Annotated in this window: 63 protein-coding genes and 1 tRNA gene (2 of these 64 running past the window's edge); 37 read left to right on the forward strand and 27 right to left on the reverse strand. The window is 45.9% G+C overall.

Features of this window, described 5'->3' with window-relative positions; translation table 11 throughout:
• The 3 genes from acs to QUB06_RS04655 form a co-directional block, all read right to left on the reverse strand.
• A protein-coding gene (gene acs, locus QUB06_RS04645; protein ID WP_333434306.1) for an acetate--CoA ligase crosses the window boundary here: on the reverse strand, positions 1 to 1196 show its 5' portion. 775 nt of this gene lie to the left of the window's left edge; 1196 of the gene's 1971 nt are visible here — the first part of the coding sequence; the start codon lies at positions 1194 to 1196; the stop codon falls past the left edge of the window.
• A 121-nt stretch (positions 1197 to 1317) separates the two neighbouring features.
• Positions 1318 to 1680, reverse strand: a complete 363-nt coding sequence (locus QUB06_RS04650; RefSeq protein WP_333081658.1) for a DUF5615 family PIN-like protein — start codon at positions 1678 to 1680, stop codon at positions 1318 to 1320.
• On the reverse strand, positions 1658 to 2173 hold the full coding sequence (locus tag QUB06_RS04655) for a DUF433 domain-containing protein (RefSeq protein ID WP_445251359.1): 516 nt from the start codon (positions 2171 to 2173) through the stop codon (positions 1658 to 1660). The genes QUB06_RS04650 and QUB06_RS04655 overlap by 23 nt, the downstream gene beginning before the upstream one ends.
• A gap of 109 nt (positions 2174 to 2282) precedes the next feature.
• Between QUB06_RS04655 and QUB06_RS04660 the strand changes: the two genes are divergently transcribed.
• The 3 genes from QUB06_RS04660 to QUB06_RS04670 all read left to right on the forward strand — a co-directional run bounded on the left by QUB06_RS04660 (position 2283) and on the right by QUB06_RS04670 (position 4354).
• On the forward strand, positions 2283 to 2942 hold the full coding sequence (locus tag QUB06_RS04660; RefSeq protein ID WP_333434307.1) for a restriction endonuclease subunit R: 660 nt from the start codon (positions 2283 to 2285) through the stop codon (positions 2940 to 2942).
• A gap of 229 nt (positions 2943 to 3171) precedes the next feature.
• A complete protein-coding gene (gene galT, locus QUB06_RS04665; RefSeq protein ID WP_333434308.1) occupies positions 3172 to 4194 on the forward strand; it encodes a galactose-1-phosphate uridylyltransferase in 1023 nt (340 codons plus the stop codon).
• 16 nt (positions 4195 to 4210) lie between these two features.
• The gene (locus QUB06_RS04670; RefSeq protein WP_333434309.1) at positions 4211 to 4354 is read left to right on the forward strand and encodes a hypothetical protein; all 144 of its coding nucleotides are present in this window, start codon (positions 4211 to 4213) and stop codon (positions 4352 to 4354) included.
• 92 nt (positions 4355 to 4446) lie between these two features.
• Here QUB06_RS04670 and QUB06_RS04675 read toward each other — a convergent pair whose 3' ends face one another.
• Both QUB06_RS04675 and QUB06_RS04680 read right to left on the reverse strand, forming a co-directional pair.
• The gene (locus QUB06_RS04675; RefSeq protein ID WP_333434310.1) at positions 4447 to 4731 is read right to left on the reverse strand and encodes a hypothetical protein; all 285 of its coding nucleotides are present in this window, start codon (positions 4729 to 4731) and stop codon (positions 4447 to 4449) included.
• Between the two features lie 155 nt (positions 4732 to 4886).
• The gene (locus QUB06_RS04680) at positions 4887 to 5864 is read right to left on the reverse strand and encodes an acetamidase/formamidase family protein (protein WP_333434311.1); all 978 of its coding nucleotides are present in this window, start codon (positions 5862 to 5864) and stop codon (positions 4887 to 4889) included.
• A 318-nt stretch (positions 5865 to 6182) separates the two neighbouring features.
• Here QUB06_RS04680 and QUB06_RS04685 point away from each other — a divergent pair, with 318 nt between their 5' ends.
• The 3 genes from QUB06_RS04685 (at position 6183) to QUB06_RS04695 (ending at position 10147) form a co-directional block, all read left to right on the forward strand.
• On the forward strand, positions 6183 to 7979 hold the full coding sequence (locus tag QUB06_RS04685; RefSeq protein ID WP_333434312.1) for a metallophosphoesterase: 1797 nt from the start codon (positions 6183 to 6185) through the stop codon (positions 7977 to 7979).
• Between the two features lie 253 nt (positions 7980 to 8232).
• Complete coding sequence (locus QUB06_RS04690) at positions 8233 to 9486, forward strand: DUF262 domain-containing protein (RefSeq protein WP_333434313.1); 1254 nt, start codon at positions 8233 to 8235, stop codon at positions 9484 to 9486.
• A gap of 19 nt (positions 9487 to 9505) precedes the next feature.
• Positions 9506 to 10147, forward strand: a complete 642-nt coding sequence (locus tag QUB06_RS04695; RefSeq protein WP_333239929.1) for a HEPN domain-containing protein — start codon at positions 9506 to 9508, stop codon at positions 10145 to 10147.
• A gap of 164 nt (positions 10148 to 10311) precedes the next feature.
• On the opposite strand, the gene QUB06_RS04700 is transcribed toward QUB06_RS04695, so the two are convergent.
• Entirely contained in the window at positions 10312 to 11517 is a 1206-nt protein-coding gene (locus QUB06_RS04700; protein WP_333434314.1) for a DUF4336 domain-containing protein, read from the reverse strand.
• 182 nt (positions 11518 to 11699) lie between these two features.
• A complete protein-coding gene (locus tag QUB06_RS04705) occupies positions 11700 to 12521 on the reverse strand; it encodes a Uma2 family endonuclease (protein WP_333434315.1) in 822 nt (273 codons plus the stop codon).
• A gap of 119 nt (positions 12522 to 12640) precedes the next feature.
• On the opposite strand from QUB06_RS04705, the gene leuB reads away from it, so the two are divergent.
• Positions 12641 to 13726 carry a 3-isopropylmalate dehydrogenase gene (gene leuB, locus QUB06_RS04710; RefSeq protein WP_333061055.1) on the forward strand — a complete coding sequence of 362 codons (1086 nt, stop codon included), beginning with the start codon at positions 12641 to 12643 and terminating at the stop codon, positions 13724 to 13726.
• Positions 13727 to 13878: 152 nt separating this feature from the next.
• Here leuB and QUB06_RS04715 read toward each other — a convergent pair whose 3' ends face one another.
• Positions 13879 to 15357: a bifunctional orotidine-5'-phosphate decarboxylase/orotate phosphoribosyltransferase gene (locus tag QUB06_RS04715; protein ID WP_333434316.1), complete on the reverse strand. Its 1479-nt coding sequence runs from the start codon at positions 15355 to 15357 to the stop codon at positions 13879 to 13881.
• 239 nt (positions 15358 to 15596) lie between these two features.
• Here QUB06_RS04715 and QUB06_RS04720 point away from each other — a divergent pair, with 239 nt between their 5' ends.
• From QUB06_RS04720 to QUB06_RS04740, 5 genes are all read left to right on the forward strand, one after another.
• A complete protein-coding gene (locus tag QUB06_RS04720) occupies positions 15597 to 15860 on the forward strand; it encodes a pentapeptide repeat-containing protein (RefSeq protein WP_333434317.1) in 264 nt (87 codons plus the stop codon).
• A 47-nt stretch (positions 15861 to 15907) separates the two neighbouring features.
• Positions 15908 to 16618, forward strand: a complete 711-nt coding sequence (locus QUB06_RS04725) for a DUF547 domain-containing protein (protein ID WP_333434318.1) — start codon at positions 15908 to 15910, stop codon at positions 16616 to 16618.
• A 68-nt stretch (positions 16619 to 16686) separates the two neighbouring features.
• Positions 16687 to 16812, forward strand: a complete 126-nt coding sequence (locus tag QUB06_RS04730; RefSeq protein ID WP_333434319.1) for a hypothetical protein — start codon at positions 16687 to 16689, stop codon at positions 16810 to 16812.
• Between the two features lie 373 nt (positions 16813 to 17185).
• Positions 17186 to 17743, forward strand: coding sequence for a hypothetical protein (locus tag QUB06_RS04735; protein WP_333434320.1), 558 nt, complete (start codon positions 17186 to 17188; stop codon positions 17741 to 17743).
• Positions 17706 to 19355: a leucine-rich repeat domain-containing protein gene (locus QUB06_RS04740; protein ID WP_333434396.1), complete on the forward strand. Its 1650-nt coding sequence runs from the start codon at positions 17706 to 17708 to the stop codon at positions 19353 to 19355. Before QUB06_RS04735 ends, QUB06_RS04740 begins: the two co-directional genes overlap by 38 nt.
• Positions 19356 to 19649: 294 nt before the next feature.
• Here QUB06_RS04740 and QUB06_RS04745 read toward each other — a convergent pair whose 3' ends face one another.
• Positions 19650 to 20243, reverse strand: a complete 594-nt coding sequence (locus QUB06_RS04745; RefSeq protein ID WP_333434321.1) for a Uma2 family endonuclease — start codon at positions 20241 to 20243, stop codon at positions 19650 to 19652.
• A 316-nt stretch (positions 20244 to 20559) separates the two neighbouring features.
• Between QUB06_RS04745 and QUB06_RS04750 the strand changes: the two genes are divergently transcribed.
• From QUB06_RS04750 to QUB06_RS04805, 12 genes are all read left to right on the forward strand, one after another.
• The gene (locus QUB06_RS04750; RefSeq protein WP_333434322.1) at positions 20560 to 21960 is read left to right on the forward strand and encodes a DUF2157 domain-containing protein; all 1401 of its coding nucleotides are present in this window, start codon (positions 20560 to 20562) and stop codon (positions 21958 to 21960) included.
• A 98-nt stretch (positions 21961 to 22058) separates the two neighbouring features.
• Positions 22059 to 22757 (forward strand): GDYXXLXY domain-containing protein, encoded by a 699-nt coding sequence (locus tag QUB06_RS04755; RefSeq protein WP_333434323.1) that lies wholly within the window; start codon positions 22059 to 22061, stop codon positions 22755 to 22757.
• A gap of 108 nt (positions 22758 to 22865) precedes the next feature.
• Complete coding sequence (locus QUB06_RS04760; RefSeq protein ID WP_333434324.1) at positions 22866 to 23018, forward strand: hypothetical protein; 153 nt, start codon at positions 22866 to 22868, stop codon at positions 23016 to 23018.
• Between the two features lie 402 nt (positions 23019 to 23420).
• Positions 23421 to 28007, forward strand: coding sequence for a glutamate synthase large subunit (gene gltB, locus QUB06_RS04765; protein ID WP_333434325.1), 4587 nt, complete (start codon positions 23421 to 23423; stop codon positions 28005 to 28007).
• A gap of 148 nt (positions 28008 to 28155) precedes the next feature.
• Entirely contained in the window at positions 28156 to 28662 is a 507-nt protein-coding gene (locus QUB06_RS04770) for a GUN4 domain-containing protein (RefSeq protein WP_333434326.1), read from the forward strand.
• A gap of 39 nt (positions 28663 to 28701) precedes the next feature.
• Positions 28702 to 29049: a XisI protein gene (locus QUB06_RS04775; RefSeq protein ID WP_333434327.1), complete on the forward strand. Its 348-nt coding sequence runs from the start codon at positions 28702 to 28704 to the stop codon at positions 29047 to 29049.
• 93 nt (positions 29050 to 29142) lie between these two features.
• Positions 29143 to 29427 (forward strand): hypothetical protein, encoded by a 285-nt coding sequence (locus QUB06_RS04780; RefSeq protein ID WP_333290177.1) that lies wholly within the window; start codon positions 29143 to 29145, stop codon positions 29425 to 29427.
• Positions 29417 to 29791: a type II toxin-antitoxin system RelE/ParE family toxin gene (locus tag QUB06_RS04785; RefSeq protein ID WP_333434328.1), complete on the forward strand. Its 375-nt coding sequence runs from the start codon at positions 29417 to 29419 to the stop codon at positions 29789 to 29791. The genes QUB06_RS04780 and QUB06_RS04785 overlap by 11 nt, the downstream gene beginning before the upstream one ends.
• Positions 29788 to 30036, forward strand: a complete 249-nt coding sequence (locus QUB06_RS04790; RefSeq protein ID WP_333242969.1) for a DUF4926 domain-containing protein — start codon at positions 29788 to 29790, stop codon at positions 30034 to 30036. The genes QUB06_RS04785 and QUB06_RS04790 overlap by 4 nt, the downstream gene beginning before the upstream one ends.
• A 134-nt stretch (positions 30037 to 30170) precedes the next feature.
• Complete coding sequence (locus tag QUB06_RS04795) at positions 30171 to 30740, forward strand: hypothetical protein (RefSeq protein WP_333434329.1); 570 nt, start codon at positions 30171 to 30173, stop codon at positions 30738 to 30740.
• Positions 30737 to 31126 carry a hypothetical protein gene (locus QUB06_RS04800; RefSeq protein ID WP_333154503.1) on the forward strand — a complete coding sequence of 130 codons (390 nt, stop codon included), beginning with the start codon at positions 30737 to 30739 and terminating at the stop codon, positions 31124 to 31126. Before QUB06_RS04795 ends, QUB06_RS04800 begins: the two co-directional genes overlap by 4 nt.
• A 172-nt stretch (positions 31127 to 31298) precedes the next feature.
• The gene (locus QUB06_RS04805) at positions 31299 to 31640 is read left to right on the forward strand and encodes a XisI protein (protein WP_333434330.1); all 342 of its coding nucleotides are present in this window, start codon (positions 31299 to 31301) and stop codon (positions 31638 to 31640) included.
• 335 nt (positions 31641 to 31975) lie between these two features.
• On the opposite strand, the gene psbA is transcribed toward QUB06_RS04805, so the two are convergent.
• Both psbA and QUB06_RS04815 read right to left on the reverse strand, forming a co-directional pair.
• Complete coding sequence (gene psbA, locus QUB06_RS04810) at positions 31976 to 33058, reverse strand: photosystem II q(b) protein (RefSeq protein ID WP_333148960.1); 1083 nt, start codon at positions 33056 to 33058, stop codon at positions 31976 to 31978.
• A 100-nt stretch (positions 33059 to 33158) separates the two neighbouring features.
• Positions 33159 to 33437, reverse strand: a complete 279-nt coding sequence (locus tag QUB06_RS04815; RefSeq protein WP_333434331.1) for a hypothetical protein — start codon at positions 33435 to 33437, stop codon at positions 33159 to 33161.
• Between QUB06_RS04815 and cofG the strand changes: the two genes are divergently transcribed.
• Positions 33421 to 34377, forward strand: coding sequence for a 7,8-didemethyl-8-hydroxy-5-deazariboflavin synthase subunit CofG (gene cofG, locus QUB06_RS04820; protein ID WP_333434332.1), 957 nt, complete (start codon positions 33421 to 33423; stop codon positions 34375 to 34377). The genes QUB06_RS04815 and cofG overlap by 17 nt on opposite strands.
• 47 nt (positions 34378 to 34424) lie before the next feature.
• Here the strand turns inward: cofG and QUB06_RS04825 are convergent, their stop codons facing one another.
• From QUB06_RS04825 to cpdA, 3 genes are all read right to left on the reverse strand, one after another.
• Positions 34425 to 35201: an SDR family NAD(P)-dependent oxidoreductase gene (locus QUB06_RS04825; RefSeq protein WP_333434333.1), complete on the reverse strand. Its 777-nt coding sequence runs from the start codon at positions 35199 to 35201 to the stop codon at positions 34425 to 34427.
• Positions 35202 to 35739: 538 nt separating this feature from the next.
• Entirely contained in the window at positions 35740 to 37218 is a 1479-nt protein-coding gene (locus tag QUB06_RS04830) for an alpha-amylase (RefSeq protein ID WP_333434334.1), read from the reverse strand.
• Between the two features lie 190 nt (positions 37219 to 37408).
• Complete coding sequence (gene cpdA / locus QUB06_RS04835; protein WP_333434335.1) at positions 37409 to 38350, reverse strand: 3',5'-cyclic-AMP phosphodiesterase; 942 nt, start codon at positions 38348 to 38350, stop codon at positions 37409 to 37411.
• A 14-nt stretch (positions 38351 to 38364) separates the two neighbouring features.
• Between cpdA and QUB06_RS04840 the strand changes: the two genes are divergently transcribed.
• Positions 38365 to 38435: transfer RNA gene (locus tag QUB06_RS04840), tRNA-Cys, on the forward strand.
• Between the two features lie 124 nt (positions 38436 to 38559).
• The gene (locus tag QUB06_RS04845; protein ID WP_333434336.1) at positions 38560 to 39615 is read left to right on the forward strand and encodes a site-specific recombinase; all 1056 of its coding nucleotides are present in this window, start codon (positions 38560 to 38562) and stop codon (positions 39613 to 39615) included.
• 51 nt (positions 39616 to 39666) lie between these two features.
• On the opposite strand, the gene QUB06_RS04850 is transcribed toward QUB06_RS04845, so the two are convergent.
• The 6 genes from QUB06_RS04850 to QUB06_RS04875 all read right to left on the reverse strand — a co-directional run bounded on the left by QUB06_RS04850 (position 39667) and on the right by QUB06_RS04875 (position 45425).
• Complete coding sequence (locus QUB06_RS04850; protein ID WP_333434337.1) at positions 39667 to 40641, reverse strand: leucine-rich repeat protein; 975 nt, start codon at positions 40639 to 40641, stop codon at positions 39667 to 39669.
• Between the two features lie 219 nt (positions 40642 to 40860).
• Positions 40861 to 42489: a bifunctional DNA primase/polymerase gene (locus QUB06_RS04855; protein WP_333434338.1), complete on the reverse strand. Its 1629-nt coding sequence runs from the start codon at positions 42487 to 42489 to the stop codon at positions 40861 to 40863.
• 2 nt (positions 42490 to 42491) lie between these two features.
• Positions 42492 to 42716 carry a hypothetical protein gene (locus QUB06_RS04860; protein ID WP_333434339.1) on the reverse strand — a complete coding sequence of 75 codons (225 nt, stop codon included), beginning with the start codon at positions 42714 to 42716 and terminating at the stop codon, positions 42492 to 42494.
• A 2-nt stretch (positions 42717 to 42718) separates the two neighbouring features.
• The gene (locus tag QUB06_RS04865) at positions 42719 to 44878 is read right to left on the reverse strand and encodes a hypothetical protein (protein WP_333434340.1); all 2160 of its coding nucleotides are present in this window, start codon (positions 44876 to 44878) and stop codon (positions 42719 to 42721) included.
• Between the two features lie 44 nt (positions 44879 to 44922).
• A complete protein-coding gene (locus QUB06_RS04870; RefSeq protein WP_333434341.1) occupies positions 44923 to 45216 on the reverse strand; it encodes a hypothetical protein in 294 nt (97 codons plus the stop codon).
• Positions 45195 to 45425 (reverse strand): hypothetical protein, encoded by a 231-nt coding sequence (locus tag QUB06_RS04875; protein WP_333434342.1) that lies wholly within the window; start codon positions 45423 to 45425, stop codon positions 45195 to 45197. Before QUB06_RS04875 ends, QUB06_RS04870 begins: the two co-directional genes overlap by 22 nt.
• 2 nt (positions 45426 to 45427) lie before the next feature.
• Between QUB06_RS04875 and QUB06_RS04880 the strand changes: the two genes are divergently transcribed.
• From QUB06_RS04880 to QUB06_RS04890, 3 genes are all read left to right on the forward strand, one after another.
• Positions 45428 to 45559 carry a hypothetical protein gene (locus tag QUB06_RS04880; protein ID WP_333434343.1) on the forward strand — a complete coding sequence of 44 codons (132 nt, stop codon included), beginning with the start codon at positions 45428 to 45430 and terminating at the stop codon, positions 45557 to 45559.
• Between the two features lie 278 nt (positions 45560 to 45837).
• A complete protein-coding gene (locus QUB06_RS04885) occupies positions 45838 to 46161 on the forward strand; it encodes a hypothetical protein (protein WP_333434344.1) in 324 nt (107 codons plus the stop codon).
• Positions 46162 to 46284: 123 nt separating this feature from the next.
• Complete coding sequence (locus QUB06_RS04890) at positions 46285 to 46524, forward strand: helix-turn-helix transcriptional regulator (RefSeq protein WP_333434345.1); 240 nt, start codon at positions 46285 to 46287, stop codon at positions 46522 to 46524.
• A 76-nt stretch (positions 46525 to 46600) separates the two neighbouring features.
• On the opposite strand, the gene QUB06_RS04895 is transcribed toward QUB06_RS04890, so the two are convergent.
• The gene (locus tag QUB06_RS04895; protein WP_333434346.1) at positions 46601 to 47263 is read right to left on the reverse strand and encodes a hypothetical protein; all 663 of its coding nucleotides are present in this window, start codon (positions 47261 to 47263) and stop codon (positions 46601 to 46603) included.
• Between the two features lie 363 nt (positions 47264 to 47626).
• Between QUB06_RS04895 and QUB06_RS04900 the strand changes: the two genes are divergently transcribed.
• The 7 genes from QUB06_RS04900 (at position 47627) to QUB06_RS04930 (ending at position 50448) form a co-directional block, all read left to right on the forward strand.
• Complete coding sequence (locus tag QUB06_RS04900) at positions 47627 to 47857, forward strand: hypothetical protein (RefSeq protein ID WP_333434347.1); 231 nt, start codon at positions 47627 to 47629, stop codon at positions 47855 to 47857.
• 617 nt (positions 47858 to 48474) lie between these two features.
• Positions 48475 to 48621: a hypothetical protein gene (locus QUB06_RS04905; RefSeq protein WP_333434348.1), complete on the forward strand. Its 147-nt coding sequence runs from the start codon at positions 48475 to 48477 to the stop codon at positions 48619 to 48621.
• Positions 48622 to 48625: 4 nt separating this feature from the next.
• On the forward strand, positions 48626 to 49000 hold the full coding sequence (locus QUB06_RS04910) for a hypothetical protein (protein ID WP_333434349.1): 375 nt from the start codon (positions 48626 to 48628) through the stop codon (positions 48998 to 49000).
• Positions 48997 to 49317 carry a hypothetical protein gene (locus tag QUB06_RS04915; protein ID WP_333434350.1) on the forward strand — a complete coding sequence of 107 codons (321 nt, stop codon included), beginning with the start codon at positions 48997 to 48999 and terminating at the stop codon, positions 49315 to 49317. The genes QUB06_RS04910 and QUB06_RS04915 overlap by 4 nt, the downstream gene beginning before the upstream one ends.
• A gap of 113 nt (positions 49318 to 49430) precedes the next feature.
• On the forward strand, positions 49431 to 49757 hold the full coding sequence (locus QUB06_RS04920; protein ID WP_333434351.1) for a hypothetical protein: 327 nt from the start codon (positions 49431 to 49433) through the stop codon (positions 49755 to 49757).
• 203 nt (positions 49758 to 49960) lie between these two features.
• A complete protein-coding gene (locus QUB06_RS04925) occupies positions 49961 to 50248 on the forward strand; it encodes a hypothetical protein (protein ID WP_333434352.1) in 288 nt (95 codons plus the stop codon).
• Positions 50249 to 50259: 11 nt separating this feature from the next.
• Positions 50260 to 50448 (forward strand): hypothetical protein, encoded by a 189-nt coding sequence (locus QUB06_RS04930; RefSeq protein WP_333434353.1) that lies wholly within the window; start codon positions 50260 to 50262, stop codon positions 50446 to 50448.
• Positions 50449 to 50493: 45 nt separating this feature from the next.
• Here QUB06_RS04930 and QUB06_RS04935 read toward each other — a convergent pair whose 3' ends face one another.
• From QUB06_RS04935 to QUB06_RS04960, 6 genes are all read right to left on the reverse strand, one after another.
• Positions 50494 to 50943 carry a hypothetical protein gene (locus QUB06_RS04935; RefSeq protein WP_333434354.1) on the reverse strand — a complete coding sequence of 150 codons (450 nt, stop codon included), beginning with the start codon at positions 50941 to 50943 and terminating at the stop codon, positions 50494 to 50496.
• Between the two features lie 32 nt (positions 50944 to 50975).
• Positions 50976 to 53678: a hypothetical protein gene (locus QUB06_RS04940; protein WP_333434355.1), complete on the reverse strand. Its 2703-nt coding sequence runs from the start codon at positions 53676 to 53678 to the stop codon at positions 50976 to 50978.
• 1 nt (position 53679) lies between these two features.
• A complete protein-coding gene (locus QUB06_RS04945) occupies positions 53680 to 54441 on the reverse strand; it encodes a hypothetical protein (protein WP_333434356.1) in 762 nt (253 codons plus the stop codon).
• A complete protein-coding gene (locus QUB06_RS04950) occupies positions 54438 to 54704 on the reverse strand; it encodes a hypothetical protein (RefSeq protein ID WP_333434357.1) in 267 nt (88 codons plus the stop codon). The genes QUB06_RS04945 and QUB06_RS04950 overlap by 4 nt, the downstream gene beginning before the upstream one ends.
• Positions 54705 to 55053: 349 nt before the next feature.
• Positions 55054 to 55485: a hypothetical protein gene (locus QUB06_RS04955; RefSeq protein ID WP_333434358.1), complete on the reverse strand. Its 432-nt coding sequence runs from the start codon at positions 55483 to 55485 to the stop codon at positions 55054 to 55056.
• A gap of 134 nt (positions 55486 to 55619) precedes the next feature.
• Positions 55620 to 55695: the 3' end of a hypothetical protein gene (locus tag QUB06_RS04960; RefSeq protein WP_333434359.1), read on the reverse strand. It continues 683 nt past the right edge of the window; 76 of the gene's 759 nt are visible here — the last part of the coding sequence; the start codon falls outside the window, past its right edge; it ends in the stop codon at positions 55620 to 55622.

Below are 55695 nucleotides of genomic sequence, written 5' to 3' on the forward strand. Positions count from 1 at the left end.
GGATTGATCGGTTCGCCGACGGTTCCTAACAATCGTAAAGATGACAAATCTCTGGCATTCGGCAAGTGTTCGCCCATTTTCATAAAGGTGCGAATGGCGGTGGGTGCAGTATAGAAAACGGTGACGCCGTATTTTTCAATTACATCCCAAAAACAGCCGGGATTAGAAGGGCGAGGAGCACCTTCATACATTAAAGTTGTCGCACCGTTGGACAGCGGCCCGTAGACAATATAACTGTGTCCAGTAATCCAGCCGACATCAGCAGTACACCAGTAAACATCGGTATCTTGGAGGTCGAATATCCACTTGGTTGTCATGTGGGTATAAAGGTTATAACCACCGGTTGTATGGACGACTCCTTTCGGTTTGCCGGTACTGCCACTGGTGTAGAGTACGAACAGCATATCTTCGCTGTCCATCGGTTCGGCGGGACAATTTGCCGATGCACCTTTTTGCAAATCGTGCCACCAATGATCGCGCCCTGGTTCCATGTCAATTTTCTGTTTGGTGCGCTGAACTACGAGAACGTTGGTAACACTTGGTGTGGCATTATTTGCTAATGCTTTGTCTACTTGTGTTTTGAGGCCGACGGCGGTATCTTTGCGGAAGCCTCCGTCAGCGGTGATGACGAGTTTTGCTTGGCCGTCGTTGAGTCGATCGCGCAAAGCTTCTGCACTAAAACCGCCAAAAACAACGCTGTGTACTGCACCGATTCTGGCGCAGGCTAGCATGGCGATCGCAGCTTCGGGAATCATGGGCATATAAATGCCGACGCGATCGCCCTTTTGGACTCCCAATTGTTTGATGACGTTCGCCATTTGGCAGACTTCGCGGTGGAGTTGCGCGTAGGTGAGGGTGCGCGAGTCTCCGGGCTCGCCTTCCCAAATCAGGGCGGCTTTATTTTTGCGCCAAGTGGTTAAGTGGCGATCGAGACAATTGTAAGAAATGTTAATTTTGCCGTTGACAAACCATTTAGCAAAAGGCGGCTGCCAGTCGAGCACGGTATCCCAGTTTTGGAACCATTGCAATTCTTGGGCGGCAAGTTCTGCCCAGAATGCTTGGGGGTCAGCTTTGGCTTTGTCGTAGAGGGCTTGGTACTCTTCTAGGCTTTTGATCTGAGCTTTTTCGGAGAATGCAGCGGGCGGCTGAAATAGCCGTTTTTCATGCAGAATTGATTCGATCGTATCTTGTGACATTGCTTTTAACTTTAACTTCGGTTAGTCTTTTTAACTATTGTTTGCATAAGTTGGGGCAAAAGTATGTTTATTTTCCTTAAGACTTTGGGGAATTTTGTAAATGTTGGAGTTGCATGAGAAGTTATAGCACTGGTAAATTGTAAATTCTATCTTGATATTCATTATCAAATGATGCTTCATAAATCAGAAGCAGTAGTTCAATATTTTGACCGATACTCAGCTTGGAATTCAGGATAAAGATTCCTGGAACATGACCATTTTGCTCTAAATGCTCTGTTAAATGAACGGGCATTGAGCGGCGGTTGTTGGTAACAAGAATGAAGTGGTGGATTTCGCACCAAATAAGAATTTCTGGATCGAGAGTGCCTTTGGAAGGTGCTGTTAGTTCTCCCACTGCTAGAACAACCAGATCGGGATTTCGCCTGCGAATTTGGTTAACATATGCAGGATCGACATTTTCATCAAAGAGATACTGGATTGGCATCAGCTTTGCTCCTTGCCTCTCTTTCTGCTTTAAATTTGCGAAGTTTTTCTGTCACTGGAGGAGGATTGCGAGTTTGTTCTTCTCGCATTTCTTCGCCCCATTCCAGCCATTCGGTTATGTACTGACCGACTGCTTCTTTGTTGTGCAGGTAGTACAAAATGGTCGCATAAACTTGTTCCAGGGTGAGCGATGTATAAACGTTAGCGATTTCTTCGGGAGTTCGAGCGCGAAACAGGTATTCATAGAGAATGGTTTCGATGCCAATGCGGGAACCTTTGAGCCGAATATCATCTGGTCCCAGGAAGTTGAAGTAGTCTTCTAGTTGCGTGGTTTGGTGGTGGGCTTCATGAGATTGCTTGTCTTTATTAATTTCTGTTACTTCGGGAACCAGCACAATTACTTCGGCTCGCCTGTTGCGATATAACTTGAGCGGTTCACCAACGCACAATTGTCCTCGATCGTCGATGGTTGCCATCACTTTAATTGCTTTCATACAATCTACCTACCCGATTTACAGGAGCGATATCTGGTAAGATTATATCATAACAAATCCGATGGTAATGCTTTTATAATTTACATTAACAGCCGAGCGCACTAAAGCCATGACCCAAAATTTAGAAGCAAGCCAACTTTCGCTAAATGACGTTCGCCACCTTCTCAAATTGCAAGAGCGAGAAGGAGACGCCTTCACCGATTTTTTCTCTCTGGAACCGCTGTCAGAATTAGAACAGCAGGAAATATTAAAAATTAGAACTGAATTTCGGCGCTATTTATCCGCCGGAAAAGTTTCAGAAGAACTGGTTAAATTTTTAGTGCTTTCACCGTTAATGAGATTAGCAGGATTTTTTGATATTCCGATCCTGCTGACAATGGAAGATAGCATCCCGATCGAGGTTGAGGATGGGGATATTTTAATTAAAGGGCGGTTGGATGTCTTAGCCGTAAATCAGCCGGATGCAGAGCTCGCGGCTGCACAGTTTTGGATTTTGGTAGTGGAGGCGAAAAATAGTGCGATCGATCCTTGGGCCGGTTTGCCACAATTGCTGACTTATGCTTATAAAAGTTTGCAGCAGCAATCGTCTGTTTGGGGATTGACAACGAATGGACGTAACTATCAGTTTGTGTATCTGACGCGGGGAAATCCTTGTACTTATCAGATTTTACCGGAATTGAATTTGATTGACAAAGAGCGATCGCTCTTGTTGGCGCAAGTGTTGAAAGCTATTTGCAAGTTGCAGAATGTGCAGTTGCAGTTGGCTTAATCTCTGCGGTTAAAATCTGTGCTTACCCGTACTGCCGAGACAGATATTCTGTACCAGTTTAGTCCTAATCGCCCTCTATCCTCGATGCCAACTGTTGTTAACTTCTGTTGGGAAACTGCTGGGACATTTAGAAATCAAGATTTGTTAAAAAAATGCAATAGCTAGTGACAAAATACAAATTATTCTATACAATGATCAACGGTTAAACCCTGCAACTGAAGGTAAAAAAGTGTCTGAACTTAGACAAAATTTAATTACCAGAGATTGGGTAATCATCGCCACCGAACGGGCGACAAGACCGGATCAATTCGCTAACAAAAGAAAGTGCGAAACAGTAGTGCCACCGCACCGCGCCGATTGCCCGTTTTGCGTGGGAAATGAGGAAGACGGAACCTTAGAAACTTGCCGTTTGGGCGATCGCGCTGACTGGAAAGTCAGGGCAATCCGCAACAAATATCCCGCCCTCTCCCCGACAGCAAAATGGATGAGGATATCATCGGGAATTCACCGCACGATGGCGGGAATCGGCGTTCACGAGGTAATTGTCGAACACCCGCGACACGATTTGACGACAGCTTTGTTGAGTGTTGAAGAAGTTGCCAACATACTTTTAGTATACCGCCAGCGCTATGTAGAAATTAGAAAAAATCCCCACATTGAAACAATTATTATCTTCAAAAATCACGGAGAAACTGCCGGAACTTCTCTCGAACACCCCCACTCGCAGATAGCAGCGACGCCCGTTGTACCCAGCCAATTTCGCAGCCGCATCGACGAAGCTATTAGATATTTTGATGACACGGGAGAATGTCTGTTTTGCCGAACTTTGGAAGATGAATTAGCGGCGAGAGAAAGAGTGATTTGTGAGAGTGAACATTTTGTGGCTTTTATCCCTTACGCTGCACTTTCACCGTTTCACACTTGGATTTTTCCGCGCCGACATTCCTCTTCATTTGATGACCTTACTGATGGGGAAATTACGGATCTTGCTGATACTTTGAAAACTGTACTGGCTAAGCTTTATTACGGATTGAACAATCCCGATTACAACTATACTATTCGATCGGTGCCGATCGCCGAAGGGGGAACAAAATACTTTCACTGGTATATCGCAATTATTCCCAGAGTCACCAAGCAAGCTGGGTTTGAGTTAGGCAGCGGGATGTTCATCAATACTGCTTTGCCAGAAGAAAGTGCGGCTTTTTTGCGATCGATCGAAATTCCTAGCGACAGTAATTCCCCCCCCATCTAAAGTATCCTACATCACAATGTCAAATTTACTTCAAATTGGGGTGGAAATGCACGCAGCTACTCTGAGTTGCGAGTATGCGTTGGGGGAGGAAACTGATATTATTGGAGATTTGATATTTGAGATTAAAGAATTGGGAATAACGAATGCTCTAATGGTTTAGATCATCGGCCTAAAGTTGGATTATTTTTTTTAACTGGTATAACTTACCCTCTCAAGTGATGAACGTACAAATACTTATGGATTTTACCAACCTCACAATAAACTTTCGACATATTGCCAGCCGTCGTCGCTAAAAGTAGCTTTCAACATATCTCTAATTTTGGCATCGATCGATAATATCCCCTCACCCGAATCACCATTCTCGCCGATTTCGCAACTGTCATCAGACATATGTTCTTGGATGAGGGCCAGAGTATCGGCGAAATTAGCCAGAAAATAATGTTCGTGCACCCACGCTGTCGGATCTGGTATTGCTGCACTCCCAAAAGCTCGATCGACTAAATCTTTTTTGGCAACATCGTCAGTCTGGTTTTTCATGTTGAGTTCGATTTAGGTAGAACTGGTAACTTATCCATTTTAAGCTTAATTGTCAACACGATCGCGATCCTGATCGACCACAGCAGTGACAAATTTGTGTAGTTTGTGCGATCGCGATCCTAATTTTTTTGTCGATCGCGTGTTATCATTTTACATCAAACTCCATGACCAATAATTTTCACCTCTGGTAAAATACACTTGGGCATCATTCCGTGAACTCCTTTTTGGGGATTGTTGACAGCCTGCGTAATCCGAAAATTTACCGCGATTGAACACAAAACATAAGCCTCTTCTTCTTTGAAACCTGCAAACTTTTGCAGCCAATAAACCGTCTGTTTTACCGCCATTTCAAACGCTTCATCTAATGTTCTACCAAATCCCATAATCACAATATGAGTAGGCGTTTCTGCAAACGGAAATATCAGAAAAAAATCCTTGCGTAAGATGATTTGAATAGTCCCGTTCATCGAAGTTTCAATGGCAGTACCGTCAACTTCACCGTCTCCTTGTGCCGAATGTCCGTCGCCGATGGACAGTAAACCGCCACGCAGAAAAACAGGTAAAAATAACCGCGTTCCTGCTTGGAGTTCCTGATTGTCCATATTGCCACCGTAGCGCTCTGGAGGAATAGAAGAACGGTTGATTTCTGCATTGGCAACGCCGAGTATTCCAAAAAAAGGATGCAGGGGAATCCGAATGCCGCTACCTGCGGGAAATTCCGCCGTTTTTTGCTTTAAATCTAGCGGAATAAACCGCAATTTAGGTTCGGGGAAATACTCAGGTAATGCTCCCCATCCGGCGCGAATTGCATTAAATCCGACTGGTAAACTCGGATAAACATCCTCAATGTGAATTTCTAAAACGTCTCCCGGTTCGGCATTGTTAACATAAATCGGGCCTGTCAGCAAGTGGGGCCCCGGCCCAACTTTGCGGTTGGGAGGCAAATTCTGACAAATATCTAAAAATTCGGGGGTGAGAAATTCCGGCGGCGCTTTGTCAGCAACATAATATCCTGAATAGGTTTCGATGTCGATGCGATCGCCCGAATCCACCCTTAAAGCAGGTTCGATATTCGGAGAGAAACCGCCCAAGTGTACGGTTTTGCAGTTAGCATTGAGAAGGTGGCGAGTCATGGGATTTTGGATTTTAGATTTTAGATTTTAGATTGAAGGAAGGGTGTTAAGAATGTTATATCGCAAGTTTCAAGCATTTTTGAGAAAGATTTTTTTTAATGAACCGCAGAGGGCGCAGAGGGCGCAGAGGGCGCAGAGAAAGAGAATGGAGATATCACAAGATGTGAAAAAATGGTTGAAGTTTGTTCGATGTGAGATATTTTACTAATTTCTTAACTTTTTGATCAACTAGGTAGTTTAAAAATCCCAGTCGAGAATCTCAAATCGATGGCTGTTTTTTCTTCAGACGAATGACTAATAACTTATGACTAATGACTTATGTTGACACCATTGCCCGATCAATTAGAAAATTCTAGAGATTTGCCCCGCAATCCCTGGTTTTTTGCTGTTTTGATGTTGATTGTCCTATTGCTAGGTTTCATGATGCCATCTAACCTCAACGAACCTCAACTTTTAACCGATCCGTTTCTGCAACTTCCAACAGCAAACTCGGTGCGAGTTGTCTGGTTTACCGAGTTTGCCGGTACTCGCAACACTGTTGCTTACGGCAAAAATTTGAATCAAGTTGTGACGGCAAATACTACTAAGCTAAGCCGCACTCGCGAAGACAAAGACTCGCGCATTTCCGAGGAAATGAAACAAAGCATAATTGACAGCAATCCAATTGTCCGCGACATCTGGCGCCACGAAGCAGAAGTCCCCAATTTAATGCCCGGTGTTCGCATTCCTTATCGAGTCACTAGCGAAAGAAAAGACGGCGCATCTGTCAGCAGCAAAGTTTTCACTCTTTCTCCGACACCAGCAGCAGGAAGGCCGCTCAAAATTCTCCTCACTTCCGACCATCAATTGATGCCTATGACAGCAGCAAATCTCCAGAAAGTAGCCGAAACAGTTGGGAGAGTTGACGCGGTTTTGATGGCAGGGGATTTAATTAATATACCCGATCGCGCTTCTGAATGGTTCGACGAAAATCGCGGCCGCGCCTTCTTTCCCGCTTTGCAAGGTCGCGCCTTTTCCGAACTCGACAAAAACGGCATCAAAACCGTTTACAGTGGCGGCGAACTGATCCAACACGCGCCTTTATTCCCCGCCATTGGCAATCACGAAATCATGGGTCGCTTTGCAACCAACAGGAAACTTGATGACCAATTTAACGATCCTTTTCCCCGCGCCGCTGCCGAAAAAATATACGCTCAACGTGCTGCATCTTTGAATCCTAGTAATGACTCTTCAGTGCGGAAAATATGGCTGAAAAACAATAGTTTTAATAGCGATACCTATGACGAGATTTTCAATTTACCGGGAGGTAAAAATTACTATGCTGTGACTTTTGGGGACGTGCGGTTAGTGACTTTATACGTTGCGAATATCTGGCGGACTCCGAATTTAGATCCGGGTGCGAGAGGCAGGTATCGGGAACGGGACGAAGATTTTAATAATCCCGAGAAATGGGGATACGGACAGCATATTTTTGAGCCGATTGTCAAGGGCAGCGCTCAATATAATTGGCTGCAACAAGAGTTAAAGAGTTCGGAATTCCAGCAGGCAAAATATAAAATTGTGATGTTTCACCACCCGCCGCATTCTCTGGGTGACAATATTGTACCTGCTTATACCGATCCAGTGCAAATAGTCGATCGCGCTCTCGATGGCGAGATTAAAATGGTGCGTTACGAGTATCCGAAACAGCAAGATTATCTGATTCGGGATGTAGTGCCGCTGCTAGACACAGCCGGGGTGCAGTTGGTATTTTACGGACATTCGCACTTGTGGAATCGGTTTGTAAGTTCCAGCGGAATGCACTTTTTGGAGACTTCTAATGTAGGCAACAGTTACGGTGCTTTTGTGGGGGAAAAGCGCCGATTTGTGCCGCCGGGATATCGGGAAGATTACAGCGCTATTGGAGACCCGAACGGGTTGGAACCTGTGGTGCCGACTGTTGCGCCTTTGTTGGGGAAAGATGGGCGGCCGCTGCCGTATATTGATAGCAATGATATTACGGCTTTTACTATTTTTGATACGGGGGAGGGTACGGTTAGCAGCTACTATTTTGATACGCGGAAACCGGAGTCGCAAGTGGTGAAGTTTGATGAGTTTAAGTTGAAAAAATCGTGAGATTGGGTAGTTGCTTAAGTTACCAAGTATTCGATTTGTGCGTCGCTATCGATCATCCCCAAAGAAAGATAGAAAATATTACAGCGACGCACCAATCGACAATATTGCAATAGTTATGGAACTTCCGAAACTGATAATTTAGGGATAAAATACTCTCGCTATCGGTAAATGGTCAACATCAGCCTTCTGACTTCTGCTATACTTAGGTAATAGATAGTCTATCCAGATTCAACTCACCCATTAGAGCGCGGTCATGCCTGAACTAAAACTCTTGGAAAAACAAGAACAAGAAGAAGTAAGCTTTGAGCAGGAAGATGAAGCTCTAGATGATGAGCTTGAATCTAATGGCAACTCAAAATCAGTATTAGACGAGATATCCGAAATTCTTGTAGCTGGAAATGACTGGACAACAGCCACCATACTCGATCAACTTGTTCGTGACAACATTCAACTAAATCCAAGATTTCAAAGACGAGACGCCTGGGATATAACTCGTAAAAGTAGGTTTATTGAATCAATTTTTCTAGGATTTCCTATTCCAGAAATAGTTTTAGCTTCTCCAGACAAAAGACGCGGAAAATTTGTAGTCCTTGACGGCAAACAACGCTTGCTGACGATTCTACAATTTTATGGAAGGAGCGAAACTACTAACGATAGTTTTGCTTTGAAAAACTTAGAATTTATGCCAGAACTAAATGGTTGTACCCATGAGGATCTAAAAAACAATCTTCTTCATAGTTCTGTACTTGATGCACTCGACAATCAAACTCTTCGTACTACATTGATTCGGAATTGGAAGACAGAAAGTTTACTCTACAAAATTTTTCTACGTTTGAATGTAGAAAATACTCCGCTATCTGCACAAGAACTAAGGCAGGCATTACATCCAGGTGATTTTATCAATTTTTTAGATGATGAATCAATTGAAAATCCGGCTTTAAGAAAAATACTCAAATCCAAAAATCCCGATCCTCGGATGCGCGATGTCGAATTATTGCTTCGATATGTAGGATTTCATCATTTCTTATCCGAGTATCGCGGTAATCTTAAAGTGTTCCTGGATATAACTTGCAAAGAACTCAACCAGGATTGGAAATATCGCAAACTGGAGATAGAATCTACAGTTAGCCAATTTGAAAAAGCAGTGCAAACAACTACTAAAATATTTGGAGAAGAAAATATATTTCGTGTGTGGTTAGGCAATTATCATACTTACCGAAGCAAGTTTAATCGAGCTATTTTAGATGTGATGGTTTTTTATTTTTCAGATCCAGTTATTAGAGAAGCTGCTGAGAAGAATCCGGCGGGTGTGGCAAATGCTTTTAAAGAGTTATGTTCATCATCTAATAGCGAGTTCAGAGAAGCTGTTGAGAAAAGCACAACTAGCATTCGTGAAACTCATACTCGTCTTTCACTGTGGGGCAAAGCTTTGTTAAAGGTTTTGGAGGTAGAGTTTAATGTACCTGAACTTGTAGATAACCGTATTATATTTAACGGTTTGAGGTAGAGGTAAGTTATTCATAGGTATGTCAAAATCCGTTAGATTTCGGACTCTAACCAAGGAGTTAAATAGATTAAAAAAACAATTTATTCCTAAAGTTAGCCCTACAGGTTTATATTCGGATCGGCAGTTAGCCTTAACTCTTACTTACAGAGTTTTCGTTCATGCCGAAATTGAGGCTTATTTTGAGGACAGAGTTTGGGAAGTCACCCTTAACGCTAAAAATAATTGGGACAGTCAGGGTAAGACTTGCCGTACTTTAATCTGCTTGCTTGCCTTTTCGGGTCAAATGATGGAAGTACCGCCTGATACACTTAATCCAACCAAGGGAAGTACAAAAGTTAAGGAGGAAAAAATAAAAATTAATAAAAAAATAGATTTAGCTATTAAGAGTTTTAAGCGAGTAATTGACCAAAATCATGGAATTAAAGAAGCTAATCTTCTGGCGTTGCTTTTGCCAATAGGGATAGATACTGATGATTTAGATTCTGCTTGGCTAGGTACGATGAATACGTTTGGGGAAGAAAGAGGTGTTGCGGTACATACTTCAGCGACATCTGCTAAAACTATTAGAGTTCTCAATCCTATAAATGAACTGCAGAGGGTAGAGCAAATTATTCAAGAACTTTTGAAGGTGGATGAGTTGATTAATAATTTAATGAGATAAATGAATAAATTTCCAGTAATTGTCAAGGGTTTTATCTTTGCGATGGGCATCTTGCCTGTGTTGAAACGGGCAAGATGCCCGTTCCACAATATCTGAATTTTTTAGTGGCACAGGCATCTTGCCTGTGATCAAACAGCTTATTCAGAATTGTCAAAAATTTCAGATTAAACCTTCTCTTTTGCAGGGGGAACCAAACCAGTTTTATTCAAACCCGCATCAATCTGCTTGAGCAATTTAAAATCGTCTTCGGGTAAAGAATTAACAGGCGAGTGTTTTTCCAGAAACGAGAATGCTTGGCGAAATTCACGCGGCCGGGAGTCGATCGCACTATCGAAATGACAAGGTACAATCCTTTGAAAATCCCAACTGGCCACTTTATCCACCCAATCGAGAGTTTCCCGCGGCGCGCGGTTGAGAATCAATGTCTGCAAAATCGGCGCGACAAACAACCGCCCTCCTCCCCGCAAAGCCTCAAACGATCGCTCCCAATGTGTTTTCCACTTGAACGGATACAACCCGAAATAAGCTTTCCTAGAGCGTTCTGGCGCTTGGCGCGCGCTGGCAAATACCTCCGACCACCGCGGCACTTCCAGCACGCTAGGCGTAAAATACATGGCAAATAAGGCGATTCTCTGCCACCCTTTGCGCCGATTTTCGTGGGTGTCTGCCACCGTGTCCAAGGCGCTGTCTTTGGCGTGAAATAGCAGCGGGTACGAGTCGAGTTGCACGATCGCGGGCGGATTTTCGGGAATCGAAACTATGGAATCTGTTAACATCAGCGTGCGCGATCGCCTGTGAAATAACGCAACTTCTGCAAATCTGCCCAAACCGAGGTCGAGGGGGCCGAGAATTGCCCAGTCAAATTGATCGGCTAAGGGCGTGTTGCTGCTGTCAAAGGGCAGTACAGACGTGCGTTTCGCCGGCACACCCAGCCAACTCAGCGGCAAATTCACGGGAAAACTCCACTGCTGGGGCGCGACCAACACCTGCGCTTCGGGAAAACACCTCGCAAAGGGGCCGACAAAAACTTTGTGCTCGATGCCCGAAACCGTTGTCAGCAGAATGTACTTCACCTCGCCGTGCTCTGCTACTAACTCTTTTACCAAGCGGATGCACTCAGGAGTCGGTGCAACGGGGGCGTAGACGAGAAGGCCTTCGGGTTCTAATTTAATTACTGTCATCCGAATCGGGACGACTACGTAGAAAATGCCTTGTAGTTGGTCAAAAGTCCAGATTGTGTCCTTGACTATTTCCTTGCGGATGGTGCGCCGCTTGCTGTAGGGATAGAGGGGGACAACTGGCCAAAAGGCCCAAGAATAGTCCCGAGAATCAATCTGTGCTGATGTTGGTATGCCTTCGCCCTCTGCCACTGCGCGACTCCTTGCCGATTTTTTTGTACGTGCGTGCGATCGAACTGTTTTTATCTTATTTCACTCGTGTTGCGCGGATTCGAGGAGTTGAAAAGGGGTTATGGGCGATTCCCTACGGGATAGCTGCGCTTCACGGGCTTTTGGAACACTCAAGCAAGAATTACGCCTGGGTGCGAGAACTATTAAACCAATTGTTCAGGATCGATGCCTAGTTCCCGCAACCGCGCCGCTAGTCTTTCCTCTCGCTGTTGAGATTCTGTCAGTTGCTGTTGAGATGCTATGAGTTGCTGTTGAGATTCTATCAGTTGCCGTTCCGCCGCCGTTGCTCTTTCACTCGGACTCAAAATCAACCCTCCTTGGGCAGTAAACCACCGCAACCACAACCGATTCATACTCTTATAACTGCCTTGCCACCAACCTAAACTCAACTGCAATTCAGGAATAAATAACCGCCCATCAATTAATTCTGCAGGTTCATAGTGGCCTCCTACAAGATGAAAAGCTCGCAATTCATCCGTGTAGCGACTGAACACAAAATAGTAAGGAATCCGCAAAATTTGTTCATAAACTTGCCACTTAGTCAGCGGTTCCCCAGCTTGCTGAACAGTCCGCCCTAAATCTTCATCTTCAGTTCCCGGCGATAGCAATTCCACCACCACAAACGGATTTACCCGTTCTTGCCAAACTACATAACTCAAACGCATATCGCGCCCTTGATAAAGCCTTGGCACACCCACCGCAGCAAACCAATCCGGGCGTTTATGCCAGCGCGGTTGTGTTGCATCGTAATACAAATTTAGGTCACTCGCTGTAAAGACTTGTTCCGCATCCCATCCCGGCGGCAAAAACGTGAATTCCAAGAGTTGCGGCTGATCTAAATGAAATGTATCTGGCAAACCGGGCTCCTTTGGGTCTTCGCTAGGTAAATCATACATTGTTGGCAAACTCTGCCGGGGGTCTAAAGGCGGTTCAGCTTGAGCAGGCGGGTAAGTCGGGAATGTCATAATGAATTCTGAGGTTGCTTATCCTGATATGATTATAGCCTTGTGAGAATGTCTGGCATTTCCAAAGAATTCCCATTAACTCTCAATCTCAAATCTCAAATCAAAACTCCTAAATCGATATGACTCAAAACTACCGCATCACTCTTTTACCAGGAGACGGCATCGGCCCTGAAATTATCGCTGTGGCGGTAGATGTCCTGAAACTTGTCGGCCAACAATTGGACATCGGCTTTGAATTTCAAGAAGCTTTAATGGGCGGGGCTGCTATTGACGCAACAGGCAATCCGCTGCCAGAAGAAACACTGGAAAAATGCCGCAACTGCGATGCAGTATTGTTAGCAGCAATTGGCGGTTACAAGTGGGATAATTTGCCCCGCGAACAGCGCCCGGAAACGGGATTATTAGGACTGCGCGCTGGATTGGGATTGTTTGCAAATTTGCGTCCGGCGACTATTTTACCGCAATTGGTTGATGCTTCTAGTTTGAAACGGGAAGTTGTTGAAGGCGTGGATATTATGGTCATCCGCGAACTCACAGGCGGCATTTATTTTGGCAAACCGAAAGGCATTTTTGAGACGGAAACAGGCGAAAAACGCGGTGTTAATACGATGGCTTACACCGAGTCGGAAATTGACAGAATCGGGCGAGTCGCTTTTGAGACGGCCAGGAAGCGTGGGAAAAGGCTGTGTTCCGTTGATAAAGCGAATGTTTTGGATGTTTCGCAACTGTGGCGCGATCGTATTATTGCCCTTTCTTCAGAATACCCTGATGTCGAACTTTCTCACCTCTACGTTGACAACGCAGCCATGCAGTTAATTCGCTGGCCCAAACAGTTCGATACAATTGTCACCGGCAATTTATTCGGCGACATTCTTTCCGATGCGGCGGCGATGCTAACTGGTAGTATTGGGATGCTGCCTTCTGCTAGTTTGGGAGCAAGCGGGCCGGGAGTTTTTGAACCCGTGCACGGTTCCGCACCAGATATCGCCGGACAAGATAAAGCAAATCCCATCGCCCAAGTTTTGAGTGCGGCAATGATGCTGCGCTACGCCTTAAATCAGCCGGAAGCTGCTAATAAAATCGAGCAAGCAGTTGTCGAAGTTTTGGATCGGGGTTATCGCACTGGTGATATCATGTCGGAAGGCATGAAACTCGTCGGCTGTCGGGCAATGGGCAATGCTTTAATTGAAGTTTTGCAAGCTTAATCTCGCTTGTTAATCGTTCCCAGGCTCTGCCTGGTAACGCATTTCAGGAGGCTCTGCCTCCATTAAAACAAGGCAAACGAGAGAGAATTTTGGAGGCAGAGCCTCCGGATATTAATTACCAGGCAGAGCCTGGTAACTAGAAATTTTATGATTTAATGTTCCGCTGTCAAAAGCTGAAATTGCTCGGTATCGATGCGATTTGCTTGATACAAAGTTTGAGCAATTTCCGAAAGCGCTAACACAGAATGTGCGCGATAACCGTTGGCCTGCATCTTATCTTTAACTCCCTGTTCGTGGTCGATTAATACCACGATATCTTCCACATTCAAGCCAGCCGATTTTAACTTAGCCGCGCCTTCCATCACGCTTTTGCCACTAATCAAAATGTCATCCACTACGACAATCGTTTCTCCTGCATGAAAATGCCCCTCAATTAATTTGCCCGCCCCGTATGTTTTCACCTCCTTGCGCGGGAAAATCATCGGGCGTTCCATCCGCAATGCTAAACCGGTTGCTGTGGGTAAAGAACCGTAGGGAATTCCCGCAATGCGATCGAATTTTAAATCCTTGAGAATGTCTGCATAAGCGCTGACAATTTGGTGGAAAATCTGCGGAATTGAGATTATTTTCCGCAAGTCGATGTAATATGGAAATATGGCGCCCGATGCTTGTACGTGGTCGCCAAAAACTACGCAGCCGATGTCATAAAGTTGCAAGATTAAATCGCGGTGAGGTTCCGGTTGCAAAAAGCAAACATCCGGCAGCCACAATTCGCAAGTGGGGCTACCTTCGATCGCGCGCAGCCTCTGTTGATTAATATTATCCCGCAATTTCTCAATTTCTTGGCGCGGCTCTTTCCCCGCTAATAAAATCGGGGGGACTGGCAGCAATAAACCTTCACCATTCTTGCTTAAACCTGCCGCCAGCAGTTGTGCGAGGTCGTTTTCTTCTGTGAGGTCATTTTCTTCGGCGATGTCTCCTTCGACTAAAATTAGGCGTTCAGGAGCAGCTTGGCGGATGCGCGCCAACATATCCGGCATTACTCCTACTTCTAAACCCACTTTTTCGGGAGTTCCCCAAGTTTGAGAGAGTCGGACTAATTGCAAGTACAAAGGGTTTTCTGGCGTCGGGTATTCTTGCACAGCCTCGGCTGAGGGGTTGGCGGTGGCACAGAGTACAAAAACTGTTTTTCCGGCGTATAACAAAAAAGGCGCTACTTGGTCGAATCCGGCATAGGGACTTAAGGTAATAGCGTCAACTCGCCAGTCTTGAAATACAATTTTGGCAAAGACTGTGCTGGTATTTAAATCGCAGTGTTTGGCATCTAAAATTACTGGCAGGTGAGGGGGAATAATTGTTAAAATTTCTTGCAGCAATGCCCAACCGGGAATACCGAGAGATTGGTAAAAACCGAGGGTGATTTTGCAAGCACAAATTAAATCGGCTGTTTGGTCGATCGCACTTTTTAGCTTTGCCAACAAATCAGTTACAAAACTTTGAGTTTCCTCCCCAGTCATCGAAACCAGCGGGGCCAAGGTTTCCGGGTCTGGATCGAGGGCTAAATACAGCAAACTTTGATTTTTTTCAACAGCCGCTAACAGTTTATCGAAAAAGTCGGTTCGTTCCGTCATGATTTGTTAGGAAGGTAAGGGGAATTAAAAAAATTGCAGATCAAAGTGAAAGGGGTGTTGGGCCGGAAGAAACCGATCCCCGTTGAAATTGAAATTAAGAATCTTTTAAGATTGTAGAATGTAAAGAGCAGGAAATCTGTAACTTTGGGAGCAGTTTCATGGGGAATGATTTTCGGGTTGGCTACACAGGTGATTGCACCTAAGCCGCAGCAAGTCAATTAGTTGTGGTAAAGTAACCAGTGTCCGGGCGGCGATTTGATCGGCATTCCCTGCGGCAGGCGAGTTTAGCAAATGCCCATTTGCAAGGGGCAGATTTGAGAGAAGCAAATTTTAGAGAAGCTAATTTATCGGGGGCAAATTTGAGCGGGGCTTGTTTGTGGCAAGCTAATTTACAAGGCGCTAATTTGACTCAAGTTAATTTAATCCAGAGTCCGTTTAACGGGGTTAATTTAAAAAATACTACCGTTGTAGGTGTTATTTCGGTTGACGGTAGTATTAAATAGAAGCAGAAGCTAAAGCAATGCCCGCCTTATATTATGGATAGTAATAAATGATCGGTACGATCGACTTTACGATTTGGGACGAGTTGCTGCAACGCTACGTTGACGATTTCGGCCGCGTCAATTATCGAGGCTGGAAAGCTGAGGGGGCGGATGTTTTGAGGGGGTGGCTGGAAAGTTTGGCTGATGTGGATTTGGCCGATGGTACTGATGCGGATGCGCGGCTGGCGTTGTGGCTGAATTCGTACAATGCGATCGCAATTTCTCAAGTTCTGGAAGTATATCCGATCGCGTCCATCCGTCCCAAAGTTTTGGGAATTCCCAACTGGCTGAGTTTTTTGGATTTTTTCACTCGTTCAAATTCGATTATTGGCGGCAAAAAGTACAGTCTCAATCAAATCGAACACGCAATATTGCGGCCGGAATTTGCGGAACCGCGCATCCATTTTGCATTAGTTTGCGCTTCTGTCGGATGCCCGCTGCTGCGCCGGGGGGCTTATTTCCCGGAGTCGGTACGGACTCAACTAGAAGCGGATGCCAGCCGTTTTATTCACAATCCTGATAAGGTGCGATATGATGCCCAGAAAAAGACGCTTTATTTGAGCAAGATTTTTAAGTGGTACGGCGAGGATTTTGTAAAAGCGGCGGGTTCGGTGGCTGAGTATGTGGGCGGTTATTTGGGGCCGGAGGCGGCTGTGGGCGATGGATGGGCGATCGTTTTTTTGCCTTACGACTGGAATTTAAATCGGGTTGATGGATAAAATTTGCGCCTAGGGGTAGGTGTTTTTTTGAGGGAGTAATTTTTTTCGGCTGTCGTTACCCCTTCAAATTGCCAGATTCAACAGGGCGATCGGATGACTCCGAGGCAACGCGGCGATCGGACGGCTGGCACGATCGGACGGCTGGCACGATCGGACGGCTGGCACTGGCAAGCTGGCAAAATACAGCTATCTAGAGCGTTGTGGGGAGTTTTGGGGTGATTGGATGTCTGGCACGGCTGGTACTGCCTAAATCGCATCACAGGCACGGCTAGCAAGGTGGCAACGTCGCATGGTCGCAGCGCTGGCACGGTCGCAAGATCGGAGCGGTCGCACTGGCTGGCACGGTTGGAGCGGTCGCACCTTGTTACGGTCGGAGCGGTCTAGATTTTTTCCGTCACACTCGCACCTGAGAACCCACAGCTTTTTTAAAAACTGGATGTGGTGGGTGCGGTGGCACTGACAGAGCGGTGGGCGGGTTGGCATTATCTTAATTACGTCTAAAGTATATAGACGTAAAAGGTTTATATAAGTTAAATTTTATTTTTGTTAATAAAACAACTAAAATTTATGACTCAAGAAAATGACATTACACCAGTTACGACTCAAGAAAATGACATCACACCAGTTACGACTCAAGAAAATGACAATACATCAGCTAACTCTGACATATTGTTAATGTCGCTGGTACAACTTGCTGAGGATACAGAGGAATTTTCAGGAAAACTAGGTGTTACCCTTTTTGTTCAAGGTACGATTGTTACTGGTTTATTAATTAGTAAGGAATCATACCTTGAGGCTTTAAGTGATGTTTTAAATCACAATATTTCAAGAACTGTTGAAGGCAAAGAAGCTTTTAAACATTTTTTATCTCGGTTTGATACAGTTTCTAAAAATTTATCTAACAATCAAGATGAAGAAAGTGAACTTAACAATCAAGATAAAGTAAATCAAGTGAACAATCAAGATGAACAAACTGAAGTGACAAATATAGAATTTATACATCTAGAAGATGCTAAATTTTTAGTTGGGAATAGTTTAATACCGAACGATAAAGGAGTTTATTGGAGAGGTATTTTAAGCCGTGTTGATGGTTTTTTTATTGAAAGATTTTCCACTGGTAATTAACTATATAAACTCATTTGTAGATGTTAATAAATATTACCGAGGGGTAAACGACATGGGTCGAGAGGAAGCTGTGCGACGAATTGAACTGGCTGCCGAGAATAAATTGAGTAAGCTAGATTTGTCCGGGCTGGAGTTGAAAAAATTACCACTGGAGATTTTCAAGTATAAGCGTCTGACATTGCTAGACCTTAGTTTCAATGAGATTACTTCACTCCCAAAAGAACTCGGGAAACTGTCGAATCTGACACACCTTTTCCTTAGTAACAATCAGATAACCTCTATCCCAGAGGAAGTCGTAAAACTGTCGAATCTGACACAGCTTTGGCTCAATAATAATCAGATAATCTCCATTCCAAAGGAGTTCGGGCAACTGTCGAATCTGAAATGGCTTTCCCTCAGTAACAATCAGATTACCTCTATTCCAAAGGAACTCGTGCAACTGTCGAATCTGAGAGAGCTTAACCTCCGTAGGAATCAGATAACTTTCATTCCAAAGGAACTCGGGCAACTGTCGAATTTGACAGTGCTTGACCTTCGTTTCAATCAGATAACCTCTATTCCAAAGGAACTCGGGCAACTTTTGAATCTCACAGATCTTATCCTCAATCACAATCAGATTGCCTCCATCCCAAAGGAACTAGGACAATTGTCGAATCTGAGACATCTTCACCTCATGAACAATCAGATTGGGTTCATCCCAAAGGAACTCGGGCAATTGTCGAATCTGATACAGCTTGTACTCATTGACAATAGGATTACTTCCCTCCCAGAGGTCTTGGGGCAATTATCGAATCTGACAGCGCTTTACCTGAGTAACAATGAGATTACCTCTATCCCAGAGGTAATCGGACAAATGTCGAGTTTGATAAGGCTTTTTCTAGATGACAATCAAATTACCACTATTCCAGAAGTGATTGGGCAATTGTCGAATCTGAAAGACCTTAGCCTCCCTAATAATCAGATTACTGAAATCCCGGAGGCAATTCGTAGTATGAAAAATTTGGAATACCTAGATTTGCGAGGTAATCCGCTACCGATTCCCCCGCAAGTTCTGGGGCAGGGTCAAGACGATGAAGGTTGTGGTGATTTGCGAACAATTCTAGATTTTTATTTCCACACCCGCAATCTAGCCCTACCTGAGCTAGATGCTGAGCGTCAGAAAATTGAATCTGAGGGATATTTTGACGCTGAAACTCTTCAAGATGCCAGACAACGGATAACTGCTTCTATTGTCCAACGACAGGGACAGGCGGGATTTAGACGTAAGTTGTTAATTGCTTACGGTGGTCGATGTCCAATAACTGATTGTGATGTAGAGTCAGCTATCGAAGCGGCACATATAATACCATATCAAGGTACTCAAACCAATCATCCAACAAACGGTTTACCACTCAGAGCCGACATACACACTCTCTTCGATTTGTATCTACTGTCAATACGACCAGATACCAAGGTAGTTGTGATTGCCCCTGAACTCGTTGGCACTTGTTACCAAGATTTAGCAGATCGGAAACTGACTTTACCACAGGATCAAAAAACAACACCAAATCAAAATGCTCTGAGCAAGCATTATGAAATTTTTATCAGCAAATGCAAAATTGGTCAACTATAAAGGTTATAAGGCTAGATGGGAAAAATTGTGTTTTCTGACGTGGTGGCAATGATTACAAGCCCTAGGCGGGGAAATGTGACTCTCCCCGCCTAGATTTATTTAACAAAGTAAGGTTGGTGATATTCTCACGTCACTATCTAAAAATGGTGTGACTGTTAGCGAAACTTACAGGTTGCAATCAACCTAAATCCCTATCAGGGATTGAAACATGGCCTCAATCAGGTTGAGGGTGGAGATTTTCACTAATCGGTAGGTGGTTAGATGAATGCTAACCAATTAGCTATTGATCCGCCCTTAAACCTCTCCACTCAAAATCTGTTGAACCGTCAAACTTAGCTGTGGAAACATCGGAGATACGATCGCCTCCCCATCCCGAAATACCCCAACCTCAACATATTGCCCATTCTCAAGCCGCAAAACCGTCACAACTTGTTCAATTGGATCGATAACCCAATACTCTGCAATGCCCCGCGCTGCGTACTGAGCTCGTTTGCGCTCGTAATCCCGATCCCTGCCCAGTCTACCGGGACTGACTACCTCCACAACAAACCGAGGAGGCAGCATATCGAAAGTGATAGTTAGCCTGTTTGCTGTCAGCGGAATGTGTTCAGGTTCCAGAATTATCAAATCGGGGTAGCGGTTGGCGGCATCTCCCGATCGCAAAACGGCAACTTGAACCTCGCAATTATGCGTTTTAATCAGTCTAAGTGGCACTAGCCCGCTGCTAGCCAGATAGAAAAATAGATAGTTAGCAATGAAATTATTAGGTTCAGATTCTGGCGGCAAAGCGATTAACTCCCCATCAATTAACTCATAGCGTTGATCCGTATCATTTGAGTAATTAAGGTACTCGTCAAAAGTTAATTTTTTAGATTGAGCTTGTACCATAAAATTACCTTCCTTAATTTATTCGTCCCTTGCTGCTGGGAGTTTGTTTATATATAGCAATCCTAAATGATTTGCGTAATTATTGTAGGGGCAATCCCCCCGTGGTTGCCCCGATAGATAGGGGTAGGCACGGGGGCACTACCCCTACAAATTTATCTGAATAATTTAGGATTGCTATAGAAACGGTTTCAACCGCCGAAGGATCTCAATCCAATCTGCTGTGCAAGTTAGACAGGTGTCCCAGCCTCCATCGACAATCAACCCACAAGTGACATATTAAAAACTATCACAGTTCAAATCCTCTGGAATATAGACAATGATTTCAGATAAATTTCGACGCGAGTTGCGCGAACAAGCCAAACTCTGGCAAGCAGAAGGACTCATCGATACTTTATTCTACCAACAACTTTCCGAACGCTACCAATTCAACACACTCGAAACCGCCTCCCGCAACCGTTTCCTCAGCATTCTCATCAGTCTCGGCGGCATTCTCCTCGGTATAGGAGTCATCACCTTTGTAGCGGCAAACTGGCAAGTTTGGTCGCGTGAAGTGAGAGTTGCACTGCTGCTAAGTCTTTTCGTAGCAGTCAATGCAGCGGGTTTCTATCTGTGGCGCATTCCCCCATCCCGAAGCCAAAACTCCAATCTCAATTTGCCCATAAAAATAGGGCGAAACAAACTCCTAGGTGAAGGATTGTTGCTGTTAGGAGCTCTGATTTTAGGAGCAAATATGGCTTTGATGGCACAAATGTTTCACATTGGCGGTTCTTCCTACGGACTTTACCTCACTTGGGGAATCGGCGTGCTCGGAATGGCTTACAGTTTGCGGTTGACTTCCTTGGGCGTTTTGTCCGCACTTTTAGTCGGTTTAGGCTATTGGATTGCCGTGTTAGATTGGTCTTCCAAAGTCGAGTTTTCTTGGCTGGAAGTTTTGGTGCGGCAAATGCCGATCGCAGCCAGTATAATGTTTGTGCCGCTGGCTTATTGGTGTCGATCGCGTGCTATTTTTGCTATAAGTGCGATCGCGATAATTTTCTCTCTACAAGTTTCTATCGTCCAAGGATTAAATCAAACCTGGGGTACAGCTATTTTTTGCGCCCTACCGCCCGCTTTGCTGTGGGGATACGACGATGCAATCTGGCCGAAGGTAAACAGCAGGCTGTTTCAACCTACCGCCCGCAGTTTAGCGCTGCTGTTTCTCGCCGCTTTGTTTTATGTTCTTTCTTTCCACTGGTTGTGGCAAAATTCGCCGAATCCTGCCTCAACTGAGCCCGATTGGGTTTTGCTGGCAAATGTGGTTGTTTTGGGCGGTTTCACAGTGTTTGAGTGGCTGCGCTTGGGACGTTTGGAACTGCGCCGACCAAAACAAAAAGCAGTGGATTTGACTACAAGTGCGATCGGCATTTTAATTCTCGCCAGCGCCTTAATACCGCTTATTCACTTCAATTTTACTCCCATTCCGCAATTAGCGACTTTTCTGTTTAATGTTTTATCGTTTCTGCTCGCTGTCGGCTTAATTCGAGAAGGTTTAGCATTAGGAAACCGCAAGACTTTTTGGGTAGGCATGGTATTAATCACCCTGCAAATTATCAGCAGAGTCTTTGAATATAACACAGGATTGTTGCTCAAATCTTTTGTCTTTGTTTTATGCGGAATTGGCGTAATTGCTGCTGGTTTGTGGTTCGAGCGCCACTTCGCAACAATCCCCGATGAATAGAAATTATTCATCTCTCTCTTCTCTAACTCAGCGCCCTCTGCGTTCTCTGCGGTTTAATCATTCCGAAACAACCGTAAACAATATAACCCATACCTAACATGAGCACAAACAACATTGACTTATTAGTTAAAAATCCAGATACAACAAATGTGTTTCAGCTTCCCCCGGAAGCAAAACGCCTTCCCGCGTGGCGACTGTGGGTTCCTTTACTCTTGCAAATCGGACTAATTGCCGCCGTACCCGCCACCGCCGTTTACACTTTTATTACTGGCAAAACAGTTATCCTGCAAACAGCACCAGTAGACCCTTACGACTTTTTGCGCGGATATTACCAAGTTTTGAGCTATGATATTTCCGATCGCACCAATCTCCAAAAACTCCCCGGCTGGAAAGATTTACCTGCCGAAAAAACACCTTGTCCGCCCGGAGTTGCTTGTCCACAAAATACGCAAAATGTCAAGCCACAAACCAGTTTTTATGTAATCTTAGAAGCGCCCAAAACCGCGACTAATCCCGGCCGCCCCCAAGCTTGGAAACCCCTCCGCGTCAGTCTAGAAAATCCCACCAATTTGCCCGCAAATCAAATCGCAATTAAGGGCAAATATAACGGTTGGCAGATGGAATACGGCTTAGAAACTTATTATATGCCAGAGGATGAAAGGGAAAAAGTCAATCAGGAGATTAGCGAAGCTCAAAGGAAGCAGCGACAATCTTTTTTGGTAGAAGTAAAGGTTGACAAAACAGGCCATGCTGTGCCTGTGAGTTTGTGGGTGCGCGATCGCAATTATCGATTTTAGCTGATATCTCGCACCATTGTCAGCAACAGGCTTTTCGGCCTGTTCCACAAGAAAATTTATATTTTGTGGAACAGGCCGAAAAGCCTGTTCCCAAACAAGTAATTGAGAATGGTGCAACATATGAGTTTGAGCCAATCAGGGCAAAAGGTCGATCGACTTGTTGCAATTTTTAAGAAATACTCATTGCTGTTGAGAAGGCAAAATGCTGGTGGAGGATGTCACCCAGCCGCTGAGGATACAGTCGCATTAACAATGCTATAAACTCATTTCTCAAGAACAGGCTTTCCGGCCTGTTCCACAAAAATTGAGTTTTCTGGAACAGGCATCTTGCCCGCCCTTGAAAAGCTTATTAACAAGGGTGCAAGATGTGAGTTGGTATCGGAATTACTCATCTCTCTTCTCTTCCTCTGCGCTCTCTGCGGCCTCTGCGGTTTAATAATTCATATAATTGAAGAGTCTTTAAGCAGAAATCTTTAACCTCCGGGTTCCATAGTTAATGTATCGGCTTTAACTATTTTTTTCCTCGGATCGAATAAGCTGGGATTTTTTGGTAGCTCTACCCAATTGAGTAGATCCACATATAATACATGATACTAGAGCGATCGGCATCCCATCCTCTACCCTAGATAAACATCTTTTCACCACTTTGACAGGAGCATCAAAATGAACAGCAACGGACTGCCACAAAAGCAAGGTCTGTACGATCCGCAGTTCGAGCACGACGCTTGCGGAGTCGGATTCATCGTACACATGAAGGGTAACAAATCCCACGAAATTGTCGAGCAGGCACTGACAATCCTCTTGAACCTCGACCACCGGGGCGCGTGCGGCTGCGAACCCAACACCGGAGACGGGGCGGGGATTTTGATGCAGGTACCCCACAAGTTTCTCAAGAAAGTAACAGCGGGCCTAAACATCGAACTTCCCGAAGCCGGCGAGTACGGCGTTGGCGCGATTTACTCGTCGCCAAATCAAACTGAACGCGAAAACGGCAAACGCATTTTTGAGGAAATCGCCGCAGAAGAAGGCCAGGAAGTTCTCGGCTGGCGCGATGTTCCCACAGACAACTCGTCCCTCGGCGACACCGCCAAATCTAGCGAACCCTTCATGCAGCAAGTGTTCCTCCGGCGCGCCGCAGGTATCGATGAGGCGGCTTTCGAGCGGAAACTGTACGTCATCCGCAAACGGGCTCACAATGCCATCCGCAGGACTAACACAGACCCATACTGGTATAATTCCACACTCTCCTGCCGGACGATCGTCTACAAGGGTATGTTAATGCCGGTGCAAGTCGGCGATTACTATCCCGACCTGCACGACCCCGACATGGAAAGCGCTCTAGCCCTGGTTCACTCGCGCTTCAGCACGAATACTTTTCCGAGTTGGGAACGATCGCACCCTTACCGCTACATCGCCCACAACGGCGAAATTAACACGATGCGCGGCAACATTAACTGGATGCACGCGCGGCAATCGCTGTTCGAGTCGGAACTATTCGGCGATGACTTAAAGAAAATCCCCAATTTAATCAATATCGAAGGCAGCGACTCGACGATTTTTGACAATGCTTTGGAATTGCTGAATTTGGCCGGGCGTTCTTTGCCGCACGCTGTAATGATGATGATTCCCGAACCTTGGACGGCCCACGAGTCCATGAGTGACGAGAAAAAGGCTTTCTACGAATACCATTCCTGCTTGATGGAACCTTGGGACGGCCCGGCTTCGATCGCCTTTACCGATGGTACATCGATCGGGGCCGTGCTCGATCGCAACGGTTTGCGCCCTTCCCGCTACTGCGTCACCAAAGATGACTTGGTAATTATGGCCTCGGAAGCCGGAGTTTTGCCGATCGCCCCAGAACGAATTGTATCAAAAGGTCGCTTACAACCGGGGCGGATGTTCCTGGTAAATACCGAGGAAGGCCGCATCGTCTCTGACGAAGAAATTAAACATCAAATTGCCTCGGAACACCCGTACCGCGAGTGGCTCGACAAGCACATGGTCGAAATCGCCAAACTGAAAGATGCGCCTGCCGTAGCAGAATCTCATCCCGAAACATTATTGCAGCGGCAAATGGCCTTTGGCTACACCTTTGAAGAACTGCGGTTGCTGTTAGCGCCGATGGCGAAAGATGGCGTGGAAGCTGTCGGCGCGATGGGTGCGGATACGCCACTGGCGGTGCTTTCCAATCGGCCAAAACTGCTTTATGAATACTTCCAGCAGTTGTTTGCTCAAGTTACCAATCCGCCAATTGATTCGATCCGCGAAGAAATTGTAACTTCTGCCGAAACTACGATCGGCGCTGAACGCAATTTGCTCAAACCGGAACCGGAAAGCTGTCATTTAATTGAACTGAAAACGCCAATTCTCAGCAATGAAGAATTAGCTAAGCTCCAACACGTAAATGAGGGCAATTTCAAGTCACTCACCGTGCCGATTTTGTTTGACCCCAAAAGCGGTGTAAAAGGTCTAGAACAAGCGTTAGAAGAGGTTTTTGCAGCAGCAGACAGCGCGATCGCTTCAGGGGTGAATATCATCATTTTGAGCGATCGGGGTATCAGTCCAGACAAAGCCCCAATTCCGGCGCTGCTGGCAGTTGCGGGCCTGCACCACCACTTGATCCGCAAAGGTACGCGCACGCGGGCGGGACTCGTGCTCGAATCCGGCGAACCGCGCGAAGTGCATCACTTTGCGACACTTATTGGATATGGTTGCGGCGCGATTAATCCGTATTTGGCCTTTGAGACGATCGCCGATTCGATCCGCGAAGGATTGCTGCTAAATGTCGAGTACAAAACAGCTTGCAAAAACTACGTCAAAGCGGCAACTAAAGGTGTGACGAAAGTTGCCTCGAAAATTGGGATTTCCACAATTCAAAGTTATCGCGGCGCGCAGATTTTTGAGGCGATCGGCTTAAACAAATCCGTAGTCGATAAATACTTTGCTTGGACAGCCTCGCGGATTGAAGGCGTAGACCTCGAAGTCCTCGCCCAAGAAGCAATTTTGCGCCATACCCACGCATTCCCAGATCGCCCGTCCAGCGGACATACTCTCGATGTCGGCGGCGAATATCAGTGGCGGAAAGAAGGCGAGGCGCATTTGTTTAGCCCGCAGACAATTCACGCGCTGCAAAAGTCGGTGCGCGAGGGCAGTTATACGCTTTTCAAACAGTATTCTGGGCTGGTTAATGAACAAAACCAGCAGCATTTTACCCTGCGCGGTTTGTTGCAATTCAAGCAGCGGGAATCGATACCAATTGAGGAAGTTGAACCGATCGAATCTATTCTCAAACGCTTTAAAACTGGCGCGATGAGTTACGGTTCGATTTCTAAAGAAGCCCACGAATCTCTGGCGATCGCGATGAACCGCATTGGTGGCAAATCGAACACCGGTGAAGGCGGGGAAGACTCGGAACGCTACACTTGGACGAACGATCGGGGCGACTCGAAAAACAGCGCGATCAAACAAGTTGCTTCCGGGCGTTTCGGCGTTACCAGCTTGTACCTTTCCCAAGCGCGGGAACTGCAAATCAAGATGGCGCAAGGCGCGAAACCCGGTGAAGGCGGACAGTTGCCGGGTAAAAAAGTATACCCGTGGATTGCCAAGGTGCGGAACTCGACTCCGGGTGTGGGATTGATTTCGCCTCCTCCTCACCACGACATTTATTCGATCGAAGATTTGGCTGAATTGATTCACGACTTGAAAAATTCCAACCGGGAAGCGCGGATTAGCGTCAAACTCGTGTCGGAAGTTGGAGTCGGGACGATCGCGGCCGGGGTTGCGAAAGCCCACGCCGATGTCGTGTTGATTTCCGGCTACGACGGCGGAACCGGCGCTTCGCCACAGACTTCGATCAAACACGCGGGATTACCTTGGGAGTTGGGACTGGCTGAAACTCACCAAACTTTGGTACTCAACAATCTCCGCAGCCGGATTGTCGTGGAAACTGACGGTCAAATGAAAACCGGCCGCGATGTAGTAATTGCTGCACTACTTGGCGCTGAGGAATTCGGTTTTGCTACCGCGCCGCTGGTGACATTGGGCTGCATTATGATGCGCGTTTGTCACCTGAACACTTGCCCCGTGGGCGTTGCAACGCAAGACCCGCTGCTGCGGAAAAACTTTACCGGCGATCCCGATCACACGGTAAACTTTATGACCTTCGTCGCGCAGGAAGTCCGGGAAATTATGGCGCAGTTGGGCTTCCGCACGCTGAATGAAATGGTGGGGCGGACTGATGTTTTGGAAGCGAAACAAGCTGTGGAACACTGGAAGGCTAAGGGTTTGGATTTCTCGAAAATCCTTTATCAGCCGGAAGTTGGGCCGGAGGTGGGGCGCTACTGTCAGATGGCGCAGGATCACGGTTTAGAAAAGTCGCTGGACATGAGTGTACTGCTGGATTTGTGCAAAGGTGCGATCGAAAATGGCGAAAAAGTACACGCCAAACTGCCGATTACCAATGTCAACCGCGTTGTCGGCACAATTCTCGGCAACGAAATCACCAAACGCAACTGGGAAGGTTTGCCGGATGACACGGTGCACCTGCACTTCCAAGGCAGCGCGGGGCAAAGCTTTGGCGCTTTTGTACCCAAGGGTGTCACCCTGGAGCTCGAAGGCGAAGCTAACGACTATTTGGGCAAGGGGCTCAGCGGCGGCAAAATCATCTTGTATCCGTCGCCAGCTTCTACCTTTGTCGCGGAAGAAAACGTGATTGTCGGTAACGTGGTGCTTTACGGCGCGACATCCGGCGAGGTTTTCATCCGAGGGATTGCGGGCGAACGTTTTGGGGTGCGTAACTCCGGCGTGAATGCAGTAGTTGAAGGTGTGGGCGATCACGGTTGCGAGTACATGACTGGCGGCAAAGTTGTAGTTTTGGGTGAAACCGGGCGCAATTTTGCTGCGGGTATGAGTGGCGGTGTTGCTTACATTTTGGATGAAGCGGGGGATTTTGCTACTCGCTGCAATATGTCGATGGTGGATTTGGAAAAATTGGAGGATGTTGAGGAAATTAGCGATTTGCGGCAGTTAATTCAGACTCATTTTGATTTGACTGGAAGTGCGAAAGCATCGAAGGTTTTGGCAAATTGGGACTCGATGGTGCCGCTGTTTGTGAAGGTGATGCCGAGGGATTATAAGCGGGTGTTGCAGGCTATTGAAAGGGCGATCGCATCGGGTTTAAGCGGTGATGATGCGCTGACGGCTGCGTTTGAAGAAAACGCTCGCGATGTCGCTCGGATTGGCGGCAGCTAGTATTAGTATGGGTGCGTTACGGCTACGGCCTAACGCACCCTACAAAACTATAATTAACTCAAGCATGGGTTTCTCGAAGCGGGCGCGAAGCAAATTCATACGGATCAAGTCAAATAATCTCATATTCAAAATATCTTAGGCGCTGACCATGAGTGATTTTCAATCTTTAAATTATGACAACCAATTTCTTAATCTAGCTTCAGAAAGCGGAGCTGATTACACTCAATTACGCAATTTTTTAGCAGAGGGCAAGTTTAAAGAAGCTGATTGCGAAACTAAACAAATTATACTTTGGGTAGCGTGCTGTGAAAAATTAGGCTATTTAGGGCATTCAGATTGGGTAAACTTTCCTTGTACAGACCTCCAAACAATTAACCAACTTTGGGTAAAATACTCAAATGAGCGTTTCGGATTTTCAGTACAAAGGTCTATCTGGCAAGAAGCGGGCAAAGATTATGACAAATTCTGCGAATACGTTAAATGGGATTCATTTAATAGTAGAATGACCTATGAACTCCGCGCTCCCCTTGGTCATCTTCCCCATAGTTTTGTATATTGGTTAGGACATAGAAGTGTCATCGTCCCTGGTGGAAATAGCTGGGGATTGGGATTGCATTGGTTAGATGCCAAACTATCTGCTTGTCATCTATTATAAAATAATTCTCGTAAATACAGAAGTAGAGAAAATTGTGCAATGGATCAACTAATCGAATATCCCAAACTAATCAAGCGTATTTTGACCGAGTATATAGAATTGTGCAATAATCGCCCTTCTCAACAAGACATCGAGACATTCTTGATTGCAGACGAGCAAAACGGTCATTACATCTGGATAAATCTTGGCTGGCAAAAGGGCGATCGCATTACCGGTATCACTGTTTACGTTCGGATTCGCGATGGTAAATTCTGGATCGAGGAAGACTGGACAGAAGATGGGATTGCAACGGATTTGGTGCGTGCAGGAGTTCCCAAGGAAGATATTGTATTGGCATTTCACGAGCCTGCAATGCGGCAATACACCGATTTTGCAGTAGTTTCCTAGTAATTTATCAAACTTTAAATTGCTGTTGACCCACCCGTTGGATATAATATTGTTACTAGATTGTAGAAGAGCAATCAAAAAAAAGGGATAATTATGACCGTCGAACAAGCCATTTTGGAAAATGTAAAGGTCTTATCGCCAGACCAGCAACAAGAAGTCTTAGCTTTCATCAAATTCTTGCAGTCCGATAAATGGGAAGATATCTATAAAGGACGCTTCAAAGAACTGCAACAAAAAATTCGTCAAAACACTGATATCGATCCCGATGATGACCCCACTGAAACTGTCCTCGAAGGGCTTCAGCAAGGCTTTCATGAAGCAATTACCGGACAAACTCTCCCTTTGTCTCAACTGTGGGACGGAATCGATGACAACTGATCCACAATCGATCCAAATTGAAGTCACCCCCCGATTTCAACGAGATTTACGAACTTTAGCCAAACGCTATCGCAACATTCGCAACGACATTCAGCCTGTAATCGAACAACTTCAAGCGGGGGAACTTCCGGGTTCGCGTATTCCGGGAATGGAGTACGAAATTTTCAAAGTCAGAATTAAGAACAGCGACATTCAAAAAGGCAAAAGCGCGGGCTACCGTGCTATTTATTACCTCAAAACTAGCGATTCGATCGTGTTGGTGACTATCTATTCTAAATCAGATTTATCAGACATCGCCGCCGAAACAGTTCGAGAAATTCTAGCCCAATACGAGCAACAATTTACCGAATCAGAAGAATTATGAACTATCAACTTTATTCTGATGTCATTTTACTGTGCAACCTTCCAGAAGAAGGACTTTATGCCGGCGATATCGGTACGGTTGTAGAACAGCATCACGTTGAGGGACTAGAAACAGGTTATAGCGTTGAGTTCTTCGATCTGTTGGGAAACACTGTAGCAGTTGCCACGCTACCTGGAAGTTATTTGCGATCGCCCACAAGTGCAGACAGACCTACAGTTAGACTTGTTAATAGTTTTGCTGCGTAAGTAGAGGAAATAGTACAATCGCGATGATGACCCCAAGTCGATGAAGGCGATCGTCTAAAAATAGTGGCTATCGACTCAAATTGTCGCAACTGAGAGTAAAATTGAATATCTACTTTCCATAGAGCAACGTCGCTTTGAGCCAGATTCAAATCTTAAACTTACAAAGCCTTAGCCAGGGACTCCCTGCAATTACACCTGCCTTTGGAGCGGCGATCGCAGAAGCAGGTGCGATTTGTCTAACCGATGAAGCTCACCAACCAGGAGTAACACTTAAAGTTGAGGGAGAATTTTCTGCCACATTCAAGTTAGATTGGCAGCCAGTCACCGAGCAAACCCGACGATGTTGGAATGACGAAGAATATACTACCGAGCAGGCTGCTTATGGAATCGCATTCCTGTTAATTTTGCAATTAACAAATCTCACAGTCATTGAACGCTCTCGCAAAGGAACTGGATTTGACTATTGGTTAGGAAGTCAAAATTCAGCTACCACACTGCCATTTGAGCGAATGGCTCGGCTAGAGGTTTCAGGAATTCGCAAAGGCAATCAAAGTCAAATCAATACTAGAGTCAAGCTGAAAACTGAACAAACCCGCGCCTCAGACGCAGAAGGATTGCCAGCGTATATCATTGTAGTAGAGTTCAGCCGACCGATTTCTATTATTAGTGCCAAGCAAAATCCTGAAGGAACCGTACTCCAATGAGCCAGATTCAATCGCTCCACAAACAAGCAATGGATTTAGCCGAAGCAGCGGCAGTCGCCCGCTTAAGAGGTGCGTTGGAGTTGGCTGCACAATTGACGCGCCAAGCCTTTGAACAAGAAACTCAGGCCGCAGCCTTAATCGCTAGCGCCCTTGATGCTGAACCCACTCGTTCTGTGCTTCACCGCAGCGCAGCATCTTTAGCGATTGAATGTGGCGAATTACGAATGGCAGAACGTCTAATTGCAACTGCGTTATCTGGCAATCCCCCGGCAGAGATTGCTGAAGAGCTCAAAGATTTATTCATCCAGATTAACTTGAGCCAATATCTGAAACGTCAAGGAATCCACATCGACATTAAGGAACTGCGAGGACTGGTAAATCAATAGCACTCGTCGAGGGACTAGAAACAGGTTATGGCCTTAAGTTCTTCGATTTGTTGGGAAACATTGTAGCAGTTGCCACGCTACCTGGAAGTTATTTGCGATCGCCCACAAGTGCCGACAGACCTAGAGTTAGACTTGTTAATAGTTTTGCTGCGTAAGTATAGGAAATAGTACAATGGATAAACTAATCGAGTATCCCCAATTAATCAAACGTATTTTGACCGAGTATATAGAATTGTGCCGCCATCCTCAACCAGACATCGAGACATTCTTGATTACCGAGGAACAAAAGGGTCATTACATCTGGATGAATCTTGGCTGGCAAAAGGGCGATCGCCTTACTGGGATGACTGTCTACGTTCGCCTTCGCGATCGCAAATTCTGGATTGAGGAAGACTGGACAGAAGATGGGATTGCAACGGATTTGGTGCGTGCTGGAGTTCTCAAGGAAGATATTGTTGTGGCATTTCACGAGCCTGGGATGCGGCAGTACACAGATTTTGCAGTAGCTTCGTAGCACTTCAGGGATGGAAAAATTAAAAAGCTCGATCGCACAGATATTGATGGTTATTTATTGAACAAAATTTTTTTTGAAACATTAGTGTACTTACCACCCTATTCTCCTCTACCTAAACAAGATTGAGCCAAGAAGAGTCTTGGTTAAAGAGTCGAACCCGCCAACAACTGCAACAGTTTGATTGTTTACGTTCTGGTAATTGAAGATGTCTTAGGTCAAGCGTCCTAACTGCCTTAGCTGCTGCGATACTTCCCATCCCCGCAGTAAAAATCTTTTTTCCCAAACAAAAAGCGCCCCTATTTCTAGGAGCGCTTTTTGTAATCTCAGACTAAAACTTAGCCATTGATAGAAGGAGCAACCATTGCTACTGGAGTGACTTCACTAGCAGCCAAGTCGAGAGGGAAGTTGTGAGCATTGCGCTCGTGCATTACTTCCATACCCAAGTTAGCGCGGTTGATGACATCAGCCCAAGTATTGATAACACGACCTTGCGAGTCGATAATCGATTGGTTGAAGTTGAAACCGTTCAAGTTAAACGCCATCGTGGAAATACCCAAAGCGGTAAACCAGATGCCTACTACTGGCCATGCACCTAACAAGAAGTGCAAAGAACGGCTGTTGTTGAAAGAAGCGTATTGGAAAATCAAACGACCGAAGTAGCCGTGGGCTGCAACGATGTTGTAGGTTTCTTCTTCTTGACCGAATTTGTAACCGTAGTTTTGTGATTCGGTTTCGGTTGTTTCACGAACCAAGGAAGATGTTACCAAGCTTCCGTGCATGGCGGAGAACAAGCTACCACCGAAGACACCAGCAACTCCCAACATGTGGAAGGGGTGCATCAGGATGTTGTGCTCGGCTTGGAACACGATCATGAAGTTAAATGTACCGGAGATACCCAAGGGCATACCGTCAGAAAAGCTGCCTTGTCCGATTGGGTAGATCAAGAATACTGCGGTTGCTGCTGCAACTGGTGCAGAGTAAGCGACGCAGATCCAAGGACGCATACCTAAGCGGTAGGACAATTCCCATTCACGACCCATGTAGCAAAATACACCGATCAGGAAGTGGAAAATTACCAATTGGTAAGGGCCGCCGTTGTACAACCACTCATCGAGGGAAGCTGCTTCCCAGATTGGGTAGAAGTGAAGACCGATCGCGTTAGATGAAGGAACAACAGCACCTGTGATGATGTTGTTACCGTACATCAAGGAACCTGCTACTGGTTCGCGGATGCCGTCGATGTCCACTGGAGGGGCAGCGATGAAGGCGATGATGTAGCAGATGGTGGCGCTGAGCAAGGTAGGAATCATCAAGACTCCGAACCAACCTACATAAATGCGGTTGTCGGTGCTTGTGACCCACTCACAAAAGCGTTCCCAGACATTGGCGCTTTCGCGCTGCTGTAAGGTTGTTGTCATTTGTTTATGATTGCTTTATTTGGTTTTCAATGTTCGTGACGGCTTTGTGTTCCGCCATGTAAATAAACATAAAGCTTTTATTTCAGTTTGTAAAGGCCTTTTAAGCACAGTTTTTCTTATAGGTGTCATAAAATATGCTTTTAAAAAGCCATAAGGCTTGCTGTATAAGGAGTTGAAAAGCAGAATGGGGAATTTGGGGACGATCGCCCACAAATGCAGAATACTCATAATCTACCTGGACAACGAGATTCCGGGCTTGCGTCAGTGTTAAGATAGATGAAGGGTTGCGATCGCCAACCGCAAAACTCGCACTGCACAGATATATGTTGTTGCACAAGTCCGATCGATAAAAGTCCCAAGGAATGTCCCGCAACGTCACCTACAGCCCTGCTTATACTCTGGTTCCCACTTACGAGTGTTTTAACCGCTGCACCTATTGCAATTTTCGGGCAGAACCGCTGCAAAGTCCTTGGCTGACACTCGCAGAAGCCGAAAAACAGCTTTTGCTGCTGCAAACTCAAGGTGTAATTGAAATTCTCATCCTCAGCGGCGAGGTACATCCTCACAGTCAACGGCGAAAAGCTTGGTTGCAGCGGATTTACGATTTGTGCGAACTGGCACTTGCTTTGGGATTTTTGCCGCATACTAATGTGGGGCCACTCAGCTTTGAGGAGATGGCACTGTTAAAAGAGGTAAATGTATCGATGGGGCTGATGCTAGAACAGCTTACCCCACATTTGTTACAAACTGTTCACAGGCACGCACCGAGTAAAGTGCCCGCGCTGCGGCTGCAACAGTTAGAATGGGCTGGGGAATTAAAGATTCCGTTTACAACTGGTTTGCTGCTGGGAATTGGGGAAAGTGAGGCAGATTGGATTGAGACGCTGGAGGCGATCGCCCGCATTCATTCGCGTTACAATCACATTCAAGAAGTTATCCTCCAGCCACACAGTCCGGGAAATCAGCAAAGTTGGGACGGTGAAGTTTTTGAGGCTACAAAAATGCCTGAAGTAATTGCGATCGCCCGCAGCATTTTACCATCTGAAATCAGGCTGCAAATTCCCCCCAATTTAGTTGCACAGCCAGAGATATTGCTGGCTTGTTTAGAAGCAGGTGCTAGAGATTTAGGAGGAATTGGGCCCCGGGATGAAGTTAATCCCGATTATCCTCACCTGCAACACCAAACTTTAACCGAAATTTTAGCAGCATCGGGATGGCAACTCGTAAAGCGTTTGCCTGTTTATCCTCAGTACGATAACTGGCTGCCGCAGACATTGCAAAGTGCTGTCAAACAATGGAGACTTGGGAATATTTATTAAATAAATGGCATTTACGCCATAAATTTGTTGAGAGCTCATATCTAATTTTAAATTAAAGAACCGCCACCATCAATCCACACTTCAGTGCCTGTGATAAAGCTGGACGCATCGGATACTAAAAATAAAACTAATTGGGCGATTTGTTCGCTAGAACCGGGGGTATTATCCGTCAAAGGAATCAGGTCTTGAAGGGAATCAGGCTCGAGTGGAATGTCATCAAGATGGCGCTTAACTGTGCTTTCGTCAATGGAAGTCTCCACCGCGCCCGGACATATAACATTGACTCTGATTTGGCTGGGAGCAAGTTCTAGCGCCAGCATTTTCGCTAAAGCTACTTGGGCCGCTTTGCTGGAAGCGTAAGCTGTGGCGCCAACTTTCTTGAAACTTCTGGTGCCATTAATCGACGATGTAATGACTATGGAACCTCCTTGTTTTTTCAGATAAGGAACAGCATACTTAACAGTCAAAAATGTTCCTCTGAGGTTGGTATTAATTGTCTTGTCCCACTCTTCAGGTTCTATCTCTTCTATCGGCGACCATACACCGTTAATACCTGCATTTGCCAACACAATATCAATTCTTTGATATTCATCAAAAACGGTTTGAAATGCCTGTTGCATTTGCATAGAATCGGCCACATCTGCTGCAATAGCTAGCCCGCCACCTCCTTCATCGACCAACTGGCGGACGGTTTCTTGGCCGGTTTCTAAAGTGCGATTGATAACAGCAACTTTTGCGCCTTCCTTAGCCATTAAAATTGCTGCTGCACGACCAATTCCCGATCCTCCGCCAGTAATAACGGCAACTTTTTGTGAAAGTTTCATAAAAAAAGTTCGGTAAGTGGGAAACTCAGAGACTTTAGTCCTGAGAGGAAAACGACCCGGCGATTTCAATCGCCTTGAATCCCCTTTCGGGGTTGGAGAGGGCGGGTTGCCTCTCCGGTAGAGGTATGGCTGCCTCAATCTCCCTTTCGGGGTAATGTTCGCTTTGCCAATGTTATAAAGGCTTGTCACGCTTACAGCACTGTTTCAGGGACTTTAAAACTGTTTAACTGTAAACAACAGAGCGGAAAACTAGCGTCGCATTCACCGGTGTTATGACCTAAATAACGTAGTCAGCTAAGACTTAGGCGGGTCAGTACAGCTTGCTCGATCTCTCTTACAAGCTCAGTGGCTTTAGCCCTGAGTTACTGACAATTATTTTTTATGTAAAATCACATTATAATACACGATCGCCTAGCATAAAAATAGGACTAGAGAGAGAGCTTTAGTCCTAACTATAGATAGATTTTAGTTATCCAAAAGATGAAAGCAAAAAGTAAAAAGATATCTTGCTTTTTACTTTTTGCTGTTAACACAGTCCTTACGGCTGCGGAACCCAGACAGAGACTGAACCGGCGTTACACCTAAAATCAGCCCAACCATCATCATTAGTTGTGATTGGTTCTTGGATGTGTTCGGTGATGTCAATATAAGTTCGATTCGGCTGTCCGACTTCCATAAACTTGGTGCCATCGCCTCCGTTACTCAGTACCACAGCCATGCCGCCCGGATGTTCTTCATCTCCGAGTCGCGTCCAGCCAAGGGTATTGGCGTGGTCGAAATAATCGTACTGATTGCCGTAGGAATAAGTTTGGCGCGCTAACAAGAATTTATCTACCATAAACTGATGTTGGTCTAACCAAATCTCGTATTCATTGCCATCATTTGCTTTATCCTTATAGTTAGCGCCGTAATAATCCGGGTAAAAAATGCACGGATATCCTTCGCGCCGCAGCAGAATTAAAGCGTAGGCAAGGGGTTTAAACCCAGCCTCGACAACTGATTCTAGGGATTGTAAGGGTTGGGAATCATGGTTGTCAACGAAGGTAACGGCGAGGGCGGGTTGCTGTTGGACGAGAGTATTATCAAAAATTGTTCGTAAGTCGTAGCTATTGCCGGCTTTGCTCGCAGCCTGGAAGTTGTAGTGGAGGGGTACGTCAAATAAGGCTACTTTACCGTTCGTTGCTTCGATGAAGTAGTGCAAAGCTTCCACTTCGTAAGACCAATATTCGCCGACGGCAAATAGGTCGCGTTGGGCATAGTGGCGGACGTGTTCCAGCCATTCTTGGAAAAATTCTGCTGATACGTGTTTGGCGGCATCGAAGCGAAAGCCGTCAACGTTTGTTGTATCGACATACCACTCACCCCAGTATTTTAATTCGCCGGTGACTTCTGGGTTGTCCATATCTAAATCGCAACCCATCAGGTAGTCAAAGTTGCCTTTTTCTAAGTCTACTCCTCGATCGAATTCTTTGCCTTTTAGCAGGTAAACGGCATAGGCATCTGTGTTGTAAGTGTTGTAATCAATAGCGTCAAAATGCCACCAATGCCACTCCATGCTGGAATATTTTTTGTCGCGGCCGGGGAAGGTAAAATGCGTCCAAGCTTTGATTTTTTGATATTCGCCTACTGGGGCATTGCGGTCTTCGGGATGGAAGGGTGTAGCTTCGACTTCTTCTTCTGCATCGGCACCTAATTTGTGGTTGAAGACAACATCGGCATAAATCCGAATTCCTGCATCTTGTGCAGCTTTAATGGCGCGCAAATACTCATCTTTTGTCCCGTATTTCGTGCGTACCGACCCTTTTTGGTCGAATTCGCCTAAATCGAATAAGTCGTAGACGCTGTAACCTACCTCCTGAGCGCCGTCTGTTCCTTTATAGGCGGGTGGCAACCAAAGGGATGTAACGCCTATTTTGGCTAAATCTTTTGCCGATTCCGCTAGCTGATTCCACAGGTTCCCGTCAGCGGGATTGTACCAGTGGAAATACTGCATCATCACGCCATTGACTTCAGACATATATTTAGTTTTTCCTGTTTTGTAATGTTGCTAGATATATTTTTTTTGGTTGCCGAGCGCTCTAGCTATGCCTGCAATCTATGGTCTATAAATATCATAATAGATGGGGCTGCTCAAGACAATCTATCTGTTGATGTATTGACAACAGAAAATGAATTTGATAATAATTATTTTATGCAGAGACTAAAAATTAATTTGGTCGCGATGGTGCGATAACTCGCTCAATTTTTGTGTTCCAAGTACCGTCGATCGCCAATTGAAGCAATCTAAATCCGGGCGGGATTTCGTCAAGGATAATCGGATGGCTTTTGGGTAAAAGTTGGATGCAGGTGCTGGGTGTCCCCAAGTAGGTAACTGAACCCCGCTGTTGTTGAAATTCTTGGTGAATGTGGCCGCAGAGGACTATTTTGATTTGAGGGTATCGATCGACAATTGCTAAAAATTCATCGGCATTGTGCAGCATCATTCCATCCATTATTTCAGAGTCGATCGGCAGCGGATGATGGTGCAAGGCAATGATAACAGGTCGATCGCCCGTTTGTTGCAGTTGAGAGTCCAGCCAGTGCAAGCTTTCTGGGGAAAGCCGCCCGCCGTCGCATCCCGCTTCCACACTCGAAAGTAATAGAAATTGCCAGTTTCCTAGCATCCATGATTTTTCTGGGGAAAGAGGCGACTGATTTAAGATTTCTGCCATCACTGGGATGTTGTCGTGGTTCCCAGGTATCCAGTAGGCGGGAATTCCGAGGGGGGCGATGAGGGAGACGAGGCGCTGGTAGGATTCGGGTGTTTCGTCTTGGGACAAGTCGCCTGTGAGTAGGAGTAAGTCGGGTGGCGGCTGTATCTGTTGCAAGCGATCGAGAACTGCTTGGAGGGTGCGGGTTGTTGAGAGGCCTTTCCATTCTCGATCGATCTGTGCAAACAAGTGAGTGTCGGTGATTTGGGCGACGAGTAGGGGAGAAACTGGTGTCATGGCTGGTGTTGCGGGCGATCGATGTAGTTCTAGAATAGCCTCGGATGGGTTTTGGAGGTGTGGGAAAAAAGGGCGATTCCCTACGGGATAGCTGCGCTTCACGAAATTTTTGACAGGTATGTTAAAATTTTCGAGATTTGGTGTAATATAAGAAAACGTCAAATTTCAGACGTGACGGCGGCATAGCCAAGTGGTAAGGCAGAGGTCTGCAAAACCTCCACCCCCAGTTCAAATCTGGGTGCCGCCTTTTTAAGTCGTGTTTTTAAATAGCCTAAAACGCTTACAGGTTAAGAATTTGGCGACTGTTACCGATTGTAAATCGCATGTAATCGCACATAATTAGATTGAGAAAGTAGTGCAAAATTAAGACAGTGCCAAATAACCCGAAAATCAACCAGGCAAACGGCAGGCTTAAAGCGGCTAAAACTGGGGTGACAATTTTGCAGCGGGGCGATCGCCTTTATCTTCGGGCTGTGCTCCCCCCGCGCCCCGGTTCGGGGAAATTATCGCCGAGCCAACAGCAAATAGCGCTAGGTATTCACGCGAATATCGCCGGAATATCGCTAGCCGAGAAAGAAGCTCGCAAGGTGGGATACCTCCGGGATGCCAGACAGTTTGATTGGGCCGATTACGGCGGTGGGGCTAATCGATCGGAGACGATCTCCGATTGGTTGGTGAAATTTGAGCAAAGCAAGCGCCCTGTAGTCTGTCCGACTACTTGGAAAACAGATTATCTGCGGCCTTTTAATCAGTTGCCTGCCGATGAGCCGATCGCCCCAGAGATATTTTTAAGTGCGATCTCGAGAACAAAACCCAACACCCGGCAGCGGCGCCGCTTTTGCTTAGCTTTTCGCCAGCTTGCTCAGTTTGCGGGGATTGATTTTGATGTGAGTGATTTGCTTGGCTCATACTCCCCAACAAAGGTACAGCCCCGCAATTTACCATCGGATGACGTTATTGCAGCGTGTTTTGACAAGATTAATAATCCTCAGTGGCAGTGGATTTATGGCGTAATTGCCGCCTACGGTTTACGCGATCATGAAGCATTTTTCTTGGATATGTCGAAGTTTCCGATCGCCCAGATACTCGAAGGCAAAACCGGTTATCGGCAGTGTTGGCCGCTGCGACCGGAATGGGCTGAGCGATGGGATTTGCAGAATATCAAAAGGCCGCCCGTCACCGGTAAATATCATGCCGACTTTGGTAATCGCGTCTGCAACTTTTTTGCTCGATCTCCTGCCGACTTTTGCGCTTACGATTTGCGCCACGCTTGGGCAATTCGGGCGATTTCTTTCGGACTAGATACGTCACTGGCTGCAAAACAGATGGGACATTCTCTGGCTACTCATACACAGACATATCATTTGGCACTCAATGAGCGCGAACAACAGCGCGCATATGATTTATTGCTTGCTCGCAATAAATAGCCGAAAAGTGTCCGAAATTTCGGACACTTTTCGATGCACGTGTTTTAATCTTTAGTCAGAACCTTCAATGATTCTCAGTTTTGGCAATTGTTTGATAGTTTCTGGGATGGAGGTAATCTCATTGTTACGAAGATAAAGCCATTCCAGATTCGACAATTGCCCAAGCGCCTCTGGAATGGAGATGATCTGATTGTTACTAAAGCCAAGTTCTGTCAGATTGGACAGTTGTCCGATCTCGTCTGGGATAGAGGTAATCTGATTGTCATTGAGACCAAGGCTTTTCAGATTGGACAGTTGTCCGATCGCGTCTGGGATAAAGGTAATCTGATTGTCATTGAGACCAAGGCTTTTTAGATCGGATAGTTGTCCGATCGCGTCTGGGATACAGGTAATCTGATTGCCGTGAAAGTAAAGCTCTCTCAGATTGGACAGTTGCCCCAGCACTTCTGGGATGGAGGCAATTTGATTGTTCTTAAAATTAAGCTCTCTCAGATCAAACAGTTGCCCGATCACCTCTGGGATGGAGGTAATCTCATTATTACTGAGGTTAAGCGTTGTCAGATTAAACAGTTGTCCGATCGTTTCAGGGATAGAGGAAATCTTATTATTACTGAGGATAAGCCATCTGAGCTTCGACAGTTGTCCGAGTACATCTGGGATGAAGGTAATCTCATTATTATTGAGGTTAAGCGTTGTCAGATTGAACAGTTGTCCGATCGCTTCTGGAATGGAGGTAATTTGATTGTTGCTAAGTTTAAGCCATTCAAGATTGGACAATTGTCTTATCATGTCTGGGATGGAGTTAATCTGATTCTCACTGAAGTCAAGCCCTACCAGATTGGACAGTTGTCCGAGTGCCATTGGAATGGAGGTAATCTGATTGTTACGGAAGTCAAGCTTTGTCAGATGCGTAAGCTTGACAACTTCCGATGGCACTTCTTCCAGCTTCAACCCCGACAGATCCAGTTTTATCAATTTTTCATCGGCGACCCGCTCAATTCGTCGCATTGCTTCCTCTCGCGTCATTTCCCTTCTCTCTCCCTAATATCTGTTTTTACCGTCCTTTCCAGCCTAATGCTTATAACTGCTCAAGCTTTATCGAAACAATAGTATTTCCTTTTCCTGAGCGAACAGTTAGATGAGACACCTTTGGTTTAATTTAGGAGCCAACAGCCAACAATGGAGGTATTGGGGTAGATAGTCTGTCCCCTTGTAAAAAAGGACGGTCTAGAACCTTTAAAACCCTTATTGCTGAGCCATGATCATTTTTGGTGTTCCTTGTCCCGGTTTTTTCGCTGGACGTTTTCCCCGCTCCGGCTCGCCTTCTTTCTTGAGAAAAGAAGCGTCTGATAAAAGAAACTTATTGTCTAAAATTTTGGCCTCGGTGTTTTCAGACAATAAGCTACCCTTATCAATTACAGCCTGAATGCGACCCCTTCGCCGCCTTGCAGACACGAGACGGTGATTTATGAGGTAGATATTGCAGTGAGGCTTCCACCACTCCCCAAACATCGAAACTAAGCCCTCTTCTGTGCAGAGTTTCGCGGGCATATTTTTAAGGAGCGGCAGATGTTCCATCACTTGCGTTTTAACCAGGGGCGACAACTCCTTGCGAAAACCTCGCACTGGAGAGGCCGCCAACCTGTCCCTGTTTGAAAGGTGGCGGCTCGCTGTCGAGGTAGAAATTCCCCTCGCCTCTGCGATCGCCTTTTGACTTCCGCCGTAGGGGCGGAAATTCGACTTAACATAAGTGAACCGATCGCTCTGCCAAATTACCCGTGCCGGTCTTTCGCAGGTGTGAAGCAGAGTTGTCGGCGCAATTAGCTGCGTCGGTTGCTGAGGGTCTAAACCGTCAGCTTTTATTTGCAGCAGCTCTTCTTGCCGTTGCCGGTAATAAGCCGCACGTTGCAAATGCTGTGTCTCCACTTCTGTAGCGATGATGTGGAGGTTAGCTAAATCGTCAATCTCGATAGCAGCGACCGGGCCGAGTTTCTTTAGGTCGGTAAGAGCGATCACTTTTTCGAGGCTGGAATAATAAATGTCTTTAACCCAGTCGCCCCGCAGTTTGTAATTGCGGATCAACCCGGCTTTTTTGGCCTCACGCAACAATACTCTGACGGTAACGGCCTTGAGATTTAAAATTATGGCCGCTGCCTTTAGGGAAAATTTTCCTACGCCACATCCCTTGGAATGGCCGCGGTGCTTTTCGCGCGAGATATCGAAGCGGCGCGCCAGCAGCCACACCCGCATTAAACCGCCGAAGTGCTTGAACAACCGCACCGGGAAGCGCACCAAATCTATTTTTTCAACACCAGTATACTCGCTATGCCAATTTTCACAGAGATTTATCAGCCATTCCGGTGCTGGTAACGGGGGGCTTTGTAGCGGGTTGTTGAGCCAAATGTAGGGTTTTCCGCTGGGGTGCAGCGAGGGCGGCAAAACACTCTGAGTACCAATCCACCGGAACTCTAAACACTCTTCTTTGCCGTCATCTCCTGTCACTCCGGTGAGAATTTTACGAGTTTTGATGCGATGCCATTCGGATTCTGGTACTAAGAAAAGGCACTGCTTTCTACCAGGGCGGCCGCTTGTCCATGCCGTTGTTTTGGTGAAGTCAGAGAGGTCATTTTCCCCGGCTAACTTTTCAAGCAACTTGGCAGCGGATGGGCCGTCAAAATCGAGCGCAAGTAACCCCTTGCCTAACTTCAACCCTAATCCTGTCGCTTTACCGCTCTCTAATTGTGCGAGACATTCGAGGCGATCTAAATCGGTCTTTGTCCAGTTTTTTCGTATGGGTCTCTTCTCCACAACTGGCTCTAAAATCCAGTCGGGGGGAAGGGTGAGAAGTGATTCGCTGGCGGTCAGATTTTGCATGGCTAGCGAACTTCTGGCCCCTTATCCAAGATTTTTTGGAGGGCTGGCAGATTCCACTTGTAGGTTGCTCGCATCGAATTTGTGCGGCGAACATCTCTAAAATGCTTGCCACGTTTGAATGTTCCATCTGCCTTCAAATTCAACAAATGACCTCGACTTACTCCCAACTCATTAGCAGCGTCAGAAGTGGATAGCCAATTACTTGAGAAAGGTCTACCTCGTTGCATAGTTAGTTCTCTTGATTGCTAAGGTTCGTGAGCACTCCCAGAGGGTGCTGCTCTTCTAGTTGAAATTCGCCGTATTCATTCAACCAAGTGACCCAAGCAAAGGGCATTCCCGTTTGTGTGAGTTCCATTCTGAGGAGCGTGCCTCGTTTGTCTGGAAATTTGGTTTTAGTTACTGTGTCGCCACTTTTGAAGGCTTCAAATTTTTTTAAATCTTCTAACTGCTCTGATAGGTTTTTGAGGGAGTTTTTTATTTTTTTTGATTTTTTTTCATCCTTTGTGGTGAGTAATTTTCCGTGTTCTTCATTGATGGTCTGGAGAATCCTTTCTCTTTTTGCTGCGATGATCTCTTTATCTGTTTCCGATATCTCAGATATTATTGGGTCACTCTGAAGGTTGAGAGATAATTGCCCTGGGCAAAAATCTTCAATTTGGTTAATAACTCCCTTTGTCCACTGAATAATTTCGTCTTCGCTTTCTAATTTTGTGTTCTCACTTACCCAGTGCTTGTCACAACAGAAAGCACCTTTTTCAGGATGTTTTAAGTCAATGTAGTTGAATCCCCCATTTGGATCGAGGTAGATTATCCATCCCCGATACTCTTCTGTGCAGTCGTCTGTGAAGTGATAGTCACGACTGAAATTGTTTGCTATCAATATTGATTTCCAGTCATCTGCAAAGACCCCTGGCGTTGAAGTCTCGGCGGTGTTTTCTACTAAGAAATCGGGATGCGCTGCGCTCTCCCCTGGCGTTGAAGTCTCGGCGATGTTTTCTACTAAGAAATCGGTGTGCGCTGCGGTGTCCCCTGGGCTTGCGATTTCAGGGGTATTTCCTGCTAAGAAGTCGCTTGATTCGATAAACGCCAGGGCTGAGTCCAGGACTGAGGGTGTAGAAGCTGCAATCATTGACTGGATGGCTGTTTCGGCTTCTGTTAGCTGTTCTCGCAGTTGCTGATTCTCATCTATTAATTGTGTTGATATGCTCGAAAATTCTGCGACAGCTTGTGGGAATAATTGCACCAAGCTATCAATTAAATCCCCGACAAATTCCTTACCTTTTTCCTCTGGGAGTTCGATCGCCTTTGCCAACACCAGCGTCTTTAAGTTTGCTGGTGTAGCTAGGGTTTCGAGTAAGGTGCCTGCTGATTTTTCTTCCCAATTTGCCATAAACTCGATCGGATTGAGTTCATGGGAGTGTGGGGTGAGGGTTAAGCCGACGGGCCATTGACGAGAGTAGATTTTGTCTTCTTTTTGGAAATAGTAATAAGTTTGTTTTGCCGTATCCCAGCTCAAGTCAGCTTCCCAGTTGGAGTTTTTCTTGTCTTTGGGAATAGCTTCTAGTTCTGCATAGGCAATATCTATTGGCAGTGTGGCATCTTCCACCACTACACTTACTAGCTTGCCGGGTTTCCAGATATACACCTCTCCGGTTTTCCCTTCAAGTCCTTTGGCAAAAATTTTGACCCTATCCCCTTTATTAAGGGTGTCGTCACTTGCGGGGCTGGCAGGTTTTTCGGATGCTTCTAATATTCTTAATTCTGTGGCGTCGAAGGGAATTGATTTGTGGTTGCCATAGTAAAATTCAACATGAATTTTACCTAGTTTGTCTACATTCGTGACAAACCCTCTGTTGTCGTTTTTAAGGGTTTGCTTGACTTCGACTTGTACTCCTTTGGTGAATCCGAGGCTTTGAATCGCGCTTTTGAAATCCTCTGACCGTTTGCCTGCAATTTGAAAGACTGCGATTTCTAAATCTTTCTTGGTTGCCTTCCTGTTGTCCGCTGCTGCTAGTTTCTGTGCATATTCTATGGCTTTAAGTTTGTCGTCAATGCTCTCGATCACTTTGAGAGGTTTTAGGTGTGAAGCTGGGAATTTTAGGGTTACTTCCTCGCCATAATGCTCGGAGATTCTCGCCTCTAATTGCGAGAGAACTTTGGCATCCTCGATTAGCTGGTAGGCACTGCTGATCGACTTGCCAAACTCGGTCTGGCAGTAGGATTCAAAGCTTCTGTAACCGAGTGCTTTGTAAGCTTTGCGATCACGAGCCTGTACCAACATTGCTCCCAAGCTGTCAAAATTGTCTTTGATGAGTTGCGTGACTTCTTCGGCTTCTTTGCGGCCCATTTCTGCGGGGCGTACTGGTCTTTCCGTGGTTGCCATTGTCATGGCGGGCATCCTTGGTGATTGGTAATGGGTTGGGGGGATTGATGTTATTCGTTACGATCGCGCGGTTCCTCTAATATCTCGATCGCAATCTCTGCAAGAGTGTCTGGCGGCAATGACCCCATCAATTGCACTGCTGCCTGCATCTGATAGTCGAAAATTTCTTCAACTGGTCGGAGATTCATTATCTGAACTGGCTCTGCTGCAGCTATCTGGTTGCAGGCGATTTGAGCTACGGCAATTTTTTGAATCCAGCTCATCCCGTTGAGCAAAACTCTCAGATGTTTGAGTGATGTGCGCTCTTGAATGATTTGGTCTGCTACGTCGTTGTTGGTCTGCATTTTGTTTTGGGGTGAGTGGGGAAGGGCGATCGCTGGGTGAGGGCGATCGCCCGGAGCGAAGAATGAGATAAGGCTGTTTGACTGGCTACTGCTTCATAGGCGTCTCCTTTGGTGGGTTGAAAATTTAGTGAGCACTGTCTGAGTAAATTCTTGGTATTGAGGGGGAGGAAGCGATCGCCCACCGTACAGCTAGCGATCGCGAAAACCAACAATGAATCAATTACAGGTAAATGAAAAATCTCAGCTCGATATCGCTTCTACATGGGCAGTACCTCCTGAACGAAATGGGAGTCTCGGCGGCCGCTTCCCGGAGGGGGTGGCTCTGTTGGCGGCAAAAATGTGAGGAAAATCAGCACTAGGTGCATTTTGAGAAGGGGGGACAGGAGCCGCACTCATCAGGTGCGAATTCGTGGTATAAAAGGGTTCCTTTGTTTTCTCTGTGCCCCGATGCACGGCCCGCAGGTCTTATGTAACAAGGGGGACAGGCGATTGCCAGAGGAAATTTATAGTTGGTGTAGGCAGGCCGTAGACCGCAAATCCCCGGCCTGCCGTTTTTGTTGTTTATCTCGCTTTGTAAATTGTTTGCAAAATGCTTGCAATTTGCAAAGCCATTCGGCTATTATGGCTAAAGAATCACAAAGTCAAGCAAGAACGGACTGTCCTTTGAAAGAAATTCGAGAACAACTAGGGCTTTCGCCAGAGGAATTAGCTGGCGTAATTACTTATAAATCCGGTCAAAAAATTTCGGGTGCAACTTTTCGCAGACGTGAAGAGGAAGGCGCGAATGGCTGGAAGAGGTTGTCTTTGACGGGTCTTCAATGGATTGTATTGTGCGAGCTTGCCGGGGTTCCCCGTGACCACTTAACTGAGTTTATTGTTGACCCGGAAAAGTTTTTGGGAAAAAGAGACGAAGGATCAAAAGTCCTATTGAACGTTGAAAACTAAATAGTTGAGCCTCCCCGATTGTTGTCTTGATCTGAGAGGCTGACGGGATTACTGAAGCTTGGGAGGATAGTGATACCCCTATCACGCCTCCCAATGACTCATTCTAAATCGTCCATAACCCCTGTGTGGCTTCGTAAACGGGCTAAAAAAACTCAAAGACAGATTGCTGTAGAGCTAGATACTACTGAGTCTGTTGTTAGCAAATGGGAACGCGGTATTGTCGTGCCACACCCTGCTTTGACCGATCTCCCTAAGTATTGCCAAGCTTACGACTGCAGTATTGAGGAGCTGATCGAAGCATTTAGCAACATTCACGGCGACCAACAAGTTTTACAAGCGGCTGGTCTGAACATTGAAAACTAAATAGTAAAAAACCTCCCCGATCACTGTCTTGATCGGGGAGGCTCGCTTGAAACCTATTTGTTCCGCCAGTGCCTGTCTAGTGCGGGCGGAACGAACTCAAAAATGTTTGAGCATTTTGGGGATAAGGCGTCGTTGCCCAAACTGCGTAAAGGCGATTTCCAACAATGATTTGCCTCATTACCGTGGGCGGTACATTTGTATCTTTGTGCTGCAGATGGATTTCTACTCCGGGATTTCCATTCAGCCCGAAACTTCGCCTGCCCACGACTCGAAAGTCTTGAAGGTCAAGCTGCTTGGCAACAGTTTCTAGTACCACTTGCTTCCCTTTGTCGTTGATGAGTTCGGAATTGGGAAAACTTAATTGGTGTGTAATCCCATAAAATTCGTCTGCCGTTGTTCGAGAGAAAGTTTGCTCTTGAGAGTTTCCTCGTTTCTCGAAAACACCCGGCACCAGGACAGAAAACCGTGCTTCTGGATCTGAAAGCTGGCTCCAGCCTTGAGTCTGAACATGGGGGAGGGGTTGCGGCGCCGCCACTATGATTGGCTGCCTCTGGATTAACACCGGTTGATGTGTGGTTGTTATTGTCGCGGGAATTATATACCGTTGGCTCGCCATCTGGTTGTTCAAGTTCTGTGCCAACCGTTCCAGTTGATCGGGTCTGCCGATGAAGTAACCAAGCGTTATCCAGCCCGCTACTCCCAGCCACTTACGCCAGTCGATTCGCCGTTTGAAGTTCATATTAAACCTGGTTTTTCTTAGACTTTAAGCGATTTTAGGCGTCGGCGAAACCGCGCAAACACCGAAGTTTTCGTCAAAGTGTCCGAAATTTCGGACACTTTGTGAGATTATTCGGCGAACAAAAATCAGTCCAAACAGCTTCAAAGCCTTGCCAGATATGTCTTGTTTTGGCGAACACTTTGAGGGCGATTGGGATGACACTGGCGACACCTGCCAGGTCCGAAACTTAGCATCCTGGGCGAAAGCCGCAGTTAATCGATCGGGAAAGCCATTGATACCCGCAGGACTCTAACCGTTGGCTTAGCGGAAATGGTAAGAAAGTCGCCAGGGCGAGAAAGTGGAGTGACAGCCCGGAGAGTACGGGTGACAGCTCGGAAACAACAGACGAGCAAGGAGTGTGCAGCAGCTCTCAACAACTGGCTGACATGGGAAAGACCAGTGACACCCGGAACAGCAACGGGGGCTAGCTTGCTGATTGACAGCCGCATAATTGCCCTAAAAAGCAAGAATCCCTATGTCGCGACTAGGGAGTTACACGCTGGTTCGATGCCAGGAAGGGAAGGGCAACCCACCATGATGCCGACTGTGGTCTAATAACATCGGTTGACAGCCCGGAAAGACGGGCATTCTGGGGGCTGGCTGGTGCTGCAGATTCAGCGTCAAAAGCGCTGGCTTGGGTTCGATCCCCAAAGCTTCCACTAGCAGGCTGATGAAGGTGCGAATAGAGGTCGGCCAACTGTGAACCCTGAAAATTCCACAGTAGTTGCTAAAAAAAGGGTGACAGCCCGGAGAGACGGGCATTTCTCTGGCTTATTTTCCACTTGGCCAGAGCGAAAATAATCCCAGTGAAACCAAAAAGTGTCCGAAATTTCGGACACTTTTTGGTTTCGGGTATTGGATTTTAGATTTTGAGGTAATGGATAAAAAGCCTTGTCCAATAGGGATAGAGGATTGTGTCCCACGAGGTAACAATAGCTGTCTAAATTTTTTTACCTGCTATGCCTGGACTAGACCGTGGCCCTTACCTTTGACCAGGATTACATTTGGGAACAGTTGCTTAGACCCTCTGACCTTCGATTCGCCTTACTGGCTGGTGCAATTTTTTACCTTGTACCCGCCCATAAATGGAGGAGGAGTGATGCAGGAGCGCAACTGGAAAGATTATTTTGCCGATTATGGGTATGCAGAGGCCCTACCTTTGTACACACGTCATGAAAATCAAACTTAGTAAGTCTGAACAGGCTCTTACTCTTCTCCCTGGATGCAAGGGAATCGATCGGCTGGTACTCTATGCCAGCCTTGAGAAGATGGGCTATCGGTGGAATATTAAAACCGCTAAATGGTCGTTGGTGAGGTGATTTTATGCCCACATTGCCTCCTCGATGCTTCTCTTTCTTTGAGGCTGACCCAGAGTACCCTGACCTAGATTGCCGAAAACTCGCAGTTAAGCGCTATCTGCGACTGATTTACTCAGCCGATTATCGGCTTAAACCTTTCATGGATGACGACCCCGATCGCGAAGGTCGGCCATCGCCGGACAATAATTTGCCACTGCCACACAACGTGGTGACGATCGGGCGACGGGTTACTCCAGCGCTTCGAGTTAAGATTCTCCGGGCGCTAGAAGTTTTTCCCACTAAGGGGCGAATCAGGGTTTACCAGTTATTTTATGAGGTTAAGTCCTGTGGCTTTAGATACGACTACAAGAAAAATATTTGGGAGTTTCGATCTAAATGAAAGGGTTCACGCCGGAACAGTTATTAGCAATTTGCGAGTATTTCCGCGAACCTGATTGTAATCAGCCGCACGGTGAAATTGTGGCAACGCAGTTGTTGTCCGCGATGATCGGGAGCGGCAAATATGAACTCGAAGAATACCCTAGGCTCGCCGAAGCGGCTGTCAAATTGACGGTTATTTTGGCAGCTCGCTTTCACGACGAATTAAAGCGTGGTGAGGTGGAAGAATCAGCAGGCCCAAGTCTCCAGAGTCCGAAAAAGATTTTACGAATTTTAACTCTGAGGCTGACTATGATCCTATCCCTTTCTAGTGTTTGATGGCGGCACCTGCCTTAGTGGTGTGCAGATCGGGCTGACGGGCGCTTCCATCCCTTGCTGATGCGATCGTGTTTGTTCGCAAGTGCGATCGCTCATTTTTTAGGAGTTATTAAATGATTACTGAAGATACGCGCATTGATTACGAACGGATTGGTGAAATTGACGAGCCGTCAGTATCTAGCACTCTCTCGGCACTTTTTGGTGCTGAATTTAGTGAAGCGAATTTAGAGCAAAAGTTGGCATTACTGGAAACCATTGCCTACAGTTTGCGTGAAGGCGGCTCATTTCGTGAAAACTTAATGGGTGTAGTCGGTTGTGGCCCGGATATGCCGGAAGTCCTCACATCTGCTGCTATTCAGACGAATGAAGGACTCAAACTGATGGCAGTGTTGCAGGTTGCGATCGTAGAAGGCTACTCAGTAGCCGCTTTCAAAGCTTAATCTAAAATCTAAAATGCCCCTCGACTGCGAGAACAGTCAGGGGCCGATCACCTTAGTAAACCAGGCAGGCGATATGCAAAATATATCACACAAATCATTATGCGTAATTGTCTGTACTTGATAGGTTGTTGTCTGAATTTGGTGGTTGCGCTTGTGGCGACACTTGTAATTGTTTTAATCTTCGTTATTTTTTGGAGGTAGACATGAAATTTCTTGACAAGAATGGAAAACCATTGCACGGCGCAGCCAAAGAAGCTGTACTTAAAAAACAGTTGACTTGGCAGAATGATGAGATCGAAGTATCTTTGCTTTCTATTACTGACCGTGTTTCCCGGCTCGAACGTCAAACCAAGTATTTACCGCTTACCGTCGTCGTAGCTTTGTTTGTTGGGTGCGCCGCGGGGAAATTTGTCAAGCCCGATCTGGCTGTTTTAGCTGTAGGATGTGGCGGTGCAGGTGCTGGTATGATGATAGCAATTTCGCGTCAATAGGATTTTAAAACATGAAAACACAAGCTCAAAAAGTGCTGGATAAATTTTGTCCCCAGTGCGGCTCACTGGAAATCAAATATAATGAGGATTTTGGTTTTTATAAGTGTCCACAATGCGAACACTGTTGGGGTTACGATGAAGATGATCCTGATTACGAAGAAGTGACTAATGCTTTGGATAGTGATGAATATTTAAATTGATAGCGTAGTATTGCGAGGTCGCCTGCCAAAGTGAGATGCGCCCGATCACGAATCCTCGTGAGCGCCTTGATTGCTACCAGTGGTATAGTGGCCTGAAAGCATTAATTCGGCCGAAGAATCCAAGTTTAAACTTGATGGCGGGCCGCCTCCTGCCGGAACCTGGTGAAGAGTGATAGTGTTTGCATTTGAAACAGACACATAAGCCTCACAAATATAGTTGGCTAGCAAATTCAAATTTTTGTGCCAGATGGCAATTGAACTAGGGCTATTCGCTGAATAAGGAAGCCCAAAGACGCGCATATTACCTGTACCTGTATGCGCCGACCATCGCAAATAAATATCAAAAAGGATTCTGTTGCCAATTTGCGTGAATGTGCCAACCTGGCTATTGTAAGTTGCTACTCCCATTGTGGTCATCCCGCCCACGATGGGAGTGAAAACTCCTTGCGTGATCTTAGTTGTAGTAGTCGCATTTAGATTTATTAATTCAGCCATTAGATTCACTCCTTAATATTGCAAAATAAATCTCAACACCCTCCAGGCGGAGGAACAAAACATTGCACAACTTCTGCTACCCCTTCCGCATTTAATTGTGCGATCGCAGCCCGGACACATCTCACGGGCCTCACTGCCGGATCGAGCTTGACGCCCCCCCCTTTAGTGAATCGCTTTTTACCTGTAGAGGTACTCAATAAAGCAATTAAATCGAGAATGCGATCGGCTTCATCCTCACCTACGCATCGCATCCCTGATTTAATTTTTGAGTTACCCCATAACAATCGCCCATAAATATTTCCTTTGATATAACTCAGATTCTCGAAATCTTGGCACCATTCCAAATCCTCACGGGGGTTGGGAATTTGAGTATGCCACAGACTCCCTTTTTGTGTGGGGTAGTTTTCGCCCCAAGTGATCACTAATTGCCGCGGTACATCAAATTCAGCGAACTCATCCCCCGGTTGTACTGGGACACAAATAGGAGTTTCGCAGACCTTGGTATAGGTCAATTTTGTTAGGTGAGTTAGTGCATTAATTTGACTTGATAGTCCGATCGACCCGTCACCGCTGTACAGCAAAACTTGTGTATTTCCTTCACAATCCAAAAAGTCGAGCTGACCGATAATATTCTCGTTGTCGCAGACCTCCGCCAAAATCTTGGTGTTAACCTTCGTTAGTTCCCCAATCTGATTGCTCAATCCAATCAGCCCAGGGCCCGAATATTCGTAATTAGTAATACTCCCATCACAGACATAAGTCCCTCCCCCAAAAATGTCGGGGAAAGAGAAAGAGGGTACGTCTAAATCGCAGACTTCTCTGAGGATTTTTTTATTGAAATCTAGCACTCTGTCTAACTGACTTTGCAATCCTAACAAGCCGACGCCAGAATAATTGTATGTACCAAAAGTCTCGTCACAGACATAAGTCCCTCCCCCAAAAATGTCGGGGAAAGAGAAAGAGGGTACGTCTAAATCGCAGACTTCACTGAGGATTTTTTTATTGAAATCTAGCACTCTGTCTAACTGACTTTGCAACCCCAATAAGCCAACCCCGGAGTAATTGTACGTGCCGAAAGTTTCGTCACAAACATAAGTACCACTCCCAAAAATATCCGGGAACGAGACAGAGTTTGTGTCAATATCACAAACTTTCTTGAGTACCATCTTGCTGATACCTAGAATAATATTTTGCTGCTGGTGAAGTCCCTTCAGCCCATCTCCGGCGTATGCGTAAGGAATTGAAGCCCCGTCGCATTCTATTAGTCCCTCGCTTTTAAATTCAGGAAAACGGTCATCGTCATCTTTCTTCTTCTTTTTCATTTTATCTTGAATATCTTTACAGCATTTAGCCAAATCCTCTGCTGTTTTCTGCAAGGCTGTAATTTCCGTCAACTCGGCTGCCGTCGTAAGAGTTTGAGGAAGTTCAGCTAATACAGTTTGGATTACGGGAATCTGTGCAGCAGCAGCCATTCCCAGTGGGATTTGTGCAGATGCTGCCATGCCTACCGGAATCTGTGCAGCAGCAGCCATCCCCATCGGAATTTGTGCAGATGCTGCCATGCTCAATGGGATTTGTGCACCCATTGCCATGCCTTGAGGTATTTGGATTCCTGTTTTTAAAGTTAATCCACTGATGGCTTTGCCAATCCCGTCTAGGGCTGTGCCAAGCAAAGTGATTAGCAGGAATATTGGCGCTACAAATTCCGCTACAGCTTCGCTTGTGGTGCGCGGAGTCTTCGACGAAACTTCAATACTTGTTGCCGTCAGGTTCGCGAGCGGAGTGACAAGTTCTACCATCCCCTCAAGAATTGGTTTGATGATATCGGGGAAAGTTTCGGGAATAGCTGTAATTGCCTCCATAATCGGATCGATCATTTTAGATATCCCCTCAAGTAAAGGCGTAAAATCTAATTGAAATTCCTGTAAGTTGAGTTTTATTTGCTGAATGTCTATATCTAATTTTTTAAGAAAATCGACAATTGGAGTGAGTAAATTCACCCCTCCTGTTTGCACTTCGTCCAGTAAAGAGGGAGTTGTTAAGGTTTTTGTTTGATTGTTTATCGGTGAGAGGGTAATTGTTCCGGTGCCGGGGTTTGCTTCAAAGTCGATCGCGCTTCTGGGTTGCGGATTAGGAATTGGTTTCGGTTTAAAAGGCGCGGGCGCTGGTGTCGGTGCGGATGTTGGCGCTGGTGTCGGCTTCGGCGAATATGGCTCTTCAAAGTCAAAAATGGGAGCGAATGGATCTTCGCGTCCAAATGTAGTAGGCGATCGCACTTCAGGCTGTGTTTTAACCTGCGGTTTTGCCTGTGGCGCGCTGTTGACTGGTTTTGCGGGCTCGCTGTAGGGTTGAATGGGCTTCCCCCCCACCATATCCGAGCCGAGGCCGGCGGGGCGTGCAAAAATCCCCTCTAGCCCTAAAAACCCCGCTGTAGCAGCGAGTAGAGGCCCTGCGCTAGCAACGGCGCTAGCAATGGGGGCAACTTTAGATCCAATATTTGCGCCAAGCCTGGAAGCGGCGGCAGCTCTCGAAGATAGAGGAGCGGCGCTTTTTAGATTTGTAGGGGCATTGTTGACAACCTGAACTCTTGGCCCCCCAGAATAAGGGCTGGTTGTAGGTGCGCTAAGTTTCCCGCCCGGACTCATATCTACCCCTAATTTAGGGGTAATAGTTGCCTCCGCGACGGTCGCAGTAACTGTGATAGGTTGAGCTTGAAAATTTAGCGCTGTGGACATATCAACCCCCTGCTCTTAATCCATTCCAAAGGTTGGCTTCAAGTTCGTTGAGGCGATCGATTATTGGTTGCAAATTCATGTTAAAGTTCATCCCTTGCAGCATTTTGTTGATTTCTCTCAAGCCTTCGATTGTTCGGCGATCGATGTGTTCTCTGGTCGCTTCGTGTTGTTTTAATTCGGTGATCGTATTTTCTGCCATTATCGTGGCGATTACGTTGCAGTCACAGCAGGGCATATCTTTAGGGGGTGGGGGTGGGGGAGCGGCAGTGCCGAAGTAAATTAAAGTAGGTGCTGAAGGCGGTACATTAGGCGATGTACTACTATTTGGACAGTTAGAATAAATAAGTTTATATGACGTTGCTACTCTTTGAAACCCGTCATCATAATAATAATTGAATTGATTCTTTATATATGAGTATAAATCTTTTTCAAAACCACCCGCACCCGAAATAGCCCCGTAATCAAAATAGTCCACTAAAGTTCCTTCCCGCCAATCAGGAATAAATTCAGGATAAGAAACGACTTCGCCAGGTGGATCGATAAATTGATATTGACCCCGAATCTTTAAATATCCTCGCCCGTCTTGCTCGTAACGGGTAACATTTCCTGTAGATGTCCAATGTATATATTCGGTATAACCACCGACATATGTCAGCCATCTTTTGAATTCTTTTGCAACAATTACAGTGCAATATTCACTTCCTCCAGTTAATAAAGAAAGTTGAGCAGGTGGAAAAGGTGTCGGGGTTAACACGTCACTCATTGTTCTCCCCAGCCTTGCCGTATCATCCCAGTAAAAACTTTAAAATTGTTGTCATTAAGATAAACGATTAAGTCCATGTCAGGACTTTCAAGGGATGGAGCTGTGACATTGTAATCTTGTTTAAATCCTTCTTCTTTGCTTAGTTGCAAATTATTTAATTTGTTAATTAAGTCTACATTGATATTTTGAGAGTAGCGCACAGAATCCATGCCAGTGGGTGGATTCCACACTCCAAAATTATAATTGCCACCAATATTACTCATACTTTATTTACCACAGTTAATCTAAGTAAAGCTGTTCCCTCGCTACAAATTACAGATAATGGGCGACTAGCTTGAGATGTATTTTCATATAGATGGCGCAGTAATAAAGGGAACGACGAATTGGTAAAAGTGATATTTGTACCGTGTCGCACCCAAACAAGAGCTAAAGGGTTGGAATAATCGACGGCATACAGTTTAATTATTTTTCTGTTTAAGTTGACAGCCGATAGTAAAGTTACGGGTGATGTGCCAATCATTATTTCATTAGTTATGTCATCTCCCAAAACGTCATATGCATCACCTTTGTGATTAAGGTTTGTGTAGCAGTGGTTGACTATCCTGACCATAATCAGACCACGTTATAAATAATGTCGTCTGAACCTTGTAAAAAACTCGACGTTTCGTTCGCAAATCCACTGATACTAATTCTGTCATTTTGCTGGTTTTCGCCTGAGTTGGTTTGTAAGAGTCCATACCCTCTATCAACAACTTCTGCGAAAATTTTCCAGCCAAACTGAATTCCGTAAATTTGCAAATCACTGAAAAATTCAGAAATTCCAGTAAGGAAGCACGGCTTAATATTATAGATATCAATAATCCCTATTTCAAAATTTTCATTACTTGTGGGACTTTGCAAATAAACCATCAACCCTTTTTTGGGAGCCGATCGAAAAAATGCGTTTTTTTGCTCTTTTTGTGCCAGCGTATCTGTCGGCAAAATAACTGGCGCGTGAGTTTCAGGTATTGAATCCAAAAAGGCACATACTCTAATCCTTGCCATCCCACCGTTATAATTTACTGGCGTTCCGAGTACGGATACTGTACTCGGAGTATACAAAGCCGCACTTTGTGGATTACTCGTGGCTGAAATTTTGCCAGTAATTTGTCTTGTCCTGTCCGGCATTAGGATGGCCACTAATACCTCCTAGTGCCAGAAAAAGCAGCGCGATCGCCAACAACAGAGGTAGAAGCCGATGTCATCCCGCCACCA

The sequence above is a fragment of the Microcoleus sp. D2_18a_D3 genome, assembly GCF_036702455.1.
Lineage (GTDB): Bacteria > Cyanobacteriota > Cyanobacteriia > Cyanobacteriales > Microcoleaceae > Microcoleus.

Excerpts from the sequence above, each read along its gene's own strand:
- QUB06_RS04760 (WP_333434324.1), top strand. The coding sequence starts at position 22,866 with ATGGTGCAACATATGAGTTTGAGCCAATCAGGGCAAAAGGTCGATCGA.
- QUB06_RS04780 (WP_333290177.1), top strand. The coding sequence starts at position 29,143 with ATGACCGTCGAACAAGCCATTTTGGAAAATGTAAAGGTCTTATCGCCA.
- QUB06_RS04945 (WP_333434356.1), bottom strand. The coding sequence starts at position 54,441 with ATGAGTGACGTGTTAACCCCGACACCTTTTCCACCTGCTCAACTTTCT.
- QUB06_RS04885 (WP_333434344.1), top strand. The coding sequence starts at position 45,838 with ATGGCTAAAGAATCACAAAGTCAAGCAAGAACGGACTGTCCTTTGAAA.
- QUB06_RS04650 (WP_333081658.1), bottom strand. The coding sequence starts at position 1,680 with ATGCCAATCCAGTATCTCTTTGATGAAAATGTCGATCCTGCATATGTT.
- QUB06_RS04785 (WP_333434328.1), top strand. The coding sequence starts at position 29,417 with ATGACAACTGATCCACAATCGATCCAAATTGAAGTCACCCCCCGATTT.
- QUB06_RS04745 (WP_333434321.1), bottom strand. The coding sequence starts at position 20,243 with ATGGTACAAGCTCAATCTAAAAAATTAACTTTTGACGAGTACCTTAAT.
- QUB06_RS04680 (WP_333434311.1), bottom strand. The coding sequence starts at position 5,864 with ATGACTCGCCACCTTCTCAATGCTAACTGCAAAACCGTACACTTGGGC.
- QUB06_RS04715 (WP_333434316.1), bottom strand. The coding sequence starts at position 15,357 with ATGACGGAACGAACCGACTTTTTCGATAAACTGTTAGCGGCTGTTGAA.
- QUB06_RS04690 (WP_333434313.1), top strand. The coding sequence starts at position 8,233 with ATGCCTGAACTAAAACTCTTGGAAAAACAAGAACAAGAAGAAGTAAGC.
- QUB06_RS04775 (WP_333434327.1), top strand. The coding sequence starts at position 28,702 with ATGGATCAACTAATCGAATATCCCAAACTAATCAAGCGTATTTTGACC.
- QUB06_RS04940 (WP_333434355.1), bottom strand. The coding sequence starts at position 53,678 with ATGTCCACAGCGCTAAATTTTCAAGCTCAACCTATCACAGTTACTGCG.
- QUB06_RS04735 (WP_333434320.1), top strand. The coding sequence starts at position 17,186 with ATGACTCAAGAAAATGACATTACACCAGTTACGACTCAAGAAAATGAC.
- QUB06_RS04870 (WP_333434341.1), bottom strand. The coding sequence starts at position 45,216 with ATGCAGACCAACAACGACGTAGCAGACCAAATCATTCAAGAGCGCACA.
- QUB06_RS04660 (WP_333434307.1), top strand. The coding sequence starts at position 2,283 with ATGACCCAAAATTTAGAAGCAAGCCAACTTTCGCTAAATGACGTTCGC.
- QUB06_RS04895 (WP_333434346.1), bottom strand. The coding sequence starts at position 47,263 with ATGAACTTCAAACGGCGAATCGACTGGCGTAAGTGGCTGGGAGTAGCG.
- QUB06_RS04925 (WP_333434352.1), top strand. The coding sequence starts at position 49,961 with ATGAAATTTCTTGACAAGAATGGAAAACCATTGCACGGCGCAGCCAAA.
- QUB06_RS04800 (WP_333154503.1), top strand. The coding sequence starts at position 30,737 with ATGAGCCAGATTCAATCGCTCCACAAACAAGCAATGGATTTAGCCGAA.
- QUB06_RS04950 (WP_333434357.1), bottom strand. The coding sequence starts at position 54,704 with ATGAGTAATATTGGTGGCAATTATAATTTTGGAGTGTGGAATCCACCC.
- QUB06_RS04705 (WP_333434315.1), bottom strand. The coding sequence starts at position 12,521 with ATGACATTCCCGACTTACCCGCCTGCTCAAGCTGAACCGCCTTTAGAC.
- QUB06_RS04655 (WP_445251359.1), bottom strand. The coding sequence starts at position 2,173 with ATGAAAGCAATTAAAGTGATGGCAACCATCGACGATCGAGGACAATTG.
- QUB06_RS04880 (WP_333434343.1), top strand. The coding sequence starts at position 45,428 with ATGAATCAATTACAGGTAAATGAAAAATCTCAGCTCGATATCGCTTCT.
- QUB06_RS04920 (WP_333434351.1), top strand. The coding sequence starts at position 49,431 with ATGATTACTGAAGATACGCGCATTGATTACGAACGGATTGGTGAAATT.
- QUB06_RS04755 (WP_333434323.1), top strand. The coding sequence starts at position 22,059 with ATGAGCACAAACAACATTGACTTATTAGTTAAAAATCCAGATACAACA.
- QUB06_RS04790 (WP_333242969.1), top strand. The coding sequence starts at position 29,788 with ATGAACTATCAACTTTATTCTGATGTCATTTTACTGTGCAACCTTCCA.
- QUB06_RS04850 (WP_333434337.1), bottom strand. The coding sequence starts at position 40,641 with ATGACGCGAGAGGAAGCAATGCGACGAATTGAGCGGGTCGCCGATGAA.
- QUB06_RS04740 (WP_333434396.1), top strand. The coding sequence starts at position 17,706 with ATGGTTTTTTTATTGAAAGATTTTCCACTGGTAATTAACTATATAAAC.
- QUB06_RS04935 (WP_333434354.1), bottom strand. The coding sequence starts at position 50,943 with ATGGCTGAATTAATAAATCTAAATGCGACTACTACAACTAAGATCACG.
- QUB06_RS04805 (WP_333434330.1), top strand. The coding sequence starts at position 31,299 with ATGGATAAACTAATCGAGTATCCCCAATTAATCAAACGTATTTTGACC.
- QUB06_RS04695 (WP_333239929.1), top strand. The coding sequence starts at position 9,506 with ATGTCAAAATCCGTTAGATTTCGGACTCTAACCAAGGAGTTAAATAGA.
- QUB06_RS04865 (WP_333434340.1), bottom strand. The coding sequence starts at position 44,878 with ATGACAATGGCAACCACGGAAAGACCAGTACGCCCCGCAGAAATGGGC.
- QUB06_RS04905 (WP_333434348.1), top strand. The coding sequence starts at position 48,475 with ATGAAAATCAAACTTAGTAAGTCTGAACAGGCTCTTACTCTTCTCCCT.
- QUB06_RS04770 (WP_333434326.1), top strand. The coding sequence starts at position 28,156 with ATGAGTGATTTTCAATCTTTAAATTATGACAACCAATTTCTTAATCTA.
- cofG (WP_333434332.1), top strand. The coding sequence starts at position 33,421 with ATGTCCCGCAACGTCACCTACAGCCCTGCTTATACTCTGGTTCCCACT.
- QUB06_RS04675 (WP_333434310.1), bottom strand. The coding sequence starts at position 4,731 with ATGAAAAACCAGACTGACGATGTTGCCAAAAAAGATTTAGTCGATCGA.
- QUB06_RS04725 (WP_333434318.1), top strand. The coding sequence starts at position 15,908 with ATGATCGGTACGATCGACTTTACGATTTGGGACGAGTTGCTGCAACGC.
- QUB06_RS04685 (WP_333434312.1), top strand. The coding sequence starts at position 6,183 with ATGTTGACACCATTGCCCGATCAATTAGAAAATTCTAGAGATTTGCCC.
- psbA (WP_333148960.1), bottom strand. The coding sequence starts at position 33,058 with ATGACAACAACCTTACAGCAGCGCGAAAGCGCCAATGTCTGGGAACGC.
- gltB (WP_333434325.1), top strand. The coding sequence starts at position 23,421 with ATGAACAGCAACGGACTGCCACAAAAGCAAGGTCTGTACGATCCGCAG.
- QUB06_RS04915 (WP_333434350.1), top strand. The coding sequence starts at position 48,997 with ATGAAAGGGTTCACGCCGGAACAGTTATTAGCAATTTGCGAGTATTTC.
- QUB06_RS04910 (WP_333434349.1), top strand. The coding sequence starts at position 48,626 with ATGCCCACATTGCCTCCTCGATGCTTCTCTTTCTTTGAGGCTGACCCA.
- QUB06_RS04670 (WP_333434309.1), top strand. The coding sequence starts at position 4,211 with ATGTCAAATTTACTTCAAATTGGGGTGGAAATGCACGCAGCTACTCTG.
- QUB06_RS04825 (WP_333434333.1), bottom strand. The coding sequence starts at position 35,201 with ATGAAACTTTCACAAAAAGTTGCCGTTATTACTGGCGGAGGATCGGGA.
- QUB06_RS04830 (WP_333434334.1), bottom strand. The coding sequence starts at position 37,218 with ATGTCTGAAGTCAATGGCGTGATGATGCAGTATTTCCACTGGTACAAT.
- leuB (WP_333061055.1), top strand. The coding sequence starts at position 12,641 with ATGACTCAAAACTACCGCATCACTCTTTTACCAGGAGACGGCATCGGC.
- QUB06_RS04750 (WP_333434322.1), top strand. The coding sequence starts at position 20,560 with ATGATTTCAGATAAATTTCGACGCGAGTTGCGCGAACAAGCCAAACTC.
- QUB06_RS04955 (WP_333434358.1), bottom strand. The coding sequence starts at position 55,485 with ATGGCAAGGATTAGAGTATGTGCCTTTTTGGATTCAATACCTGAAACT.
- QUB06_RS04855 (WP_333434338.1), bottom strand. The coding sequence starts at position 42,489 with ATGCAAAATCTGACCGCCAGCGAATCACTTCTCACCCTTCCCCCCGAC.
- QUB06_RS04930 (WP_333434353.1), top strand. The coding sequence starts at position 50,260 with ATGAAAACACAAGCTCAAAAAGTGCTGGATAAATTTTGTCCCCAGTGC.
- QUB06_RS04860 (WP_333434339.1), bottom strand. The coding sequence starts at position 42,716 with ATGCAACGAGGTAGACCTTTCTCAAGTAATTGGCTATCCACTTCTGAC.